Raw genomic sequence first — 55,730 nt, 5'->3', positions numbered from 1 at the left:
CACTCTTAGCAAACATGCAGTTCCAGTTTTGAAGGTACGAATCCTTCAAACGTTCCTCGGTAGCTCAGTTGGTAGAGCAATCGGCTGTTAACCGATCGGTCGGCGGTTCGAGTCCGTCCCGAGGAGCCATATGGATGGATGTCCGAGCGGCCGAAGGAGCACGATTGGAAATCGTGTAGGCGGGGTCGACCCGTCTCGTGGGTTCAAATCCCACTCCATCCGCCATATTGGCCCGTTGGTGAAGCGGTTTAACACAGCAGCCTTTCACGCTGTCATACAGGGGTTCGAATCCCCTACGGGTCACCATACAAAACATTCCTACTCTGTAGGGCCCGACATGTGTCGGGGAAATGTGGAGGCTTAGCTCAGCTGGGAGAGCATCTGCCTTACAAGCAGAGGGTCGGCGGTTCGATCCCGTCAGCCTCCACCATAATATCGTCGCGGGATGGAGCAGCTCGGTAGCTCGTCGGGCTCATAACCCGAAGGTCGCAGGTTCAAATCCTGCTCCCGCAACCAAATTGGAGCTGTGGTGAAGTTGGAGTTCACGCCGGTCTGTCACACCGGAGGTCGCGGGTTCGAGTCCCGTCAGCTCCGCCATTTTCTTTCAAAAAATGGCGATTGAATACATAAGGCTCGGTAGCTCAGTCGGTAGAGCAGAGGACTGAAAATCCTCGTGTCGGCGGTTCGATTCCGTCCCGAGCCACCTTTGTAGGGGCATAGTTTAAAGGTAGAACGAAGGTCTCCAAAACCTTTGGTGTGGGTTCGATTCCTACTGCCCCTGCCACTTTTGAATGAAGTATGATACATGGCGGTCGTGGCGAAGGGGTTAACGCACCGGATTGTGGCTCCGGCACTCGTGGGTTCAAGTCCCATCGATCGCCCCATTCTTTTCAAAGTTGGGGATTACTTATTGGGGTATAGCCAAGCGGTAAGGCAACGGACTTTGACTCCGTCATTCCTAGGTTCAAATCCTAGTACCCCAGCCATTTATATGCGGACGTAGCTCAATTGGTAGAGCGTCGCCTTGCCAAGGCGAAGGTCGAGGGTTCGAGACCCTTCGTCCGCTCCATAAGCTTCATCCAATCGAATGCTTATAACATGGAGGCATAGCCAAGGGGTAAGGCACGGGTCTGCAAAACCCTTATCCCCGGTTCAAATCCGGGTGCCTCCTCCATATGATTTGCCGGTGTGGCGGAATGGCAGACGCGCGCGACTCAAAATCGTGAGGGAAACCGTGGGGGTTCAAGTCCCTTCACCGGCACCATACATATAAGAAAGCTCTGGACATCAATTTTATTGATATTTCAGGGCTTTTTTATTTGTCTTTGTGACATGACAGTTCGGCGATAAGTACGTGAATAACATATTAATATTGATTATCAATCTCATCATAAGTAAGATGAATAGTGGGATGACTAGCAAATGGACATGAACGGGTTAATTAATGATAATGATTATCATTATAGCGCAATTTCGCTGCATCCACAAAAAATGGGGGGTGTTTCCCATAAAAATCGATATCAATATGCTCGCGGAGCATTTTGCACATACTTCTTTCCGGGTGGAGCAGGTTTTTCGCTATTCGCGTGATCCGGGAATGCGTTGTGATGGCTATACGGAGCCTTTTCCAGGCTTTGTGTTTCCCTTAAGAGGGAAGGCTGAGTTTGTTTTCAATGGAACGCCCTATACGCTTGCCCCGGGGAATGTGGTGCACGGTGGTGCGCATATGCATTTGGATCGACATGTACTTGGCGACAGCAGATGGGAGTACTTGCTCGTGCTGTATCGAATTTGTGCACCAGAGCCAGGAGGGTTCTGTCTCCCAAAATCGCATTTTGAGCTTGTACCGGGGCATAGCCCACGTCTGACGGAGCTTCTGGAGCTCCTGTGGAAAGTGTCTCGCGAGCCGGGCGGGATTTCCGCCTTTCAGACAGAAATGCTGTTTCGTTGTGCACTAGAGGAACTGTTCGTCTGTGTCCGCAACCAAAGCAACGATGGAGAGCAAGCGTTATTTGAGCAAATATCGAAATACATACAGGAGCATTATATGGAGGCGCTGACAGTACGGGCCTTAGCGGAACAAAACGAAATGAACGAGAACAGGCTCTTCTATGTTTTCAAGAAGTACACGGGTATGGGACCAGGCAAATACCTGATGGCCTATCGGCTGAATCGGGCAAAGGAGTGCTTGCTGGCAAACGATGCACCCATAGGCGAGGTGGCGAATGGAGTCGGTTACACAGACGCTTTATATTTCAGCCGTATCTTCAAAAAACAGTTTGGCGTCTCCCCTGGAGAATTCCGGGCGACATTCAGGAATAATCCATATGGTTTTCAGGATGGCTCCATTCCTCAATAAAATGTCTTTTGCTACACTGGCCTTAACCAAGCTAGTCAGGCAAAACTTAGGAATATCGGAGGAATCATGATGAGAAAACTCATGGGGCTCATGGTCTCAATTGCACTATTGGCAGCTGTTTTGACAGGCTGTGCGGGTACGTCTACTAGCAGTTCGGCGGCAAGCAATACGCCCGCTGCCACGGAAAAGAGTACGCCCGAGCAAAGTGATCAGGATGCGGGAACATGGCCGAGGAAGTATGTAGATGCGCTTGGTCATGAGATCGTTTTAGAAAAGAAACCGGAACGAGTAGCCCTGCTTTTCTTTCGGAATTTTGAGCATTTGTTCTTGCTGGGCGAATCGCCTGTAGCGGCGACGGATCTCAACGTGCTGGATGAATGGCAATCCTTGGCGCCCTATAAGGATAACGAGATTGCCGATCTCGGTTCGATCGCGAATCCGAATCTAGAGAAATTGCTTGAGGTCAATCCTGATCTTATTATCGTGGTTGCAAATCGGTATGAGAAATACGGGGAACAACTGGAACGCATCGCACCGGTTATCGCTGTGGACAGCAACGAAAACAATTGGCAAGGTGCGTTGCGCGAATATGGCAAAATTTTTGGGAAAGAGAAGAAAGCGGACAGCGAGATTGCGCGTATTGAAAAGCTTATCGCTGATTCAAAGGAGCAGTTGCAGGCCTTTAAGGACAAAACATTCGGTGTAATCATGCTGGGAGATAAGCAATTTTGGGGCTTTACAACTCAGTTTATTTTCAGCAAGGAAAACGGTCTCGGCCTGAATCCACCTGGCAAATATGTAAACATGACGACCAAAGGAGAGCAGGTTTCCTTAGAAGGAGTGGCTGCAATGAATCTTGATTACATGTTTGTTGCGGATTTAAGCGGATCCTCGAAGAAATTGGAGGGCTATCTGAAGAACCTGGAAAGTGATTCTGTGTGGAATTCTCTCGGTGCTATAAAAAACGGCCATATGTACGCGCTGGACAGTTCAATCGCGGCTGGCGGACCGTTGGCAATCGAACTCGGAGTGAAAACCATCATCGAAAAGATTATGGCTAAATAGAGAATTCCGGCAGCCAATAAGGCATTGCTGTCACAGAGGAGAGGGACAAAGGATGAACAACGAGGAATGGTACGACGTTACGATCATCGGGGGTGGCCCGGCAGGTCTTTTTTCCGCCTTTTACAGTGGACTTCGGGAAATGAAGACGAAGCTGATCGAATATCAACCAACACTGGGTGGCAAAATCCATGTCTATCCTGAAAAAATGATCTGGGATGTCGGTGGTCTGACTCCTGTTCTTGGTGAAAAATTAATCGAACAGCTGGTTGAACAAGGTCTGACCTTTCAGCCGACTGTCGTTCTGAATCAAAAAGTGGAGTGGATTGAACGCGACGAAGCAGGTATGTTTGTCCTGCACACCTCTTCAGGAGAACGGCATTACTCGAAAACCGTTATTGTCGCGATCGGTGGAGGAATCTTAAATCCCCAAAGAATCGATTTGGAGGGGGCAGACAAGTTTGAAGTGACCAATCTCAGTTATACGGTCAAATCACTGATGCGTTTTAAAGAGAAGACCGTAATCATTTCTGGTGGAGGAAACTCGGCGGTTGATTGGGCAAACGAGCTTGAACCGCTCGCTCATCAAGTATACCTCACTTATCGAAAAGACACTTTATCGGGGCACGAAGCACAGGTAAAACAGCTCATGAACAGCTCAGTAAAATGCTTTTTTGATACCTCCATTACCAGGCTGATTGCTTCTGCTGATCATGAGCAGATTGAGCGAGTTGAGCTGACCAACCACGTAACAGGAGAAGTGCAGGAGCTCTACATTGACGAAGTGATCATTAATCATGGCTATGAGCGCGACAGATCTTTATTGGAAAATAGCAAAGTGAAGCTCGAATTAAGCGAAGATCACTTTATTGCGGGTCTAGCCACTAGCACGACCTCGGTGCCGGGCATTTACGCAGCGGGTGATGTCCTGAAGTACGAGGGAAAAGTTCACTTGATCGCAGGGGCTTTCCAAGATGCTGCGAATGCGGTAAATCAGGCGAAATTATTTATACAGCCGGAAGCGCAAAAAAGTGGAATGGTTTCATCCCACAACGATATTTTTCAAAGCCGGAACCGCGAGTTAATCAAGCAGATGATGAAATAGGCTTGGAATCGGAAAGAATAAAGGCAAGGCTCGTAAATCACGCAATCGTGACGTATGAGCCTTTTTCGTATGGAAGTCGCATGATAGGCAATTGCCCTTTCTGCAGCAGGCTCTGATGCAGCGGTATGATCGGTCTGCATATTTGCGTGGAAACCAGATGGTTATATTCAAAGCGGTATTGTATACTTTCATATGTCTAGCGCCCACTGGCAAATAACCGGGCCTGTATAACAGCCATTTCGGGAATAGTGAATACGTGGGATGCTTTTGTCAGTAAGGGAAAATGAGGTGGTTTCAAATGAAGTACGGTTTGTATGATAAACCGCCGGTTGGCACAACCGTATTGTCGGCACTCCAATGGATGATTGTCGCGGTTTCCAGCAGTGTGGCGGTTCCGCTGATGATTGGAGACGTCTATGGACTGCAGGCGGATGAGATTGGCAATCTGATGCAGCAAACGATGTTTTTTATCGGATTGGCATCCCTACTGCAAGTATGGATCGGCCACCGCTATCCGATGCTGGAAGGACCAGCAGGGCTATGGTGGGGGATCTTTATCATTTTGGCGCAAATAGGAACCAGTGTGGGACTGCAGCCGCGTGAGATCGGTCAGTCCTTTCAAATTGGGCTAGGTATGGCTGGGCTGCTATTTATGATCTTCGGTTTAATGGGATGGATCGGGAAGCTGCAGAGATGGTTCACTCCTCTCGTTTCGGGAACGTATATGATCTTGCTCGCCGTTTCTCTGTGCAGCAATATCCTGGCAGGGATGCTGGGGATCGGATTTCAGCATTCCAAAGAGGTGATCCCGCACGTTGCGATTGTTTCTGTCGCGATTGTGGCTTTGGTGGTTTTGGTCATGCGCACGAAGCGGTTTTCCAGCTTTGCCGTCCTGTTTGGAATGGTCATTGGCTGGGTGCTGTATGCTGTCATGGGATGGACAGAGCCTGTTCGCCCGGCAGAGCAAGTGATTGCGTGGCCATCACTCTTTTTCTGGGGAGCTCCTCGCTGGGATTGGGGAGTCGTTCTGACGAGTATGCTGACAGGCTTTGTCCTGTTGACCAATCTGGTGACTAGCATGGTTGTCATGGGGAAAGCCACAGATACGGTGCCGACTGAGCAGCAATACAATCGCGGTGGGGTCTTTACAGGCGTCTCTCATGTGCTTTCCGGGTTGGGTGGCGTAGTGGGGATGATTCCGCTCTCCCTGGCAGCTGCCGTCATCCAGACGACGAGAATGGCAGCTCGACTGCCTTTCATGCTGGCGATGATCGGGATTATGGCGATCGGCTTGTTTCCGTATGTGGCTCATTTTTTGGCAGCGCTGCCTACACCGGTCGCGTATGCTGCGATGTTTATTTCCTACACACAGCTGCTCGGCTTTGGGCTGAAGGATTACGTGAACGTCAAAATGGACGATCGAACCATTATGGTTGGCGGAAGCTCGTTGCTGGTCGGGATTGGCGTCATGTTCGTGCCGGCGACAGCTTGGCAGCACTTGCCGGCTCTTGTCAGCTTTTTATTCGGGAATGGCTTACTGCTAGGGGTAATTGTTTGTCTGCTACTGGAGCACGTCGTTTTCCGCCAAAAAGGAGATACGCAAAAGAAAGACGACCACGCAGCTTGACGGGCCGTCTTTCTTTTTAGGAATGCAGGAGGTAGGAGCTAGTAACTTCGCCGCCGTTTATCTCTGTAAACATTCTGCCTACTGAGCCGAGTATCTCGTCCTTCTTTTGTGCAGAGACCTGCTCGTGAAAGAAAATGACCTGCATGAGATTGCGGCTGTTTTCAGTAACGCTGGTGCGCTTGGAATCGACGATCGGGCTGCCGAATGCCCCGTTTTCGTCCGCGAGCAGCAGCTTGCCTTCCATATTGACCTCGCGTCCGTTCAAACCCTCATAAATGTCATCTGCGCGTCCGATTCGAAAAACCACATCTCCTACGAGCTGGTCCTGGTCATAGATGCCAAAAGGAAGAGCATGATGGACGGAGAAGAAATTATTGATATCGACTGCGCTGTTGATCCAGAAGAAGGCATTTCCTTGGAGAAGTCGGCGAAGCAGGGCTTCTGAAGAGGGGCGGTACCGAGACGGGTCCATCCCCGCTTGTTTAAAAGCAGCACGCCATTCCCGGATGCCTTCGATCTCAGTGAGTTTGGACACATCGTGCTCCAGGCGAAGTCCTTCGACAAAGTAGTTGATGCGTCCTTGAAGCATTTTGGGAGAGTCGCTGACGGAAGCACCGCTGTAGTGGAGAATGCCCAGGGAAAGGCGAGGGAGGCGTTCGGACACCGTAGCGTCCAGCTGTACTTTCATCATGTGTCACTCCTTTTCGAACCTATTTTTGGTAGTATAACAAATTTTTTTTGTGGAAGCGACTAACCTTCGTTACAATAGAAAAAGCACTAGATAAAACAAGTCATGCCTTTTCGATATAGAGTGGAAACAGAATAGAAGGAGGAATTCCCTGACGATGACGACACGAGAAGTACAGATTTATACAGACGGAGCTTGTTCAGGCAATCCAGGTCCTGGCGGCTGGGGAGCCGTATTGATGTACGGCCAGCATATCAAGGAGATGTCCGGTGCAGAACCGAATACGACGAACAACCGGATGGAGCTGAAGGCTGCGATCGAGGCGCTTTCCGTTTTGAAAGAGCCTTGCCAGGTGACCTTGTACAGCGATAGCGCCTACCTGGTCAACTGCTTTTTGCAGGGCTGGTACAAAGGCTGGCTGAAAAACGGCTGGAAGAACAGCAAGGGACAGCAGGTGGAGAATCAGGATTTGTGGAAAGAGCTGCTTCGATTGATGGATACGCATAAAGTGCAGTACGTGAAAGTAAAGGGACATGCCGACAACAAGTGGAACAATCGATGCGACGAGCTCGCGACAGGAGCGATCAAGCAGCTGTGAGCAAGCAGCAGCAGTACTGGGAACAGACGAAGCAGTCCATCATCGATTATGCCGCACAGATCGGGATCGACAAGATCGGCTTTGCGAGTGCTGATCCCTTTTTGGAGCTGAAAGAAAGGCTGATTGTCCATCGGGGAAAAGGGTACGAATCAGGCTTTGAGGAACCGGATCTGGATAAACGCACAGAGCCAGGCTTGCTCGTAGAAGGCGCGCGCTCCTTGATTTCTATTGCGCTGGCGTATCCTTCCAAGCTGGAAAATCCACCGAAGTCAGAGCCCGGGGCCTATCGCGGGATCTTGTGCAGAGCCGCATGGGGAACCGATTACCACCATGTTTTGCGCGACAAGCTAGAGAAACTGAGTGCCTTTATTACCGAGCTCGAGCCGGGAGCAAAGATCGAGTCGATGGTAGATACGGGGGCGCTTTCGGATCGAGCGGTTGCAGAGCGAGCAGGACTTGGGTTTGTAGGCAAGAACTGCGCTTTGATTACAGAGGAATTCGGTTCGTGGGTGTATTTGGGGGAGCTGGTTACCAATCTGCCCCTGCCCGCGGATCAGCCAGTAGAGGAAGGCTGCGGTGATTGCAATATTTGTGTGGATGCCTGTCCGACAGGTGCGCTGGTACAGGGTGGACAGCTGGACGCCCAGCGATGCGTCGCGTATTTGACACAAGTAAAGGATTTCATTCCTGATGAATTCCGCGGGAAAATAGGCAACCGGCTGTACGGATGTGATACGTGCCAGACGGTGTGTCCGAAAAATCGCCGCCTCAACCATACCCATCATGCTGAATTTCAGCCAGATCCTGAGATCGCCAAGCCGCTCCTGCTGCCTTTACTGGACATGAGCAATAAGGAGTTCAAGGAAAAGTTTGGTCTCTCTTCGTCATCCTGGAGGGGGAAAAAGCCGATTCAGAGAAACGCGATATTGGCGCTCGCTCATTTCAAGGACAAGACGGCCGTTCCGCATCTGGCTCGATTGCTGGAAAATGACCCGCGTCCCGTCATTCGGGGAACTGCTGGATGGGCACTCGGAAAGATCGGTGGAGATGAGGCGCGATTGGCTTTGTTGAAGGCGATGGAGCGTGAGAGTGACACTGCCGTACTGGCAGAGGTGCAAAAAGGACTGGCGATGCTCCCGGAGCAATCGGCAAGCAGCCACTAGTCAGACGTGTACAGAAAAGAACAAGGAAAACGGGTATGGGAGGAACGTTGGATGGCAAATGGATTGGGGTATACCATCATGGACTCACCGATTGGACCGTTGTTGCTTGCTTCTACCGAAGAAGGGCTGTGCCATATCCAGTTTGAAGTAGAGCAGGATGGGATCGCACAGCTTACGCGTTGGTGCAAAAAGACGTTTTTAGGCGTAACTCCCGTGCGCGATGACGAGCGCAATGCACCAGCTAAAAAGCAGCTGGAGGAGTATTTTGCCGGGGAAAGAAAGGTCTTTGACTTGCCGATCGTTTTATACGGGACGCCGTTTCAGAAATCCGTTTGGAACGCGCTTGCCGATATTCCCTACGGGGAGACGAGATCCTACAAGGACATCGCTTTGGCGATTGGGGCAGCGAAGGCTGTACGAGCGATCGGAGGAGCGAACAATCGCAACCCGATTCCGATCATCATTCCTTGCCATCGTGTGATCGGATCGAATGGTGCACTGGTTGGTTACGGAGGAGGATTGCCGATCAAGGAGCATTTGCTAGCCCTCGAAGGCGTTCCGCTGCACATACAGACTACACTAGATCAAGCTATCCGCTTCTGACGGGGAGCCAAGCTATCCGAACTATAACGGGTAGCCAAGCTATCCGACACTAACGGATAGCTTTTCTTTTTCTTCTGAACGAGTCGACTTTGACATATTCTTCATTGAGCAGACGGCAGGAAAAGTCCAATAGTGGCTGGTGAAGGAGGAGAGGCGAGTGGACTGGCGACAGTTTATCCGAAGCTATTTTGATAGCGTGCAGAAGGCGTGGCTGGATGGCGAATATCAGCGTTTGCTGCCTTACTATTCCAACCAGGGGCAGGGAACAAAGAACGAATGGGAACGCATGAGGCGAGAGCACGTGCAGCTGGTGGGGCGCGGGGGAAAGACACAGTCCATTCAGGGAAGGCTGGTCCCTTTATGTTGGCTGGAAACGGAGCAGTCGATGGACATTTTGCTCTCCTGGAGCGGAAAACGCCATTATGGAATGGGAGAGCATTCCCTGTCAGAAGCCAGCCGCTTTGTCCATCGGATTCGTTTGCAAAAAGAAGCAGCGAGCTGGCGTATCGACTCTCATACGGAGTGGGACGGTGACGCGAAAGTACCGTTCGACGCTTCGCAAGAGGAGGAGGAAGCAGAAGGGGCCTCTTCGATGGTGGAGGATGCCGTTTCCCAACCGTTGCTTGTCGTGCATGGGGCAGGCGGATACAATCCGTGGAATGCAGTGGCGTATGCAGAGCGGTATTGGAACTCGCCGAATCCAGCCTACCCGCATTTTACTGACGATTGCACGAACTTTATTTCGCAATGCCTGTACGCTGGGGGAATTCCCATGCTCTTTTCCAAGGAGAAAGGGAGAGGCTGGTGGATTCGGACGGGAAAAGGCGGCGAGTGGAGCTATAGCTGGTCGGTTGCGCATGCCTTGTACCTGATGCTCAAATCAGGAGCTGCACCGATGCGGGCCGTGACAAAATCATCTCCGGACCAGCTGGAGCCGGGCGATATTATTTGCTATGACTTCGATGGCGATGGACGTTTTCAGCACAATACGATCGTCGTTGCCAAGGATGCCAACAATATGCCGCTCGTCAATGCGCATACAACCGACAGCAGCATGCGATACTGGGCGTATGAGGATTCTACAGCCTATACACCCAATATGCGCTATGCGTTTTTTCATATTAGAGGGGTGTAAGCGGGGGAGTGCCGTTACCGTTTTCGTCGCAAGATCGCAGTCAGAAAGCTCAGGCCCCGAGCAAGCCACACGAGGGCAGCGAGCCACAGAAGATCGGCGAAAGAATGCGGCTCTCCTTTGATGGTCTGCACGTAGATTAATCCGTGAAACAAAACAAGCAGGAATAAAAGAGGACTGGCGAGATGAAGCCGCTTCCAGGCAGCTGTGCCCAGCCATTTTTTAGCAGGGGGAAAGGAGCTCACCCAGAGTGCGAAAAGGATAAGAAGTGCACAAGCTCCTAGGTAGTTGGCTACTCCTGCTAATGACCAGTTCGGGACGGGCCACCCCCAAGAACCGCTTTCCGTAGAGGAGAGAAAGAATAGGCCGAGCCAGCCATCTGCTTTGGGAGCTTGGCTATCAGCGATGATCAACAGCAGGGGTTCTCCTCCCTGAAAAAGGACAAGCACCAAAGCGGCGTGAAGAAGCCCAGTCAGTCCGGCACAGATCCCCACATCGCGGCGGATAGACAGCAACGTAGGGGCCCATCCGGCAGGCAGCCAGGTACATAGTGGACCGATCAACAAGGTCGCACCGATCAGGAAAAAAGCGAAATAACCGAATAGCATGCTCCAGGTTTCCAGCGGGGGAAATATCGCAAATTCGTGCCACTTCCAGCCAGATGCGGCTGCGAGCAGCAGCAGACAGAAACCATAGGTCCATGAACGAAGCCATTTGCTTTCCATTTCGAACATGATGACCACCCCCTTTTCATCGATTTTCTTTTAGATGCAAGAGGGTGACTTTTTGTTACAGCAGCTGCTAGGTGGTCATGGCTATGTTTCTTTATGTATAATAGAGCTTGGTTTGATTTTTAGTTCGGGACATGAGGAGATTTGCCGGTATGCCGTTACACATCGTATTGCATGAACCGCTCATCCCTGCGAACACGGGGAATATTGCCCGTTCCTGCGCAGCGACAGGCGCACATTTGCATCTGATTCACCCGCTTGGTTTTTCTACTGATGATCGTTATTTGAAACGCGCTGGCCTGGATTATTGGCACGCAGTAAACATCCATTATCACGATAGCTTTGAAGCTTTTGCAGAGTCGCAGGGGCCGGATGCAGGGACCTTCTACTTCGTGGAGACATGGGGAGAGACGCTTTATTCGGACGTTTCCTTTCGCGATGGGGACTACATCATTTTGGGAAAAGAAACGACGGGTCTTCCGCCAGAGCTGACAGACCGCTACCGTGAGCAGACCATACGGATTCCGATGAGTGAGGCTACCCGTTCTGTCAATTTGTCCAACTGCGCGGCTATCGTCCTGTTTGAAGGCCTGCGCCAGCTGGGCTTCCCCGGGCTCAAATAACACGACACAGATACCGGAGCAGGGCACGCCGACCATAAACAAGGGAGAGAAAAGGAAAATGACTGTGAATACGATCCTGTTTGACCTCGACGGCACACTTTTGGAAATGCAGACGGACCCATTTGTCAAAAGCTATTTGAAGGAAGTCGGTCGTCATGTCGGCGATCAATTTGATACACAAAAGCTCCTCTCGCTGATCTGGGACGCGACCAAAGCGATGATCGTGAGCCAGGAGCCTGACAAGACGAATGAACAGGTATTTATCGAGTACTTTACGGCGCACAGCGGCTGGAAGCGCGAAGAGGTGTGGCCATTGTTTGACTCCTTTTACCGCGATGTTTTCCCGACCTTGTCCCACCTGACGTATCCATCTCCTTGGGCAAAAAAGATCGTGGAAGCGGCGAAAAATCAAGGCTTCCGAGTCGCGGTCGCAACCAATCCGGTGTTCCCTCGAGAGGCGATCTACCACCGGCTCGCTTGGATCGGGATGACGGCGGATGAATTTGAGCTGGTCACCGTGTATGAGGACATGCACTCCACCAAGCCTAACCCGAGTTATTTTGCGGAAATCTGCGAGAAGCTCGGCGTGGAGCCAACCGACTGTGTCATGGTCGGCAACCACATGCAGGAAGACATGGTCGCATCCAAGCTGGGAATGAAGACGTTCCTGGTGACAAACTGGATAGAGGACCGTGGAGAACCGCAATATCCGGTGGATCAGAGAGGATCGCTGGAGGAGCTGTACCAAGCGATTGAGGCAGGTACAGGTGTATTTGCTCGCTAAAGACGAAGACATGGCAGGCTGTCGAAGAGGACAAGCCTGCTTTTGTTTTGGACGAAATCACGATGGATTTACACCAATCCCATACTTTTCCCAAAGACGTAAGGTAGGCTGGACTTGTACATAACCCGATTGGGCGAAAGGAAGGGGAGCAACCCATGAAGAAACTGATTTCTTCCATTGTACTGTGCAGCTTATTGGTGAGTGGTGTATCCATTGTCAATGCTGAAGGTGATACTACCTCCACTCATGGAACGAAGGCGACAAAGGAGCAAAAAGCCGAGCAGCGTCTGGAAAAGCTGCAGGTAAAGGCGGAGAAGCTGGGTGTGGAGGCAGCTGGCAAAACGGCCACAGCGATCAAGGCTGAGCTGGCAGCCAAGCAGGCGGAAAAGAAAGCGCAAAAGACGGCCAAACGGGAAGCAAAAGCTGCGAAATGGGGAGTCGACCTCACAGGGAAGACGAAAGAGGAAGGAAAAGCGGCGATTCAAGCGGCTAAGGCAGCGAAGAAGGAAGCGGCCCTGTCCAAGCTGTCCACGAAAGCGGAAAAGCTGGGAATCGAAGCAAGCGGCAAAACGGCGAAGCAGCTGAAGGAAGAAATCAAAGCGAGCAAGGCAGAGAAAAAGGCTGAGAAAAAGGCGGCAAAGAAATTGTAATCGCATACTGGAACAAAAAAAGCAGGTTGCCTGATCGAGGCAGTCTGCTTTTTTTTCCTGGGAGCGAGAAGCCGTAAAACGAGCTGATCGCCTCTGTCTATCCTTACAGGTTCCAGGTTTTGTCTTCGTTGTATCCAGCCGTCAGAATGAAGAAAAGAAAAGCTGCAAAAACCACTGCTACGATAAACGCACCCATGTTCGACTGCTCCTTTCGTGAACAAACTACTCCCATTATAGCGTAGCCTGCCCACTTTGCAAACGGATTAGCAGGGCTGTCAATGGCAAATTGGAGGAGGAAAAGGACAAGTTTCCCTACACCTCCTTAATTTTTTGTGGCAAGATTGCTGAAACTTGTGCGGATGTCTCGCATACACATATGTAAAGGCTTTACGAGCCTGCTCCAAACCGAAGAAAACGGGTGCCACGCGAATGCGTGACCGCAGGCAGACATATACATGAGAGTACATTGTCGTTGGGGAAGAGAGAGGGGCTTATGAGGGAGGAGTGTCGAGCATGGACATTTTAAAACGTATATCCGAGCACCGGGCCCGAGAAGAGAACCTGATGTGGAGAGGAACGTTCGCTGAATATTTGGAGCTGGTTCGCAAAAATCCGCAGATCGCCCAAACGGCACATTCACGCGTCTACAACATGATCAAGAGTGCCGGTGTGGAAGAGAATGAGGATGGCAGCCGTTCGTATCAATTTTTCAGCCGTGAAATTTTTGGTTTGGACCGTTCTGTGGAGCGATTGGTAGAAGAATATTTCCACTCTGCTGCCCGCCGTCTGGATGTTCGCAAACGGATTCTGCTGCTGATGGGCCCAGTCAGCGGTGGTAAATCGACGTTGGTGACCATGTTGAAGCGGGGACTGGAGGAGTATTCCCGTACTGAAGCGGGAGCCATCTATGCGCTGGAAGGCTGCCCGATGCAAGAAGAGCCGCTGCATCTCATTCCGCATGAACTACGTGCTGAGGTGGAAGAAGAGCTTGGCATTAAAATCGAGGGAGAGCTTACCCCGTACAACCGGATGCGTCTGGAATCAGAATACGGTGGTCGTATCGAGGATTTCCCGGTTTGCCGGATTCTCTTTTCGGAAGCCAATCGCGTCGGGATCGGTACGTTCAGCCCTTCCGACCCGAAATCTCAGGACATCGCGGATTTGACGGGAAGCATCGACTTTTCGACGATCACGAAATACGGCTCCGAGTCCGACCCGCGCGCCTATCGTTTCGACGGTGAGTTAAACAAAGCCAACCGTGGTCTGATGGAATTTCAGGAAATGCTGAAGTGCGATGAAAAATTCCTCTGGCACCTGCTGTCCCTCACGCAGGAAGGTAACTTCAAGGCAGGACGATTTGCGCTCATTTCTGCTGATGAGCTTATTGTCGCCCATACGAATGAATCCGAGTACAAGGCGTTTATCGCGAACAAGAAAAACGAAGCCTTGCAGTCCCGGATCATCGTAATGCCGATGCCGTACAACCTGCGAGTGAGCGATGAGGAAAAAATTTATTCCAAGCTGATCAAACAGTCCGATCTGGGACATGTGCACATAGCGCCGCATGCACTGCGTTCCGCTGCTATTTTCTCCATTCTTACCCGATTGAAGGATTCGAAAAAACAAGGTGCCGATCTGCTGAAAAAGATGCGTCTCTACGATGGCGAGTCAGTAGAGGGCTTCAAAGGCGCCGATCTCGAAGAATTGCGAAACGAGCATGCGGATGAAGGGATGGCGGGAATCGACCCCCGTTACGTCATTAACCGCATCTCCAGTGCATTGATACGCCGCGACACGGAGTGCATCAATGCCTTGGATATCCTGCGCGCGCTCAAGGAAGGCTTTGACCAGCATCCTTCCATCACCAAAGAGCAGCGGGAGCGGTACATGAACTTCATCTCCAGCGCACGTAAGGAATACGACGAGCTCGCGAAAAAAGAAGTGCAAAAGGCCTTTGTTTACAGCTATGAGGAGTCTGCCAAAACGCTCATGGACAATTACCTGGATAACGTCGAAGCCTATTGCAACATGAACAAAATTCGAGACCCCGTTACTGGCGAGGAAATGGATCCAGATGAGCGCCTGATGCGTTCCATCGAGGAGCAAATCGGTATCTCCGAAAATGCCAAGCGTGCGTTCCGGGAAGAGATCCTCATCCGCATTTCGGCTTATGCGCGCAAAGGAAAGCGATTTGACTACAGCACGCATGATCGTCTGCGGGAAGCGATCGAGAAGAAGCTGTTTGCGGATCTCAAGGACGTCGTGAAAATTACGACCTCCAACAAAACGCCGGATGAGCATCAGCTGAAAAAGATCAACGAAGTGACAAAGCGCCTCATCGAAGAGCATCATTACTGCCCCGTTTGCGCTAACGAGCTCTTGCGCTACGTCGGCAGCCTGCTGAATCGATAACGATACGAGAACACGGCCATGGCATGATCGTGCACGTCATATTCGGCGCAGAGTGCGCCAGTTGCTAGGAGGAGACGGCATGGAAGATGCAACATCGTTCATTGTCTCCCGGGAAGACTGGTCGCTGCACCGCAAAGGGTACCAGGACCAAAATCGACACCAGGAAAAAGTGAAAGAAGCGATCAAGAAGAACTTGCCTGATCTCGTCAGCGAAGAAAACATCATCATGTCGAACGGTCGGGAAGTTATCAAGATCCCTATTCGCTCCCTGGATGAGTACCGGTTGCGTTTCAACTTCCAAAAAGGGAAGCACGGCGGTCAAGGTAAAGGCAACAGCAAGGTAGGAGATGTGGTCGCCAAGGACGGAGACCCAGCGCAAGGGCCAGGAAAAGGGCAGGGCGCAGGTGATCAGCCTGGTGTGGACTATTACGAGGCAGAGATCAGCGTGGAAGAGCTGCAGGAAATGCTGTTCGCCGAGCTGGAGCTGCCCAATCTGCAAAAGAAAGACGAAGACCAGATCGTGATTGAAGAAACCCGGTTTAACGACGTACGCAAAAAGGGCTTGATGGGCAACATCGACAAGAAACGGACGCTGATCGCCGCCATCCGCCGCAACGCGCTGGCAGGCTACAGCGATCTGGAGCTGGGCATTAACGAAGATGACTTGCGCTTCAAGACGTGGGAGGAGATCATCAAGCCTCACTCGAACGCAGTTATCATCGCGATGATGGATACCTCGGGGTCCATGGGGGTCTTCGAAAAGTACATCGCCCGCAGCTTTTTCTTCTGGATGGTCCGCTTCCTGCGCACGAAGTATGAGAAAGTCGAGATCGTCTTCATCGCCCATCATACGGACGCCAAGGAAGTGACAGAGGATACCTTTTTCTCCAAAGGGGAGAGCGGGGGAACGATTTGTTCCTCCGCCTACAAAAAAGCGCTGGAGATTATCGACAGCCGCTATCCGACATCGCAGTACAATATTTATCCGTTCCACTTTTCCGATGGCGACAACCTCACCTCTGACAACGAGCGCTGCGTCAAGCTGGTGAAGGAGCTCATGGATCGCTGCAATATGTTTGGCTACGGGGAAGTCAATCAGTACAACCGCCACTCCACCCTGATGTCCGCTTACCGGCACATCAAGGAGCCGAAGTTCATGCACTGCGTGATTCGGGAAAAGGGAGAGGTATACAAGGCGCTGCGAGCGTTTTTTGGGAAGAAAGAAGTGGGCGTGTAAGGCAGGAAGTGGAAAAGGATAGAGGAAGCGAAAAACAAGAAGCTCTTCACCGATACAGACGGTGGAGAGCTTTTCTTGTTAACAGTGAAGTGTACGAAGGCACCTTTTCTTATCTTATCGCCTCTTTCGGGAGAGGCGACAAGCCCGATCTTCTCGTAATAGCGCAATGTATCTGTGGAGAGTCCGGTAGCCTTAACGTTTACTCTCGATACAACAATACGCCTTGGAGTATGCTCCAAGGCAAGCAGTCTATTCGAAGAAAGGTGAAAAAATCAAAAGGACTACTGAGCGGAAAGTGCATTTTCTTTCAGTAGTCCCCTCTGCTTGGTCGAAGTTAGTCTCTACAGGTATATTGAAACACTGGGCCTGTTTGAATAAAGTAGCCGCTTCTCACTTGCCCTGCCCAGTTGTGCAAGGCTTCCTTCCATTGAACACTATCAAAAAACTCATCCACGGTTACACCTGTAGAAGAGAACCAGATCAGTGGGGTGAAAGGAGCAAGCTGTCCCGCATCCCCCCAAATTCCACCTGCCGGAATCGTATCCTGCTTTACGAGGAGCAAAGGGAGGCCGTATTGGAATCCCATGGAAGGCTCGATTTGCAGGAAGGGCGAATAGGGCTCGCCTTGAGTGGTAGATCTGGTGGGCTTCAACAGGGCTGCAGCCATACCGTAGCTTGAGTTGATCATGGTGCGAATGTTCTCTAGGGTAGTATTTGGGTACTGGTCTGTATTGGGAATGGTTCTAGGAAAAAGGAGCACTTTCTTGATTTCCTTGAACATTCGAATGATAAATTGTTGCTCTGGAGAGAGTGGAGGCTGTGCGGGTCCCAGGGTAAACAGGTTCTGGTGGCTAAAAAACACTGGGATTCGAAAGAACGCACTTGCCGCGTCATTCAGATCGTTCATATCTGCGCGTGCTTGTCTTCTCTCTTCATTCGATATTTCCTTTGGGTCTTTATATGTGTCACTCATGTCTGTCACCTCCATGAGACAATATATTCTGATGTGAAGCTGGAGGATTGGACAAAATCATTACGCTGCTGGAAATAGTCTGTCCCCTACGAGGAGGGGAAAGAAAAGGCTGTGGACGAAGGATAAGTGCGGATCGTGATAACAGCTAGAGGAAAAGAAAGAGCTCTTCGCCGAAAAGGGGGAGAAGAGCTTTTTCATGGCAGCGACTCTATTCAATTCGTTTCAAGAGGCCTTTTTGCTGCGCAATACGGTGATAAACCCGTCCAAAATCTCGTGACTTACGGCAAAACCTTTCCGTTTGTAAAACTCCAGGGCGTTGTCATTACCGTTTGAGACGTAGATAAAATAATCTTCTACATCCTCAAATTGCTGGAGCCAGCTCATCGACAGATCGAAAAGCTTGGAGCCGATGCCGTATTGTCGATAGCCTTCTTTTATATAGAATTGGGAGAGACAGCCTACATTTTTCTGACGGACAGTGGAGAGATCAAAAAAGGTAGCAAAGGAATTGGAGTAAGCTTCCTTGGGAGAGATATTGGAGTAAACGTACCCGACAATTTGCTCTCCATCTTTTACAACGACCGTATAATTGTGCAAAGCCGCCTTCACGGAAGGGACCAAGCGCGTTTCAAAATTCATGCTGTCAAAAAGCTCGGGCTTGATAGTCGCTTTCGACTTTTGGAAAGCCATGAGCTCGTTGCAGGAGTCCCGACATTCTTCTATTTGAGAATCTGGCAAAATTTCATAACGCAACTCCATTTCAATCACTCCTTCAATAAATGTCAGAAAATTTTAAAAGTGTTTGCAGCTACGATATAATCTTATTACATATAGAAACGAAAACAAGTATGCAGGTTTTGCTTACTAAGTCAGGGAAAACTGAGTAAAGGAGAGGGGCGTCGGTATGCTGCAAGAGGAAAGTGAAAAACGGGATATTCAAAATTGTCCTTTGACGTATGCCATGAATGTCATTGGCGGCAAGTGGCGTCTCCCGATCATTTGGGCATTGTGGAAGAACGATACCTTGCGTTACAACGAGCTGAAACGACGGATTGATGGAATCACGAATATGATGCTGTCGCAGGTGCTTAAAGAGATGGAGATCACAGGGCTGATTGTGCGCAAGCAATATTTGGAAATTCCGCCGCGAGTGGAATACTCGCTGACGCAAGAAGGCAAGGACCTCGTACCGTCGCTTGAGGCCCTTGCCAGATGGGGAAAGCATATGCAAAATCGCTAGTGGCGGATCATCAGTCGTTTTCTTTTTCTACTTGGATGACTTGTCCGGTATTTGCATTGATTTCTACTTCATAGACCTCGTTCTGGTCGGTCAAAACGATGACTTCGTATTTCCATACACCGTTGTCGCGGTCCAGGTCGACGTGGATAACTCTTCCTTTGACCTGTTGGAGAGCGATTGTTTTTGCCTGTTCTACAGTGATAGCTGGCTGCTGTACGGGCTGGTCAATGGCATGTGCATATGGAGCCGGGGACGTATAGGCATGGGTGACGAGATTACCTGCGAATGCCCAGGCAAGTCCGCATAGAAGAGGAATCAGTATTTGCTTTTTCCGTGCTTTCTTCATGAAGTCACGCTCCTTTAGTCGGGTGGGTTTCTCGCTCATAATTTTTCCCATTCCCTGCGAAAGATACGAAAAAAGATGGGTGAATGCGATCCAGCAGGAATAGAAAGAATAACCATCAAGACGGATCTTCGGAGGTAGTATGAAAAATAAAATTGCAGATTCCATGCTCAGCAAACCCAAGCCGCAGCCTGTCCAGGTAGAGAGTGAAGAGCAGGTAAGAGAAGCGCTGCTTGGTCAAGTGCTGACAAATACGATGTTGAATGAGGAAACGGTAGAGAAGCAGAAGGATAAGTATTTGCTAGAAGGAAAATAGGTTGCATATGTGGTGTGGCATAGAATCGGACGCCCACGTATGAGGAAGTGAAAATATGGAAATCCTACTACTTACACTGTTAACAACCTTTTTCAGCCCTCGCGTAAAGCGGGGTTTTTTTGTGCAGATTTCGGAACCTGTCGCTAGGTCGTACTAGCGTTTGTATAGTTTTTGTTGAGGTCCACTTGCTATCGTAGTGTTCGACGGCATTGGCAGGGAGAGTGGAATGTGGTGAAAGCAATCTTAATAGACGACGAGAGATTGGCATTGTTACATCTGAAAAACATGCTGGAGCAGGTCAACCTCGATGTAGAGGTCATTGGAACATTTACAGATCCGCTTGCTGCGATGCATGCCGTAATCGAACAAAAACCGGATGTCGTGTTCGCAGATATTTACATGCCGGGGATTGACGGTTTGGAAATGGGGAGACAGCTTAAAGCGACAGCTCCAGAAATAGAGATCGTATTTGTGACCGGGGATGAGAGATTTGTGATGGACGCGTTTGAGCTGCAGGCATTTGATTACATGATGAAGCCACTTGGGCTCGGACGGCTGCAAAAAACAATGGCCCGTCTGAAAAAAAAGGCCGGACCCGGTGAGCCAAATGATTCAACAGCAACAAACTCTGATTGCAAGTCCATACATAGAGCTCTATAACTTAGTTGTTCCCCAGGACAACATGCTGCGCAAAATGAATGAGTTCATTGAGTTCTCTTTTGTATACGGTGAACTGAAAATCAATACTGCTTGGACAACGGCCGAAACTCCATCGACTCAATTCGGATGTTTAAATATTTGCTGTTGAAGGCGATTTTTGAACTGTCTGACATTTGCATTGTCGAGCGATCCAAATAGGACATGTTGTTCAAGTATTTTCTCCACATGGCCCCAGAAGACCCCCGGAAGAGAACCGAGGGAGAACCTGTCGAAAAATAGAAGAGGAAAAACGCGAATCTGTTCAGATTTTGTCTAGTTGACAAAGATATGATCGTTTCGGGTCATAGCGATCTCTTATTGAAGAAGGAGGAAGATGATTCGAAAAATTGGGAGAGTCAGGAGTAGCGCGATGCGTTTGCTAGGGGGATTTGGGTGTATCCTGATCGGATTGTTGCTTCTGTTTTCTCCTCAACTGGAAAAGAAAGCATCGGATCAAAAGCAGGAGCAGTTGATTGAAGCTTTCGAGGTGTTGAGTGATGTGAGCCAGAAGATCGATGATTCAACTGAACAAAACGAGCAGGTCATTGTGCAAAATGAGACGCTGAAGCTACTAGATGGTGCCAGAGGTGTGATTCGCATTCCCAAAATCGATCTGAGCATGATGATTTTTGAAGGCTCAGGGGAAGCGTCTTTGCGTAAAGGCGTAGGAATGATCGAACCGGAAAAGGAATTTGGCAAGAACAATGTAGGGATAGCAGGGCATCGTGCGACCACCTATGGAAAACAATTCAACCGTCTGAACGAGCTTGTGTCAAACGATACCATCGAGATTCAAACGAAAGATGGCAGCTACGAATATGTCATTGTCAATACCTTCATTGTCGACCGGACAAAGGTAGAGGTTCTTGCTGATCACAAGGAACCTTTGCTCACACTTGTCACATGTACGCCTATTGGCAAGAAAAATCCGACAGATCGTTTGATCGTTCAAGCGAAGCTGATATCACACGATTAGCAGGGACGTAAGCGAGCTTTTTGATTTCAGGAGGACGATATGCAAAGGAAATATGGGATAGTTTTCATGGCCCTCGCGATCATGATCCAGAGCTTTTTCGGGATGAGCGTGACGACGCATGCTGAAACCTTCGGACATGCGGCAGTTGTAGATGATACTGGAACAGGAACAGGAGGGGGAAGTGTACTTCCTCCCGAGGTCATCGCGCCAGCTCCACCAGAACCTGTTGTTCTTCCGGATATTGTCGTAACCCCGCTCAAGGTGATGCTCGCAGCTTCTGAAATCAGTGAAAACATCATCACCAGCGTGGTCATGAAGGATGAGGCTGGACAAAACATCGAGCAGTTTCGCCCAGAGCAAGGCTCGCGTGTAAGAATCGAGTTTACGTGGGAATTACCGGATGGCCATCCCTACAGCGGCGGAGACACCTTCAGCTTCGATCTGCCAGACAAATTTGTCCTGGCTAAAACGGAAGAGGGAGATCTGACTGGTGAGGTCGGAACCTACGAAGTGACGGGAGATGGAAAAGTCACCCTGACCTTTAATGATGAAATCAATGATGGGGCTCCCGTAAAGGACGGCAGCTTTTTCGTGTGGAGGGAGTTCTCCGAGAAAAAGTTCTCCGGGGGAACGAAGCAAAAAATCCCGTTTGATCTGGATGGAATCATCCCAATCCAAGTTCACTTCAAGAGTAAGAACACAAAGGATATGGATAAGAACGGTAAAGCAAACAAGCAAATGAACGCGAACGAGATTAACTGGACTGCCGATTTCAACCTGGGAGAAAAGTCAATTCATGATGCCGTGTTCACGGATGAACTGCCAGATGGTCTGGATGTAGACCTGGACTCTGTTGAAATACAAGAGCTGGAGGTTCAGTTGGATGGGTCGGTTGTCGAGAAGGGGGCTGTGACGAAAACGCCAGCGCTTCTTCCAGGTACGAATGACTTCATGATCAGCTTTGGCAACATCGACGGTGCGTATCGTGTGAAATACAAAACCAAGGTGACGGGCACGACGGATCGCACTTTTACAAACAACGCACTCGTCACTGGTACTGAGCTTCCAACACCTTGGAAAGCTACCGGCAACATTCCGGTTACATACAGCAAACCATTAGCGAAAGAAGCTACGGGCTACGATAACCATTTACAAACGATCGACTGGTCTATTTCCTACAATTTCAACGAGCAGCAGATCAGCAAAGCCGATGCGTGGGTGAAGGATACGCTCGACTCGACCCAGGACTTGGTAGACGGCTCGTGGCACGTCTATGAAGTGACGATCGGAGCGGATGGTAAAGGGACACGTACTGGCGATGAGCTGACAGAGGGCATTGACTACACGTTTACCAAGAATGGCAGCAACGGATTCCAGCTTGCGTTTACCTCCGCAGACGGCATTAACGCCGCATACGAAATTACTTACCAATCAAAGGCGAATGACCGCGTCTACAAGGATAGAACGGTAACCAATGCTGTGGAAATGGCGAACCAGGCTATAGTCACTGCAACAAAGGGCATCACCGAAAATATCTTTGCAAAAAGCGCAGACCGAAACAAGGTAGAATACGACAACAAGACGATTGAATGGCAGATTCGATTGAACAGCGATACGTGGAAAATGAAAGGCGTCGTCATCCGAGATGAATTCGCGGATCAAGGGCTGAAGCTGTTATCGGATACGCTGACGATTTCTGGACTTACGAAGGATACGGATTATACACTCACTCCAGATGCGGACGGTCAAGGATACGAGATTACGTTTACCTCCCTGATTACCGGCAGTCATGTGATCACGTATAAGACGTCATTTGACCCACGTATCTCCAATCGTCCATCTGCTTACATGAACGTAGCGAAGATGACATGGAAAGACGAGTCAGACGTAGGACATAATATTACTAAAACGGCTAGCGTCACACCTGATAGCTACACCACGAACAACGGGAACAAAACAGGGATTTACAACGCCAAAACCAAAATTATTACCTGGACGATTGACGTTAACTACAACCTGCACGAGATCAGCAATGCCGTGATTCAAGACTATTACACGGGAGAGCAGACCTTTGTCCAGGACAGCCTGCAGATCCATGAGCTAAAGCTGACTGGCGGTGCCGACGGAGTGAAGATCGTCGGAGATCCTGTAACGCCACAAAGTTTTACGATCGCGACCGATGATAAAGGAAATGATGGCTTCATTCTGAAATTGGGTCCGATCAATCACGCTTATCGCATCACATATCAGACCAGCTTGGATGGCCATCCTGTGATGGATGAATACAAAAACAATGCGTCCTTGCACGATGGTGATGTGACAGGTACGCCACTCTACAAAGGCTCCAAAACGATAACGCCGACATACGGTGGGGAGTACCTGTTCAAAACAGGAAAGCAGGGTACAGGCGAAGAATCTGAGCTGGCTTTCTGGACGGTAACAATCAATCCAAGCCAGTCGTACATCGAAGCGAACGCGAAATTGACGGATACTTTGTCCAGCAACCAGATTCTCGTGAAAGACTCTTTTAAACTGTACGCAACGAATGTGACGGATATCGGGATCTTGTCCAAGGATGGCAACGTAGACCCGAGCGACTACACGCTTGAGGTAAATGGCAACAGGTTTGAGCTGACCTTCCACAAGGAATTGGGTAGAGCGTATATCCTGGAGTACACTTCTTTTATCAACGCAGATCATGGAGAGACGATCAGGAACGAAGCTTCCTTTAAAGGGGTAACTGTCGTTGGACTGGACGAAGATAACCAGGAGGGCATCAAAGTCATCCTATCAGGCGCTGGTGGCAGTGGATCAACGCCAATAGGTGACTTGACAATCTCCAAGGTGGATGCGGATGATCAAGCAGCGCTGGCGGATGCTACCTTTGCCTTGTACGACAAAACAGGTAAGACCCTGATCGCAGAGGTGACGACAGATACCGATGGAAAAGCGGTCTTCCCGAATCTCAAACTCAAAACCTATATGCTAAAGGAAACGAAGGCTCCAGCTGGTTACGTAAACGATGCAGACTATAAAGTGGGAAAAGTCATTACACTCTCAGATAAGCCAGTTGATCCAACCGCAACGAACAAAATCGGTTGTCAAAAAGCTTCTGCAGAAGTCAGTACGTATGAATGCAATATGCAGGTAGCAAACAAACTGCTACGTCAAGGCTTCGCTTATACCAAAGTGGATGCGGACAATCATAGCAAAGTACTTCCAGGTGCTGTATTCCAGCTGCAGATGAAAAAAGCGGGAGTGTACACAGATGTCGCAAAGCTTACTTCCGGTACTGACGGCGTCCTTTCGATGGGGGATCTGGAGTCAGGCGATTATCAACTGATTGAGGAGGTAGCGCCAAAAGGGTATCAGCTCGACCCAACTCCAATCAAGCTGACTATTGCAGACAATCAGACAGAGATTTTGACACGCAACATCGAGAACCAGATCAATGTCGGTTCGGTTGAACTGCTAAAAGTGGATCATTACTCGCAAGAGCCGCTTGCAGGTGTCAGCTTTGACCTGCAGGATGCCAGTGGTACGGTGATTAAGAGCGGGTTGGTGACGGATGCGGACGGCAAGCTGTTCGTAGATAACCTCAAAGCGGGCATCTATCAATTTGTCGAAAAGAGTACTCTTGCAGACTACGAGCTGGCAGCACCGTTTGAGTTTGAATTAATCGATGCTGGTCTCCTCAAGCTTACATTCTCGAACAAGCTGATCGCAGGCTCCGTCAAATTGACGAAGGTAAGAGAAGGCTATCCGAATCACAAGCTCCAGGAAGCGGTTTTCACACTTCAGGATGAAGATGAAAACATCGTCAAGGACAAAGACGGCAAAGAATTAACAGGTCTAACCACAGATGTAAACGGAGAACTGATCGTAAACGGCCTCAATCCAGGCAGCTACCAGTTTGTGGAGACCAAGGCTCCAGCCGGCTACATCAAAGAAAACAAGCCGCTCCCCTTCCAGATCGTGAAGAGTCAAGTGACTCCAGCTCAGGTGGTTGTGGAAAACAAGCCATTTACGGGTGGCGTTGTTACGGCTTCGGTGGAGCTGAAAAAAGTAGATTTCTACACAAGACAGCCGCTTGCAGGGGTGACCTTTGATCTTCTGGATGCTGCTGACAAGGTAATTGACAGTGGGCTCGTCACTGATCAAGATGGAAAAATACTGGTTGAGAACCTTGCGCCAGGCAGCTATCGCTTTGTGGAAACAAAAGCGCTGGACCATTATGAGCTTGCCGCTTCTGTGGCGTTTGAGCTGACAACAGAAAATCCGTTGCAGCTGACGGTAACGAACAGATTGATTCCAGGCTCCGTAAAATTGATCAAAGTGAGTAAAGATGATCCAGACAAGCTTCTGAAAGGGGCAGTGTTCACGCTCCAAGATGAAAATGGACAGGTCGTCAAGGACGAAAAAGGACACAAGTTAGCAGGTCTGACTACGAATGCGGATGGCGAGCTGATCGTCGAAGGACTCAATCCGGGCAACTATCAATTTATCGAAACAAAGGCTCCATCTGGATTCGTCAAGAATGACAAGCCGATTCCATTCCAGATCGTGAAAAGCCAAAAGCATATCGTAGAGTTGATCATAGAAAATAAAGCAGGTTCGGGAGGCGGCTCGGGTGGCGGTTCCGGTGGTCCGGTGGTAGCTCGGGCGGCGGCACCGGCGGCTCGATAGATCCTGGTACACCGGGGATACCTGGTGGTACTGGCACTCCAGGAACACCTGAGCAACCGGCAAATCCAGGTCAACCAGGTACGACTGTTCAACCAGGTACAACTGTTCAGCCAGGCACGAATGCTCAGCCTGGAACGGCAGGTCAGCCTAGCCAGGTCGGGAATGCCCATACGAGCCCTGGCCATTCACAGAATCCTGCGGGTGCAGTCAATTCCAACCATGCACAGGTACTTGGAAACAGTGGAAAGGTGTCACCGACTGGGCAGACCCTGCCGCAGACGGGCGAGGAGGCAAACTCAGGCACGTTCTATGCAGGAATAGCTTTGATCCTGATTGGACTTTCCATCGTACTGTTCCGTCGCAATAAAAAAGCGTAAAGAGAAAAGAGGAAGACTGTCAGCATGTGTCCAGGCAGTTTTCCTCTTTTTGCGTTGGGTTCGTAAGGAGAGGCGATGTGTCACTTTTGAGGATGAAAATAAGCTTCGAGCTTTCTCATAAAGGCGGATGCAGCCTTGCTTACATATTTATCATTTCGATAGTAGATCTCCAGCTCGCGAACCGGGGAATTGCGGATCGGGATGGCACGAATACGCAACGATCGAAAGCTGGTAACCAATTCGCTCGGTTGAATCGTGGCACCTACCCCTTCGTGGACTAGCTGCAAAAGTGAGGTAGCGGAACCTGTCTCCATGATGGTCGAGATCGTGATCCCGTTCTCCTGGCACCACGTATCGATTAAGTTGCGGCCGTAGAAGCCCGTTGGATACATGACGAAAGGAAGATCGACCAATTCTTGCGGATCGACTTGAGCGTGATTTGCGAGCTCATGGTCTTCGTGAACGTACAGGCTGTAGGTTTCCGTGTAAAAAGGAATCCTGTTCAATCGGCTGTCTGTCTTGAAGGCGAGTCCAACCCCGATATCCACGACATTGTCCAAGACCTTTTCTACGATTTTAATGGAGGGAATCATTTGCACTTTGGTTTGCGGAAATTCTTTATGGAAATCAACCAGCAGCGATGTAAAACGATAATCTAGATCAGAGGCGAGAACGGCTACCCGCAGGTGACCAGCGTGCAAATCGGTCAGATCGGCGATGGCGCTTTTGGCATTTTCGAGCTTTTGGAAAATCTCCAAAGCGTAATGCTCGAGTATAGCTCCTGCTTCCGTCTTGAGCGTTTTCTTGCCGATTCGATCAAACAATGGGACACCGATTTCGTCTTCCAGCACGCGTATTTGCTGACTTAAAGTGGGCTGAGAAATGCCGAGCTTGAAGGCAGCCTCGGAAAAATGAAGTTCGTTGCACAGGGTGAGGAAATACTGTAACTGTCTAAGCTCCACGGGAAATCACCTTTTATTATAGTTTGAAACTATTATTTTGATAGAAAAAATAGTATTGAGCTATACTTGAGTCTATCCTACACTGAGAGCATGGAAAAAGAAAGGAGGTCGCACAGATGCGTTTGATGTATCTAATCGTTGTCATTTTTGTCCTATCCTTGAACCTGCGGCCGTCCATCACATCGATTGGTCCTTTGCTTGATGTGATCAAAACAGATTTGGGAATGAGCAGTGGTATAGTGAGCTTGCTTACGACGCTTCCTGTGCTGTGCATGGGAGTCTTTGCTCTTTTATCCATTCAACTAAGCAATCGGGTAGGAATTGAAAAGTCGCTGTTCATCGCGATGGCACTGATCTTGGTAGCTACCTTGGCACGTGGATTTCTTTCCAGCAGCTGGCTGCTGCTTGCGACGTCGCTGATTTCAGGGATTGGAATCGGGATCGCGGGACCCCTTATCTCCGGCTTTATCAAGCTGCACTTTCCAGGCAGTCTCGGTGTGGCGAGTGTGTATTCGGTATCGTTGGTCATAGGAGCGGCGCTTGCTACGACGTTTTCCATCCCGTTGTTTCATTTATTGAATGATTCGTGGCAATGGTCGTTGGGCTTCTGGGGTGTATTGGCCCTACTTGGGACGGTGTTTATGCTTCCACTCCTGACAAAAGGAAAGCAAATCCAGACAGGGGGGATGCCGTCGCTTAAAATAACCAACAAGCGCGTCTACCTGTTCCTGCTGTTTTTTGGCTGCATGTCCGCGATGTTTTACTCGATCACGGCATGGCTGGCACCCGTGGCTCAATCGATGGGGATGAGCGCTGCGCAATCGGGACTCGTTCTGACGCTGTTTACCGTCATTCAAATCCCGGTAAGCTTTTTGCTGCCGATCGTGGTAGGCAGAAAAGGAAACCGAAAACTGTGGCTGCTGCTCTGCGCTGTGTCGGAGCTGATCGGAGTCGCTCTGCTGCTTGGGCATATGTCCGTATGGGCAGCGACCGTCTTTTTGGGAATGGGCGCAGGAGGTCTGTTTCCTTTGGCACTGCTGCTTCCGCTCGGTGAGGCAAGCACGCCAGAAGAGGCCACTTCCTGGTCGGCCCAGACCCAATTTGGCGGTTATCTCATCGGGTCAACCGGACCATTTGTAATCGGTCTGACCCTTGATATTTTTGACAACAGCTATACACCTGCGTTGGTGGCGATGATGGCTGTGCTGGTTATCCTCATTTGTACGGTGTGGAAGATCGAGCAAAAAAGACAGGTGGAGCTAAGCCAGTAATGGAATGGAACGTACCTTCTCCCTGGGAGCTGATCCCGGGGAGATTTTTCTGTGGGGAAAGAAGAGGCTTGACTGTACGCAGCATCCTGTGGAAAGAATAGGGAAATACGAAAGCGGAGCGGAGGGGTTTCATGACAGTCGATGAGGTTATGCAAAAACTCGAGGAAATGGGAACCGAGCAAACCAAGAAGACTTTTTTGCGCCATGGGGCAAAGGAGCCTTTCTTTGGCGTGCGTGTCGGCGATATGAAAAAGCTTGTCAAAGAGGTGAAACGCGACCAAGAACTGGCACGGGCGCTCTATGAGACAGGCAATTCCGATGCGATGTATTTGGCAGGGCTGACTGTCGATCCAAAGCGTATGTCCAAAGAGGATCTGCAAGCGTGGGTGAGCAAAGCGTACTGGTACATGCTGGCGGAATACACGGTCGCGAACGTCACGGCAGAGAGTGCCTATGCATGGGAGCTGGCTCGGGAATGGATCCACTCCGAGGAAGAGATGATCGCCGCTTGCGGCTGGAATACGTACTCCAATTATCTATCCATCACCCCAGATGAAAAGCTCGATTTGGACGAAATCAAAGACCTCCTGCAGCTCATTCAAAACAGCATTCATTCGGAACGAAATCGGGTGCGCTACACCATGAATCAATTCGTGATCGCTGTCGGTGCTTATGTGTCTGCCTTGCATCATGAAGCTGTCGAAGTGGCAGCCCGTATAGGAGCCGTTCGCGTTGACATGGGACAGACGGCTTGCAAGGTACCGTTAGCAACGGAATACATCAAAAAGATAGAAGAGCGCGGGAAGATCGGCCACAAGAAAAAGACATGCATTTGTTAGTCGTACGCAATTGGAATGGATTGTAATGTTTAAATTTGCTAAACTTCCTCGACTCTTTTTCGATGATGTGCTATCATGAGACCTTGTTAACGTATTACCACTTTACCATAGTAAACATACACAAAAGGTTTTAGGGGGATCATCATGAAAAGATTTGCAGCTATTTCTATCCTGCTTACCGCTATGCTGTCGCTCGTTGTTGGATGCTCCAGCACAAATACAGGCGGAAGCGGCAAGCAGCTGATCATCGGAATCGACGACAAGTTTGCACCAATGGGCTTCCGCGATGATAAAAATGAGATCGTCGGTTTTGACATCGACTACGCACGGGCTGCCGGAGAGAAAATGGGGAAAGAGGTTGTCTTTCAAACCATCGACTGGAGCTCCAAGGAATCAGAGCTGAACAGTGGCCGGATCGATTTGATCTGGAATGGATATACCATTACGGATGAACGAAAAGAAAAAGTCTTGTTTACCAAGCCTTACTTGAAAAATGCACAAGTCATTGTGACGGCGGCGAATTCCGACATTACCAAATTGGACGACCTGTCCGGTAAAATCGTCGGTTTGCAAAAACTGTCCTCGGCAGCAGACGCATTGGACGCTAGCCCCATCAAAAACAACATCAAAACCATTACCGAGTTTCCTGACAACGTCCTCGCTTTGAGCGACTTGAAAATCGGACGCGTCGATGCAGTGGTAATCGACCAGATCGTCGCCGACTACTACATGGCAAAAGACAAAGGAACCTTCAAGCAGCTGGATGAATCGCTGGCACCTGAAGAATACGGAATCGGCGTGAAAAAGGGCAATGAAGCGCTGTTGAACGAATTGCAAAAAGCATTGGACACCATGAATCAGGACGGAACAGCGGCGAAAATCTCGGAAAAATGGTTTGGTGAGAATCGCGTACTGAAGTAATCGAGGAAAGCAGCAAGGGCTTCGCCGCACCTGGGCGAAGCCATGTTTTTTTGCAGTAGGAATAGATCTTTTTACTAGGAGCCAACAAGTATGAGCTTAGAATACATTCTCAACATTACCAAGCCGATGCTGGAAGGCGCACAGATGACGATCCTGCTGTTTCTCGTGGCGATTGTACTGGCCATTCCTTTGGGATTCGTCATCACGCTTCTGGCAAAAAGCAGTATCAGGGCCGTGGCGCGGCTGGCCCATGCGTATGTGTACGTCATGCGTGGAACGCCGCTTTTGCTGCAGCTGCTGTTCATCTGTTTCGGACTGCCGCTGCTCCCCATCGTCGGTGAATATTTGGTCTTTGACCGGTTCGTAGCGGCGTGCATCGGGTTTGTTCTCAACTATGCTGCCTACTTTGCCGAGATCTTCCGCGGCGGCCTGCTGGCGATCGATAAAGGTCAGTACGAGGCGGCGCAGGTTTTGGGCTTCAGCAAATGGCAAACCACCACGAAGATTATTCTTCCGCAAATGTTTCGCGTAGCCTTGCCTGCCGTCTCCAATGAGTCGATCACGCTGGTGAAGGATACCGCCCTGCTGTACGCAGTTGCCGTACCGGAGCTCTTGCACTACGCCCAGACAGCAGTGAATCGCGACTTCACGATTGTACCGTTTTTCATTGCGGGTGTGATTTATCTGGTGATGACTCTCTTATTGACGCTGTTCTTTAAGTGGCTGGAAAAGCGTTTTAAATTTGAATAAAAGGATTGGCGTACTATGGCGATCATACAAGTTTCCCAATTGAAAAAGTCGTTCGGGACGTTGGACGTATTGAAAAATGTCAGCTTTGAAGTAAATCGAAACGATGTGGTGGCGGTCATCGGGCCTTCCGGTTCGGGGAAGAGCACCATGCTGAGAAGCTTGATCCACCTCGAGCAGGTGAACGGTGGCACGATCCGCTTGCTTGATCAAGATCTCGTACGGGAAGGCGTCTATGCTTCTCCACAGCAGATCAAGCAGATTACAGCCAAAATGGGGATGGTGTTTCAGCATTTCAACCTGTTCCCTCATTTAACCGTGCGAGAAAATCTGGAGCTGGCGCCACGGACGGTCAAAGGCGGGGCAGACGAAATCGTACGGCGGAAAAGTGCGGAGCTGCTGGAGAAAGTAGGCTTGTCTGACAAAGCCGACAATTACCCAGCGAGGCTGTCAGGGGGGCAAAAGCAGCGCGTAGCGATTGCGAGGGCACTCATGATGGATCCGGAGATTCTGCTTTTTGACGAACCGACTTCTGCACTTGACCCAGAGCTGACGGGAGAGGTTTTGCAGGTGATCAAACAGCTCGCCAAGGAAAGCATGACGATGATGGTCGTGACGCACGAGATGGGATTTGCCAGAGAGGTTGCGGGCAAGGTGATGTTCATGGACAACGGCGAGTTTATCGAATCGGGGACGCCGAATGAGATGTTTGGAAACCCACAGTTTGAACGGACGCGGGCTTTCCTCCAAAAATCATTGAAATAGACTTCAGCTATGCAGGTAGCTGGAGTTTTTTCTTTTGAGGGCGGGGGATAGAGACGAGCGACTCCCGAGGCGGTAAAGAGGGGAGTCGCGAAGGCGGCTACATCAGCGGATATTTCAAATAGCGCATATGAATGAAAGAGTAAAAGTGGTCACTGAACGATTCTGCGTTCAAAAAGGCGTTGTAGGCGTACGGAGTGACACGGCAGTACACCATTTCGCGGCCGTCTTGAAACCGGATGTACAGATGCTGGGAGTCGAAATCGTAGCGGGTGGATTTGATCAGACGAGAATCCAGTTCTTTGTAGGTTGGTTCTTGATCCTGCTCGGAAGGAGCAGAAGAAGAAACAAACTGCCGAAAGAGCGATTGTAATTTCATGATAACTCCTTTTGTGTAATCTTCGATGTTGGATTATTTCTCTGAGTTCTTTATTTTACTTAAAAATCTCGATTCGGAATACAAAAAGAACACACCGATACAAAGATAGGTGAAAAGAACTGCGCTTACTGCGACATTTGGAATAGTAGAGAACATGTTGAGCCTCCTGGTAGAAAAAGAGTTCGGAAACGTGTTTCTAGGTATCGTCGCCATTCGGTTCTTTGGTCCTATCTCTTGGTGCGAATATAGACGGAAATACCGGATGAATCATGTCGATTAATGCTTGAATATGTCGAATTAAGTCTATATTACTAATTATTAATTTGTCAATATTCCCAATTCCTTATTATCGTGAAATTTTTCCTATACGAATGATATTTTATTCCCATTGTTAAGAAAATTAGCTTGATTTATGCGCAGACGCTCGTTTATGATCGGAATAAACCGAATTACTAAACCGATTTATTAACAAATGAGCTTTCTTGGCAACGCTTCCACTGATTTGCTTGACGCAAACGGAGAGGGAATCCGAGGATGCAGTGCGCCGCTGAGCTGTTCATACTGTTTCTACGTAAATGAGGTGGGAATGTGGAAGAGAACCAAAAGGGGTTTATACAAATCAACAAGGCCGATAATGTCTGGATCTGCCTTCAGGATGTAAAAAAGGGCGATAGCGTAGAGGTGAACGGCAGCATTGTCGTTGCACAGGAAGATATTCCGAGCGGCCATAAGATTTCCAATCAAGCGATCGCAGCTGGAGCGGACATCATCAAATACGGCTTTCCCATTGGACATGCGACAGTAAATATCGCAAGTGGCGAATGGGTTCATAGTCACAACGTCAAAACCAATTTGGACGGGGAGCTTTCCTATTCCTACAAACCTGTGCCGACGAATGTATTTCCGCAGGCAGCACAGAGCGAGCGGACATTTGCCGGCTATGTGCGTGAAAACGGGGATGTCGGGGTGCGTAACGAGATCTGGATCGTCAACACAGTAGGCTGTATCAACAAGGTTGCGGAACAGCTGGCAAAAATGGCGGACCAGAGCTTCACGCATGAAAATATCGATGGCGTTTTCCATTTTCCTCATCCGTTTGGCTGTTCGCAGCTAGGAGACGATCTCGTGCATACGCAGAAGATTTTAGCGGACCTGGTGCATCATCCCAATGCGGGTGGCGTCCTGGTGCTCGGCCTAGGCTGTGAAAACAACTACATCGACTTGTTCAAGGAAGCGATCGGAGACTATCATCCCGACCGTGTCAAATTCCTCGCCGTTCAGCAGGTGGAGGACGAGATGGAGCAAGGGATGGAGCTGATCGAGGAGCTTGTCGCGTACGCTTCCCGCTTCGAGCGGCAGGAGGTTCCTGTTTCCAAGCTGAAGGTGGGGCTCAAGTGCGGTGGGTCGGATGGCCTCTCCGGGATTACAGCGAATTCGTTGGTGGGCGCATTCTCCGATCAGCTCATTTCGGCTGGGGGCGCGACTGTTTTGACAGAGGTTCCGGAAATGTTCGGCGCAGAGACGATGCTGATGGAGCGTGCGAAGGATGAGGGGGTATACAGCCAAATCGTAGACCTGATTAACGACTTCAAGCACTACTTCGCGAAAAATGACCAGCCCATCTATGAAAATCCATCTCCGGGAAATAAAAAGGGCGGGATTACGACGTTGGAAGAGAAGTCGCTGGGCTGTGTGCAAAAGGGCGGCTTCGGGCGTGTAGATGACGTGCTGCAATACGGTGATCGCGTGCGGCATAGCGGGCTGTCGCTGCTGCAGGGGCCGGGGAACGACCTGGTTTCGGTTACGGCGTTGTCCGCATCCGGCTGTCAAATTGTCTTGTTCACAACCGGACGAGGCACTCCTTTTGGGGGACCGGTGCCAACGGTGAAAATGTCCACCAACACAGCGCTGTATGAACGCAAGAAAAACTGGATTGACTACAACGCAGGCAAGCTGGTGCAAGGAGCCACCATGGAAGAGGTATCCGCAGACTTATTCCAATATGTCATTGATTTGGCCTCTGGTCGAATCCGCACGAAGAACGAGATGTATGGCTACAAAGAGATCGCGATCTTCAAGGATGGCGTCACACTGTGAGGAGAGATCAGCTATGGAGCAAAAGCAGGTTCCCGGCTTGAGCCGCGACGCTCTTCAAGCTTCAGGAGTAAGCGTGGAGCTGGGTGAATTCCCTGAACGCGTCCTGCAAATCGGAGAAGGCAACTTCATGCGTGGATTTATTGACTGGATGCTCTACAGGATGAACCAGAGGGGCTGCTTCCATGGACGTTCTGTCGCCATTCAGCCGACACCGAGAGGCAAAGTCGTACCCAAGCTCAACCGCCAGGACGGTCTGTTTACTCTGGTTCAGCGCGGGCTGGAAAAAGGGGAGGCAATCGAGCGGGTCGAGCGGATTGACGTGATCAGTCGGGGGATCAATCCATATGAGAATTGGCAGGAAGTATTGCAAGTCGCAGAGTCGCGCGACATCCGGTTCGTCTTTTCCAATACGACAGAAGCTGGTCTGCAATGGAGTGAGGAGAGGTACGATCCGCTGACGGCTCCCCTTTCCTATCCAGGCAAGCTGGTGGCTCTCTTGTACCACCGCTTTCTGCATTTTTCCGGGGCGGCGGATGCAGGCTGGATCGTTTTGCCGTGCGAGCTGGTAGAGAAGAATGGCGAAGTGCTACAGGAGCTTTGCGAACGGGCAGCCAAGCGTTGGGGCCTGCCAGCCGCATTTTTCACCTGGATGAAGGAAGCATGTGTCTTCTGCAATACGCTGGTCGATCGGATCGTGACAGGCTATCCGCACGGCGAGGAAAACGTGTGGGAGGACAGGCTGGGCTATCGCGATGAGCTTTTGACAGTGAGTGAGCCGTACCATCTGTTTGTCATAGAAGGACCAGAGGGCTTGGCGGAGGATCTGCCGTTTCAGCAGGCGGATTTGCGCGTCTATTTCGACCGGATCGATGCGTATCGCGAACGAAAAGTGAAGCTGTTGAACGCACCTCATACGCTGCTTGCCTCTGTTGCCTATTTGGCAGGTGCGAATACGGTGCGAGAAGCCGTGGATGATCCAAAGCTTCGGGCTTACCTGCAGCGTGCCATGCAGGAGGAAATCAAAGAGTCGCTGGCACCAGAGGTTCAGGCAGTTGCCGACGCGTATATCGAAGACGTCCTGCAGCGTTTTTCCAATCCGTATTTGCAGCACCGCCTGCTCGATATCAGCTTGAATGGATTGTCCAAGCTCGTGACTCGCGTGCTTCCCAGTATGCATGCCTATCAAAAGGCAACAGGAGCACTGCCGCAGGCGTTGGTGTTTGGACTTGTGGCCAGCTTTTTCTTTTACCGGGTGGCACGCATGGAAGGAGAGAGTCTTTACGGTGTGCGAGAAGACGGTACGGAATACGAGATTCGCGATCAGGCAGAGCATGTTCACGCGATCGGCGAGCTGTGGAAGCAGGCGCGGGAAAACAGCACGACAGCATCCCTGGCTCTTGCTGTAGAAAGCTACCTCGGCATGGCGGGTATTTGGGGAGAGGACTTGAACGAAGTAGCGGATCTAACGGCACAGGCCACGAGGTATGCGGAGGAAATCGCGAAGCACGGTATCCGACAGGCTTTGCGGAATCTGAGATAAGCGACTAGGAAAGGGGTATAGAGGATGAAGACAATTGTATGCCAGGAGCCGGGGAAAATGGAGCTCATCGAGACGGAAGCTCCAGCAAGCCCAGGAGAGAACGAGGTATTGCTGCACATCAAACGAATCGGTATTTGCGGAACGGACATCCACGCGTTTGGCGGCAATCAACCGTTTTTTGCCTATCCGCGTGTGCTTGGTCATGAGCTGTCAGGAGAGGTCGCAGAAGTAGGAACTGCTGTCACCAATCTGAAGGCCAAAGACAGAGTGTCGGTCATTCCTTACATGCATTGCGGGACCTGCATTTCCTGCCGCAGCGGGAAAACGAACTGCTGCACGCAAATGAAAGTACTGGGGGTACATATCGACGGAGGGATGCGCGAATCGATCGTCGTTCCGGCTACACATGTCCTGCCTGTACCGAATCTCTCCTGGGAAGAAGCAGCGATCGTCGAACCACTCTGCATCGGTGCCCATGCGGTTCGTCGTGCACGAATCCAGCCTGGAGAGACTGTACTTGTGATCGGAGCAGGTCCTATCGGTTTGGGTGTCGCCCGCTTTGCCAAGCTGCAGGGAGCAAAAGTCATCGCTATGGATATGAGCGAGGAGAGACTCGCCTTCTGCCAGGAGTGGGCAGAGTGTGACGAGATCGTGCTGGCTTCTTCTGAGCCAAAGGAACGCATACGTCAGCTCAACGGACAAGATCTGCCGACAGTCGTTTTCGATGCGACCGGCAATAAGCATTCCATGACGGGTGCCTTTGATTTCGTCGCCCATGGCGGGACTCTCGTCTATGTCGGTCTGGTCAAGGAACAGATCGCCTTCTCTGATCCGGATTTCCATGCCAAGGAGCTGACCTTGATGGGGAGCCGCAACGCGACGCTGGAGGATTTTGAATACGTGATTGGGTGCATGAACGAAGGCAAAATCAACTCCTCTGCCTATATCACGGAGAAGATTCCGTTCGAGCAGTTTGCCCAAGATCACAAAGAGCTGATTCAGCCCAACCGCGGCGTGATCAAGTCGATGGTTACACTGGGAGAAGGGTAGTGCCATACGTAAGTGAGTGACCGATTGCGTGGAAAATGCAATTCTTACTTGACCGATGGGAATTAATTGATTTAAACTGAATGTATCATTAGCCGATCAGACAGCTGAAGGCTCCCTGACTTTGCAGACGCAATCGTGAGGGAGCCTTTTTTCTTTTCACAACAAAGGAGGATTCATACGATGGGCACTTCCAGGCAAATCAAACTTGGTGCGTTCATTCATGGGGTGGGAGGGCATATCGCGGGGTGGAGACATCCACTCGCCCAACCGGATGCGAGCATCGACTTTGGATTCTATAGCTCACAGGCACAAAAGGCGGAGACAGGAAAGTTTGATTTTGTCTTTATCGCGGATGGCTTGTTTATTAACGAGAAGTCCATTCCCCATTTCCTGAACCGGTTTGAGCCGCTCACGATCCTGTCTGCCCTCGCTTCGGTAACGTCGCGCATCGGGCTAGTCGGGACCATATCGACCTCGTACAGCGAGCCCTTCACCGTATCCAGACAGCTCGCATCTCTCGATCATATCAGTGGGGGAAGAGCGGGGTGGAATGTCGTGACCTCGCCTTTGGAGGGCTCTGCCTTGAATTACAGCAAAACCGTCGAGGAGCATCCCGATCATGCCAAGCGCTATCGGATCGCAACGGAGTATTTAGAAGTAGCCAAAGGGCTGTGGGATTCGTGGGAAGACGATGCGTTTGTGCGGGATAAGGAATCCGGCGTGTTTTTTGACCCGAAAAAAATGCATGCACTCAACCATAAAGGGGAGTTTTTCTCCGTGCAGGGCCCATTGAACATCGGCAGATCGAAGCAGGGACAGCCAGTTATTTTTCAGGCGGGCGCTTCAGAGGATGGGAAAAGCTTTGCTGCGACCTGGGCGGATGCGATTTTTACGGGGCACTTGAACTTGGCGGATGCCCAGGCATTTTACGAGGATGTAAAAGGCAGGGCAGCTGAAGCAGGGCGGGATCCGGAGAAGGTGCTCATCATGCCGGGGATCGCGCCGATCATTGGACGTACGGAGGAGGAAGCGGAGCAGAAGTATCAGGAGCTGGCGAATCTGGTATCGATCGAGCAGGCCCTGGCGTACTTGGGCAGATACTACGATCATCACGATTTTTCCGTCTACGCTCTCGATGCGCCATTCCCTGAGCTGGGCGATATTGGCCAAAACAGCTTTCGGAGTACAACAGAGCGAATCAAGCGCGATGCAAAGGAAGGCAATCTGACCCTGCGGCAGGTCGCTCTTCAGGAGGCGACGCCCCGTCCCTTGTTCATGGGCACCCCGGAAAAGGTGGCGAATCTCGCTGCGGAGTGGTTTGAAGAGCGCGGGGCAGACGGATTTATCGTCAGCGCAAGCATTCCCAATGCCTTGAATGATTTCGTCGATCAGGTCGTTCCGATCTTGCAGGAGCGTGGACTGTTCCGCACGGAGTACGAAGCGGATACGCTGCGGGGAAACCTGGGGATTCCTGTTCCGGTCAATCGCTATGCCGTGGAGTCTGATGTGTGCAGAGATAATAAAGTTTTAGACTAAATAATATAGTATTAGACTGAATTATAAAGTTGTAGACCGGCAGATGAGTTAAGCTAACGGGCAGGATAGATTAATTCATATCACGAATACCTTATTATGGAAATCACAATTCGTAAATAAGACGTTAAGTGAAACTGCAGAGAACCAGAGGAAGAGTTGTAAGTATTCCGATAACATTATTTTTTAATATTACTATTTTGATAATTTCTCTGTTTATTACTGAAAAATTAAAATCAAGAGTATTCAAAAGTTTGATTTGTTTTGCAGCCATACCAATAAGCGTGTTGGTGGCGATTTATTTGCATCCACAAGAATACTTACCTAGTGTTTTAACGCAACTTCGAGAACTGATATTTTCTCATACTACTAAATGAATAACTCCGTTAATTCATGCACGAGGCCATTCGGTCCCTAGTTCCGTCTGAGGCAGTTCAAAGAAGCAAAGTAGGTGGAAACCTTGCGATAATGTAAAAACACACCAAGTCAAAGCTGCCGCGAAGATGACCGGTAGCTTTGTTACGTTAACGGGCAGGATAATGCAGCCAATTGGATATTGGACGATTATTCCCATAGGTATCTTTCGCATTTTTTGATTTTTTTTACGTAAACCCGTATCTTTTTGTGGGTTTCCTTCGTTAATTGTTTGACATCATGAATGTTGATGTTCCCCCATTTGAACTCATGAAAAGGAGAGGGAAAAGCAATGGAAAAAAACGTCTCAAAAGTAGGCTGCATCTTTATACCGGTCACTGATGTGAAGCGATCAACGGATTGGTACATGAGGATGTTCGACATGGAAACGATCGAGATTCTTGATTATAGAGCCGGCCTAGCTTTCCCCAACAGGGAAACGCTAGTTCTGCTATGGAAAGTGGCGAAGCCTCAAACTGTTGAATTTGATACGGGGTTTAATAAAATGCCTTATTACAATTTTAATTCCTACGATATTCACGATACTTATCAGCAATTGAAGGCAAAAGGAGCGACAGTCAGCGAAATTCACGAAATGCCTGAGTACAGGTTTTTCGAAGCTTTCGATCCGGACAGTAACCCGGTCAGTATCGTGGAAGAGACTCAGGAGTCGCCATATTTTGTTCATAAGCAAAAGTATCGGAAACATACATAAAGCGTTTGACATTTTGAAGGCAAAGGCGGATTAACGATGAAGAAAGAGAATCCCGTCGACGGATACAACGCGTTTTCGGAAATTACGTTACCGCTACAAAGCGACCTGAGACGCTATTGTCTGGCGAAAGCGGGTTCCGCTTGGGATGCAGATGATTTGTTTCAGGAAACTCTGGTGAAAGCGTATCGATGGCATGTTCGGTTTCCTGAAAGAGAGCTTACGAAGCCGTTTTTTTTCGGATTGCGGCCAACTCTTGGGTGGATATTTGCCGCGTCCGCAAATTGCAGCCACCTGCCGGACAACTTAATGAGGAAAGGTTCGGCCGATATGAAGAATGGACCCGCTGGGACGTTCGGGAGGCTCTTGAACTGCTGTCGGACCGGCTGGAGCCAAAGCAGGTCGTGCTCATTTTGTTGATCGATGTATTTGACTTTACTGCCAAAGAAACAAGCAATTTGTTCGGGCAAAGCGAGGGATCGGTGAAGGCGGCGATTCAACGAGCGAGGATAAGGTTGAAGACTGCAGTCGAGCGTCACCCGGAGTATTGGGACGACGCAGTGCTGACCGCATCTAGCGGCTGCCTCAGCATGGAGGTATTCGAAGCTTTCGTCGACGGCTTTCGCCAGTACGACCCTTATGCGATCTTTCGGGCGTACCAGAAAATGGTGAGGGCTCGCGCTACGGTGGAGCGAATCGAACTGCTTGGAAATATGCTTTATCTTATAGTCTTGGACCCGGACGGAAACCGGCTGATGATTGAGAGCCAGCTGCCCGATATGAGAAAGAAGGAGCAACACAAAAAAAGTTCAGTGAATAATGATAAGCGGCGGAGCAAATGAACGATCCTGGGTGGATTATGGCATACAAAACGAAACTAGCAAAATATACGCGCTGGACACCAACAGTGTCATAAACCTGAGGCAGAGGTATGGTTACCCAGAGAATTATTCAACCATTAGGAAAGATGGAAGGAGACGTATCATTACAATCTGAAATTTAAGGAGTGATTTCGCTTGTTAAAAATCTTACAGCAACAATACGAATGGATCAGATCGGCTAGAAAAAACTTGTTTACGTTTTTGGAAGAGATGTCGACTCACATATTACAACAAGCGGTTCCCGGTTTTGGGAATAGGTCGATCATACTGACGCATATACATGCTGCCGATTCTTATAGATTCTGGCTTGGATCATTCGCGTTTAAGCAGATGTCAGAAGAATATAGGGAAACTGCTATGCACGAGATTGAACGAGCTGACGTTAAGAATGTCCGTGAAAGATTTGCTGAAGTGGATGAAATCGTGCAACGGTTTATATATGAATATAACAATCGTTGGTTCGAACCTGTAGAGTACTATGTGGCATGGCAGAGCAAGCCGTGGATTGCCGCTCCCTTGCTTCTATTAACGCATGTCGAGACACATGAATTTCATCACAAAGGACAGATATTATCGATGGCACGACATCTAGGCTATAACCCACCTGATAATGATCGTTTGGGTGGACTCTTTTCCTAAAGTTCTAGTCTAGTACTAACGGGATCGATAACACAAAAACACACCACGACAAAGCTGCCGCGATGATCGGCAGCTTTGTTACGCTAACGGGCAGGATAGTTTAAGCAAGATAAAGTCGAAGAGATTGAGCGGAAGGGATTAAACGACCGAAGATAGTCATTTTATATTTGATTTTGTTGTTTATGGAGAAGCCTATAAAATTGTTGTAGAATGTGACGGTCCCTTTCATAATTCAATAAAAGACAGTCTTCGCGATCTGTGGACGATTCAAAACGGAATTCAATCCGTTCTAAGGTTTGAACAATTTGAAATATATCTAAATGTACAGGAGTGCATTGTTAAGATTAAAAACGAGATTCAAAGGCTTGATGCCGCCCTTCGCCATGAAAAAACAAGAGTCGAAAAGATAGCAAAGGAAAAACACGAGCTTATCTTAAGAAACCGAGAAAGATATTCGGAAAGTCCATATTCCAATATGCGTGTAAAAATATGGATAGACGAGGATACTGAGCGTAAAATACAACGAGAATTAGAAGAAAAACGTGAAGTTTCACGTGATACCGATATATTCCTCATGACGCATCGACCGAAATTACCTGCGATAAACTATCCAAGTCTTGAGACGGCTTACAACGAATTCACACCTCTTAAAACTGAAACAGTATAAACCTCAAAGTTTAGAGGAACAAATCCCATATAGTGAACAATCCGTGTTGAACGAAATGAAAAATTTAGCTCAACCACAAAAAATACTGTTGATGAAATTCATTAAAAACAGCAATAAAGATGGGATCTGTAAATACAGCGGTGATCTATTTGATATCCGAAATCTTATCAAACTTGGACTTGTTATCCCAAATCGTATGAATCAAGGAACCTTTTTCGTGCTCCCTAATAAACCCTATCTATTCAAAACATTAAAAAACTGGAGATAAAAATAGGAGCAAACGAAAAGATCCTCCAACAATAAGAACCGATTCCGAATGTTCCTGAAGGCGGTAGTCATCAAAAATACAAGTTGGTAATAACACATAACAGGATTAAGCTAACGGGTTCGATTGTTCAATGAGGCAGTCTAAGACTTTATTAATCAGGTTTAGATCCATAGACTGCCTCATTCTGACGTATAGTCTAAAACTAATTGTCAAATACCTGATGATTTTGAAGACCGGGACTCCTTGTACTGTAAGGGGTTCCGGTCTAAAACTTTATTATCACTAAACATGATGAGGCGCTTGTCTAGCAGGACACAAAAATAGAAGCTGCTCTTTGCATCGTGCAAAGGGGCAGCTTCTTTCGTTTTTAACGTATAAGAATTTATAAGCATAATGCTTATGAATTCTGGAGCGCATGAAAACTTTCGACTAAAACGCGGTCGCACCTCCTTGAGGAGGACTCGATAGAGGTTTTCTTACAGGTGGTTCGTGACGGGCTGTTCCGAAAAGGCTTCGGCAAGCAGCTCATAAGAAGTGACGCGCTTTTGGAAGTCTTTGACCGGGGTGATGATGACCACTTCCTCTACCTGATAGGCTTGCTGGATTTCCAGCAGCCGCTTGCGCACGGTCTCTTTTGAGCCAGCGATGATGTTTGGCTCCTTGACCTCGATGGTGTACGGCTCGCTCGTGTGCTTCCCGTATTCCTCCGCTTTTTTCAGGCTGTTTACTGTGATCGTCTTGCCGCTTGCGAGATTGATTTTGACGAACTCGTTTTCATTTGCGAGCTTCCTCGCATTCTCGTCTGTGTCTGAGACGATCACGGAAAGCGCGAGAATCGCTTGGGGCGTGGCGATCGCACGAGGGACAAACCGTTCTCGATACGTCGTGATCGCTTCGAGACTGACGGCTTCATCGCTGTTGATGAACTGTGCGAAGACGTAGGGAACACCGCGCTGTGCGGCCAGCTCTGCGCTCGCGACACTGGTTCCCAGCAAGTACAGGTCTGCTGGCTGCGTGGGATTGGGAATCGCCTTTAAGCCATGCAGCGGATGCTCGGGCTCGAGGTGATTGTGGAGGAACTTCTCCAGCTCCACTAGCTTTTCTTCGAGGGAGCGAGTCGAGCCACCCTCCTGCTGCAGGGCACGTGTGGATAGCGGGAGTCCCCCTGGCGCTCTGCCGATTCCGAGGTCTACTCGTCCTGGGGCGAGGGAGGCGAGGACGTGAAAGTTTTCCGCTACTTTATAAGGACTGTAATGCTGCAGCATCACCCCGCCGGAGCCAAGGCGGATGCGCGTGGTATGGGCAAGCAGATGGGAGATGAGGACTTCAGGAGAGGAGCCGACTACATTGTCCAGGTCGTGATGCTCTGATACCCAAAAGCGATGGTAGCCGAGCTTCTCCGCAATTTTGACGAGCTGAATCGTATGCTGAAATGCTTGCGTGGACGTCTCTTTGCTCTGAATGATGGTTTGATCCAAAATGCTCAAGGTAAGTGTCACAGTCATATCTCTCCTTATCGGTAAAATGAACGCAAAAAGGCCCTTAGTCGTAGATGTACTAAGCGGCCTCTGGTGGTCCAGTCAGCTGGTAAATAGGGATAGATGGTCGTGGGAAAAGCCAAAGAATTAATTTCTTATTAGTTTACTTGGATTTTATCCAACGCATGGGGGAAAGTCAATGAAAATTCCTGTCGGATGAACGAGAAAAGACGGTTGACGAATGCGAAAACCAGCGCTAGAATACAAATACCAAGTAAACTCATCTGAATTTAAAGAAATCGTCGACCAGACCACTGGAGACCTCATTTCGCCTTTCTCTTTCTTTCATTAGGAGCGGGCTTTGGGGTCTCTTTGTTTTTTGGCCAGATGCCTAAGGGAGGAAATGAAAATGGCAGTTCAACAAAAAGTAATTCTCTGGGGGCGCAATGGCTGCTCCTTTTGCGACAATGTAAAATCCGTTTTGGCGGCGCACGATTACCCGTACGAATGGATTGATGTAGAGGGCAAGGACGTACTGCGCGATGTGCTGGAGGTCAAATACGGCTCGCGTCTGATTCCCGTAGTCGAAATCGGAGGGGAAGGCAAGTTTGAGGCTTTGCTTCATACGGAGCTGGATCGTCTGGAAGCTTTCCTGAAAGCCGAGTAAATCCTCTGCCTGGGTGAAGCGGAGAGCGAGCAATCCCTGCTCATCCCCGCACATGAAAAAAAGGAGTGGGAAACCAATTGAGCTTGCTGGAGCAGACAGATACATTCCTTCGCCAAAATGAAGTACAAGAGCAAAGGCACGCCCTGCCCAAAGAAAAAAAGATTGAATTTTTGCAGGTTGAAAAGAAGTTCGAAAGCGGCGGAAAGATTATCGAAGCACTGAAGGGCGTTACGCTCACGGTAGAAAAGGGTGACATCTTTGGGGTCATCGGTTTTTCAGGCGCTGGAAAAAGCACGCTGCTGCGTACGGTGAACCTTTTGGAGCGGCCAACCTCGGGAAAAGTCATTGTCGACGGCAAAGATTTGACGACGTTGTCTGTTGCGCAGCTTCGTCGCGTGAAAAAGGACATCGGGATGATCTTTCAGCAGTTTAACCTCTTGGAATCCAAAACTGTCTTTGAAAATGTAGCAATGCCGCTGCTCCTGAGTCAGACTCCCAAAAAAGTCGTGCAGGAGCGAGTAGCCGAGCTGCTGTCCTTTGTAGGACTATCCGATAAGGCGAAAAGCTTTCCAGATGAATTATCCGGGGGACAAAAACAGCGTGTAGGGATCGCGCGGGCCTTGGCGACAAACCCGTCCATTCTGCTGAGTGATGAAGCGACTTCCGCACTGGACCCGCAAACGACGGAATCGATTCTGGAGCTTTTAAAAAGAGTGAACAAGGAATACAACATCACGATCCTTATGATTACGCACGAAATGAATGTGATCAAAGAGATTTGCAACCGGGTAGCGGTCATGGAGCACGGAACGGTTGTGGAGCAAGGGGAAGTTCTGGATATGTTCGCGCATCCACAGACGGAAACCGCACGCAATTTCGTAAAATCGGTCATCCGCGACGACATTCCGCCAAGTGTTTACAAGGCATTGGCAAACAGCCGGGGGCAATCGAAAATCTATCAAATCCATTTTGTCGGGGAAAACTCGGGCCAACAGGTCGTGTCCCAGGTCGCAAAGCAGTTCCAGACCCAGGTCCATGTGCTGTTCGGCAACATCTCGGAGCTGCAAGGCGTGCCCTTTGGCAACATGATCGTGGAAATAGGGGGAAGCGCGGCGGACATTGCTCGTGCCTACCAATACATCCAGCAGCAAAATGTAACCGTGAAGGAGATTTCGTAGCGATGGAAGTCAGCTCAGAACAAATATGGCAAGCCGTCTATCAGACGCTGTACATGGTAGGGGTCTCCCTGGTCTTTGCCACACTAATCGGACTGCCGTTAGGGATCCTTTTGGTCGTCACGCGCAAAGGCCACATTTTGGAGAACCAAGCGATATTCTCGATTTTAAACCCGATCATCAACGTGCTGCGCTCCGTCCCGTTCATCATTTTGCTGGTGGCGATCATCCCGTTTACGCGATTACTCGTCGGAACCTCCATCGGAACGACTGCGGCGATCGTACCGCTGGTCATTTACACGGGACCGTACATCGCCCGCCTGATCGAAAACTCGCTTTTGGAAGTAAACGCAGGGATCATCGAAGCCGCAGAAGCGATGGGAGCGACACCCTTGCAGATCATTTTCCGCTTCCTCATCCCGGAGACGCTCGGCTCACTCGTGCTGTCCATCACGACAGCTACGATTGGACTGATCGGGGCTACGGCAATGGCGGGGGCCGTGGGAGGCGGGGGGATCGGCGATTTGGCCATCACCTACGGGTACCAACGCTTTAGCACGATTACGATTGTCGCGACCGTCATCATTCTGGTCGTTCTGGTACAGGGCATTCAGTCGCTGGGCAACCGGCTGGCACGTAAAATTCGCAGAAAATAGAACCGTCATCGTAACGGACAGGAGAGACATCCATGAAGAAAATAGCCATTTTGTTTTTACTCGTCATTCTAGCAGCAGTAGGAGCAGTCGGTTGCGGAAAAGCAGATGAAGCATCCACCTCGAAAACACTGAAAATCGGGATTCGCGGGTCGGAAAGCCGTACGTGGGATTTCGTGAAAGAACAGGCGCAAAAAGAGGGGCTTTCCATCGAGCTGGTTCAGTTGAACGCCAACGTGAACCCGAACACCGTCCTGCTCGAAGGCGATATCGACGCAAACGCATTCCAGCACGTCGCTTTCCTCGATCAGTTCAACCAGAAAAACAATTCCGAGATCGTTCCTGTCGGCTCCACGATCATCGCGCCGCTGGGGATCTATTCGGATAAATACAAGAAAATCGAGGAAATCCCGGACAACGCCAAAATCGCAGTGCCCAACGACGATTCCAACTGGGGACGTTCCCTCGTTCTCTTGCAGGAAGCGGGCTTGATTAAAGTCGTAGACAATTTTGATGGTTTTGGCGGTGCGGACAAAATTAAGGAAAACCCGAAACATCTCGAGATCGTCCCTGTCGATGGAGCGACTACACCGCGTGTCATGAAAGACGTTGCTGCTTCCATCATCAATAACGGGGTAGCAGTGGAAGCAGGATTTTTGCTGAAGGACTCTATCTTCCATGAGAGCAATACGGCGAAACCGTACATCAATATCATCGCGACAACCAAGCAAAACGAAAACAGCGAAGACCTCAAAAAGCTGGTGCAAATCTATCAGTCCAAAGCAGTCTCTGACTTTATCACCGAGACGTACAAAGGAAACTACATTCCGACGCAGGTCACGGTAGACGAACTGAAAAACTTCAAGAGCGCGTATGCCAGCAAATAAGAGACGGATCGGGAAAGTTCAGGGCAGGAAACAGGAGGAGAAAAGATGACCCAAAAACGGCAAATCCATTTTTCAGCCTATCTGGTGGGAACCGGGATACATGTGGCGTCATGGCGGCTGCCGGAAGCACAACGCAATGCCAGCATTGATCTTGCGTTTTACCAAAAGATGGCGCAGATCGCCGAGCGAGGGAAGTTTGACATTGCTTTTATCGCGGACAGTCTGGCGGTCAATGAAAATTCCCATCCAAATATTTTGAATCGCTTTGAACCAACGACACTTTTGGCAGCTCTGGCAGGAGCTACCTCCAAGATCGGTCTGGTCGCGACAGCTTCGACGACCTATCACGAGCCCTACAATCTGGCGCGTCTGTTCGCGTCCGTAGATCACATCAGCAATGGCCGCGCAGGCTGGAACATGGTCACGACAGGAGATGCGACAGGGGAAACCGGACGCAACTTCAGCCGTGCGAATCACGTAGAGCATGACGAGCGCTACAAGCAAGCGGAAGAATTTATCGACGTGGTGCAGGGGCTGTGGGATTCCTGGGAAGACGACGCTTTTGTGCAAGACAAGGAATCGGGCGTGTACTTCGATCCGCAGAAAATGCATCGGTTGAATTACCAAGGGACGTATTACTCGGTCCAAGGCCCGCTCAACATCGGCAGGTCGCGGCAAGGGCAGCCCGTGATCGTACAGGCGGGAGCATCGGAGCCCGGACAGCGTCTCGCAGCGAGAACCGCTGAAGTCGTCTTCTCGCACGTAAAGGACTTTCAAAAGGCACAGGAATTTTACAAGAGCCTGAAAGGAAAGCTGGCGGATTATGGTCGAACGCCCGACCAGCTCCATATTTTGCAGGGCATTTCCCCGATCGTGGCAGATACGAAGGAAGAAGCCGAAGCGATCCATCGGCAGCTGAGCGAGCTGCTGCTGCCTGAGCAAGGTCTGCGCTTTTTGTCAGGCTATCTGGGCAAGGTGGATTTCAGCAAATACACGCTGGACACTCCGGCAGCGGAAGTAGAGTTCCCGCAAGACAACGGGATTCAGAGCCATTTTGAGCGGATGACGGAGCTGATCAAAACAGTGAACCCGACCTTGGGCGAGCTGTACGCGCTGCTGGAGGGCGGAGTCAATCAAGAGCTGATCGGCACACCGGAGCAAATCGCGGACGTGCTGGAGAAATGGTTTACCCAAGGAGCGGCAGATGGCTTCATGTTCGTCGCACCGATCCTGCCGAAAGGTTTGGAGGATTTTGTAGACAAAGTCGTTCCGATCTTGCAGGAGCGGGGCTTGTACCGTCTGGATTACGAAGGAGATACGCTGCGCGATCATCTCGGTCTTCACAAGCCGGTCAATCGATTCGTCGCACGCAATTCGCTCGTAGAATCGCAATGAAATTCGAGCAGCTGAAAAGGAGGACGGTGGATGGGAATTCCAGATTTTGCGGGGCTTGCTGCACAGCTCACCCCCCAGCTGATACAAATACGCCGTCACCTGCACCAATACCCGGAGGTCGCCTATGAAGAGGTGGAGACGACGCGCTCCATCCGTGAGTGGCTTGCGGAAGCGGGGATCCGTATCCTAGAAGCCCCTCTGCAAACCGGGGTGGTAGCGGAAGTGAGCGGCAGTGTGGATGGACCGATCGTTGCTTTGCGGGCTGACATCGACGCCCTGCCGATTCAGGAGGAGACGGGATTGCCGTACGCCTCCCGAACCCCCGGAAAGATGCATGCATGCGGTCATGACTTTCATACGGCGGCAGTTCTCGGTGCTGCCTATCTGCTGAAAACGCAGGAGAAGCAGCTAAAAGGAACGGTGCGCTTTATCTTCCAGCCTGCTGAGGAAAAAGGGACAGGAGCCAGGAAGATCATCGAGAGCGGTGCACTGCAAGGGGTGCAAGCGATCTTCGGACTGCATAACAAACCGGATTTGAAAACCGGAACCGTGGGAATACTGCCGGGTCCTCTGATGGCAGCAGTAGACGGCTTTGATATCGAGATCGAAGGGATAGGAACACACGCGGCGATCCCCGAGGCGGGCGTCGATCCAATCGTGGCTGCTGCCCAGATCGTGTCCTCCCTGCAGACCATCGTCAGCCGCAATATCAGCCCGTTGCACAATGCAGTAGTTAGCGTAACCAGCATCCACGGGGGATCGACCTGGAATGTGATCCCGGACAAAGTGGTCTTGGGTGGGACCGTGCGAACCTTCCAGGAGGAGGTGCGGGCGAAAATTCCCGAGCACTTCCGACGGATTATCGAAGGCGTGACGGCTGCCTATGGAACCAAAATCAGTCTGAGCTGGTTTGAGGGACCTCCAGCTGTTCGCAACGACGAGGAGCTGTCGAGGCTGTCCGTTGAGGCGGCGAAAAAGGCAGGGCTTGCGGTCGTCGTCCCCGTGCCGTCTCCTGCGGGAGAAGATTTTGCCTACTATCAGTCCGCGATTCCCGGATCGTTTGTGTTTATCGGGACATCTGGTACACATGAATGGCATCACCCCGGGTTTACGCTGGATGATCGAGCCCTGCAACAGAGCGTGCACTATCTGGCGGAAGCCGCGCTGGCCGCACTGGAGGGGAGGTAAGCCATATGATCGGCATTCACAACCTCACGAAAACCTATAAGACGGCAAAAGGCTCGATCACCGTTTTGCAAAATATTGATCTCACCATCGAAAAGGGTGACATCTTTGGCATCATCGGCTTCAGTGGCGCGGGGAAATCGACCCTGATCCGCTGCCTCAACCGGCTGGAGGAACCGGACTTCGGCACCATCGAGATCGGCGGCAGGCTCGTGACGAATCTGAACGAAAAAGAGCTGCGGCAGGCGCGGCAAAAGATCGGGATGATTTTTCAGCAGTTTAACCTGCTCGATGCGAAGACCGTTTACCAGAACGTCGCGTTTCCGCTGGAGGTAGCGGGCCATCCCAAACGTTATATCCAGCAGAGGGTCCGAGAGATTCTCGATCTGGTTCAACTAGGGGATAAGGAAAACGTCTATCCGTTTCAGCTGAGCGGCGGGCAAAAGCAGCGCGTCGGAATCGCCCGTGCGCTGGTCAACGAGCCGGATTTGCTGCTCAGTGACGAGGCGACATCGGCGCTCGACCCGCAGACGACGTACTCCATTTTGGAGCTGCTGAAAGAAATCAATCGCCAGCTGAACCTGACGATTGTGCTGATCACGCATGAGCTGGACGTGCTGCAGCACATTTGCAACAACATGGCCGTTCTTGAAAAAGGCAGAATCGTCGAAACCGGTTCGGTAGAAAAATTTTTCCTGCGCCCGGAAAGCGATACAGCCAAACGATTTGTCAGCATCATCGATCATTACCGCGACAAACGCAATGTGATGGAGGGAGTGGGGGCAGGCATATGAAAGACGATTTGCTAGAGCTGCTCTGGGAAGGACTGCTCGAAACCCTCTACATGGTCTTCTGGTCGTCTCTGTTTGCCCTCGCAATCGGGATTGTGCTCGGTGTCACGCTCGTCGTTACGGAAAAGGGAGGCATTTTGGAGGCGCCGAAGCTGAACAAGGCCATCGGCACCGTGATCAACGGGGTGAGGTCGCTGCCGCTGATCATTCTGATCGTCCTGCTGCTGCCTCTCTCCCGACTGATTGTGGGCACATCACTGGGACCGACAGCAGCGATCGTTTCCCTTTCCATCGGGGCCGCTCCTTTTCTGGGACGGATCATCGAAAACTCGCTTAAAGAAGTCAGTGCCGGGAAGATCGAGGCGGCGAAATCCGTGGGGGCGACTCCTTTTACGATCATTTTTCGGGTACTCATCCCGGAAGCTCTTCCTGCGCTCGTTCGCGGGATTACCATCGGGATCATCGGCATCACCGAATTTACGGCGGTTGCTGGAGCGATTGGCGCTGGCGGGCTGGGCAGTCTGGCTATCCGCTTTGGCTATCAGCGCTTTCGCGAGGACGTCCTGATCGCCACCGTCATCGTCATTATTCTCCTGGTTCAGATCATTCAATGGTCAGGTGACTCTATCGCGAAATCGATCAACAAAAAACGTTACAAATTCGAGTAAGTCCAAAGAGAAAACATAGATCCGATAAGGGAGTGGCGTGAGCATGCGTAAGAAAGGTTTGGGTGTCGTTTTCAGTTTGCTAGTGGGGGTTAGTGTGATGCTGGCTGGCTGCGGATCTGGCGCAAGCAATCAGGCATCTGGTGGGGGAGCCGCTCAGGCAAGCCCCAGCGCCGGACAAACAGCGGAGGCTCCAAAAGAGGTTACGCTGAAGGTAGGAGCGGCTCCTGTGCCGCATGCGGAGATTTTGGAGTTTATCAAGCCGAAGCTGAAGGAAGAAGGAGTCAATCTGGAGGTCGTGATTCTCGATGATGAAGGGCAGCTGAACCCGGCACTAAAGGATAACCAGATCGACGCCAACTTCTTCCAGCACGTCCCCTATCTGGACTCGGTTCGTGGGGAAAAAGGCTTTGATTTTGCCGTTACGACCAAGGTACATGTAGAGCCAATCGGTTTTTACTCCGATAAGCTGAAATCTGCGGACGAAATCAAGGAAGGCGCGAAGATCGGCATCCCGAACAATCCTTCCAACGAGTTTCGAGCGCTGACCCTCTTGCAGGAGCAAGGGCTGATCAAGCTCAAGGATGGGCTGACAACGTATGAGGCTACTCCAAAAGATATCGCGGAAAATCCGAAGAAGCTGGAGTTCATCGAGGCAGAGGCAGCTACCTTGCCGCGTGCGCTCCCCGATCTGGACGGAGCGGTGATCAATACGAACGTCGTACTCGAAGCGAAAATCGATCCCAACAGCGCTCTGTTCCGGGAAGGGGCTAACTCTCCGTACGCAAACGTGATCGTCGTACGCAAAGGAGACGAGAATCGTGAGGAAATCAAGAAGCTGGACGCTGCCCTGACGACCCCTGAGGTGAAAAAATTCATCGAAGACAAATACGGTGTTGCAGTAGTGCCTGCCTTTTAACGTAGGGATACCAGGAGGGCGATCGACATGAGAGGAATTCACTCCATCACGATTCAGGACGCAGAAGGGAGGGACCGTGAATCGCTCGAGAAACATCTGATCGAGGCCTATCAGCAGTATGAACAGAAGCTGTCGGCGAAAAGATGGGAGCTTTACAAGGGAGAGATGAAGAAGTCTGCAGCAGGAGAGCGCACGTTTGCTTTTCTCGTGGCACGAAGGGAGAACGAGATCGTAGGCAGCGTGCAGCTGTTCGCGTCTTCAGAGGCAGCCTATGGCAAGCCCGAGCTTGCGATTCATTCCCCGATTATCCGGTTTCTTGCCGTATCGCCGCAAGCGAGAGGACAGGGAATTGCCGTTCAGCTCATCCGTGAAAGTATCCGGCGATGCTTGGCCATCGGTGCCTCCACGCTGCATTTGCACACGACCGATATGATGGAAGCGGCCGTGAAGCTCTATGAAAGGCTCGGTTTTGAACGAGCAGTGGAGAAAGACTTTTTTAACGGGGAAGCGACTGTAAAAAGCTATCGCTTGCGGCTGGATCAGGCAGACAGGATCTAGCCTTAAGTATCTGCTTCCAGGATGCGGCTGCCTTCACGCAGGATATCATCTAGAAAGTGAATAATGCCAGAAAGCTCTGCTTCACTGTAGCCTTGGAACAAATTCAAAAAGTGATTGCGTTTATTCTGGTTATCTCGGCGATGCAGGTCCCAAAGCTTCTGCCCAGTCGGCGTCAGCTGAAAGAATACCTCTTTTTGGTTGGAGGGCAGCTGGGTTTTCACGACCAAGCCTTTTCGCTCCAAGCGGGCGGTAATTTTGGAAATGGCACCCCGCGTCATGTTCATCTGCTTGGAAATGCCGATCACATTCAGGTTGGGGTCACTGCCTATGTAATCGAGAACGTGAATTTCAGCGAGAGAGATTGGTTCGCTGATCAAGGCGAGCTCGATAATCTCCTTTTGGATGTACTGCTGCTTTTTCTTGGCGATCTCGTCCTGCTGGTAGATAAATAGCTTGAGCTTGTCCAAGATTTCTTCCGGCATGGTCATCTGCAATCTCCTCCTGTTCACTCTTATGTTACTACAGGATGCCGGATGAGAATAAAGTTTTATCCTGCATGATAGCCAAATGGTATAATAAGGGAACAAACATTTGGTGAAGGTGATGGTAGGAATGGATATGCACTCGAACTTAGCAGATAGTCTGATTTCGAAGTTTGTTCTCCTCAAAAGCCGGAGTGTTGCAGTCGTGAGTCAATTATCCGAGGAAGACATCCTCTGGTCACCCAACGAAGAGAGCAACAGCATCGCGAATCTCGCCTTGCACATTCGGGAGACCGTCCGACATCGCGTTGAAGCCATCTTTTTTGGCCCACAAGAAATTCGCGACAGGGACAAGGAATTTCACTCGTCGCTGGTGGTAAGCAAGGATGAAGCTATTGCTGCATTCGAGCAATCCTTTGACATTCTCATTCAAGTCGTGAAAGGAATGTCAGAGGAAGACTTTCTCAAGCAGCCTTACATGGATAATCCGCCAGCACAAAGTGCAATGAACAAAGAAGCCACTGTCCTGGACATCTGTCTGCAAATGCTTGCTCATTTGTCTGAACATGCGGGGCAAATCTTCTATATTGCCAAGGCTCGATTAAACGATCAGTATGTCACGACAACGTTCCCTAAGAAAAAAGAATGAGAAGATAAAAACAGGACAATGGATTCCAACCCAAAAAGCCGTCGAGGTTCTTGCTCGGCGGCTTTTGCATTTTTTGACACTCTAGCGAACAGGCATGACGAGTACATGCTGTGGGCCAATTGCACCCATTCTCGTACGTCCTTCATCCAGAAAGCCTGTTTTCAAGTAGACCTGACGAGCAGCGAGATTTCGCATGTTCACAGCGAGCACGATCTCTTCTACCTGAGAGAAGCTCTGTTGGACAAAATCCTTTAGCTGCAAGAGGGCTTGCTTGGCATACCCTTTTCCCTGGTCGGCATTGTTAACCGAAAAGGAGCGCAGGAGGAGGGCTGTCTCATTGTCTGTGTATTCGATACGGGTCTCGCTATTGTGCAAAATGAAAAAACCTACTGGCCGGGAATCTGCCAGAATGACGATCGGATACTGCTGCTCGTCCTGGATGGCAGGCTCGAGCACGTCAGTGGGCATGCCAGTGAACTGCATTTGCTCCTGAGGCAAGTCAAAAGAGTACAGGATATCTTTATGGTCAGGGTGATAAAAAGCAAGCTGAACGGTTTGAGCGAGGTTCGTTTGAGCTGCCATGCATGCGCCTCCTGGAGAATAATCTGTTCTTTTATTATACGAACATTTGTTCTTTTTGTCAATATTCGTAAACAGACAGGAAGCATATATTACCGGTTTCAAAGTACCTTGTATTACGATGTATGCTGTGGTACTCTCTATTCATGTCACGGAAGGAGTTGTTACTGTGAACAAGGAGCTTTTAAAAGGGAGCATCGATCTGTTGCTGCTCTCGCTGATTGCCCAGAAGGATCAATACGGCTACGAGCTGGCCCGGTTGATTCGCGTAAAGAGCAACGAAGTCTACGAGATCGGCGAAGGGACCTTGTACCCTGCGCTGAAGAGGCTGGAAACGCTGAAGGCAGTCGAGTCCTACTGGGGAGAAGCAAACGAGGGAGGACGACGCAAGTACTACCGCATTACCAAGCAGGGACGTGGAATCTTGCAGGAAAAAATGAAAGACTGGCAGACACTGAGCCACTTGGTCGCGCTCTGTCATGAGGGAAGTGAATAAGCGATGAAATTGGAAGAGTATGCAGAACAAGTGGTCAGCAAGCTGTTTTGCAGCCGTCAGGAAAAGCAGGATACGAAGGAGGAGCTGCTGGATCATCTGAACAGCATGAAGCTGGAGCTGTTGGCGCAAGGCTACGGGGAAGAGGATGCGGAGACAATGGCCATCCAACGCTTTGGATCGGTGGAGCAAATCAGCCGTCAGCTTTCGGAGTCTATGCCGCTCGTGGACAAGTACATACGCAGATGGCTGCTGGGACTCTTTAGCCTGTACATCCAGGCAGCCAGCTATTTGGTGCTTTTATCGCCTGACAGATGGCACAGACGCAGATTCACGCTCGACTGGAAGCAGCGCATGCTGGAGTACGGCGTTCCCCAATACACCCACATCTTTCAAAATACGAAGCCGCTTCATACGTTAAAGGATTACTTTTTTCACACGGAGAGCATCGGTTTGTCCAACATGCTGTACAACTTGCTTGGGAATGTAGGGCTGTTTCTGCCGTTGGGGATACTCGTGCCGATCTTGTTCTCCTCCTTTCAAAGCATCCATCGGGTGTTTTTTACCGTATAAGAATTTATAAGCGTACTGCTTATGAATTCTGGAGCGCATGAAAACTTTCCACTAAAACGCGGTCGCTCCTCCTTGAGGTGGCCTCGATAGAGGTTTTCTTACGGCAATGGCAGCCAGTCTCTCGATCGAGTTTTTGCAGTTTTGGTTTGCCTTGGGCAGCTTTGATGTCGATGATTTGCTGCTAAACATAATAGGTGCCTTACTCGGATATCTTCTGTTCCGCTCAGCCGAGTGGTTCGTAGACAGGCAAAAGAAAAAGCGGTTCCCCGAGGCAGGTCTGTCACTAGAGGACTAAAAAGAGGTCGCGCAGGAGGAGATAAGCTCATCTGTGGCGGACGTCTTGCGCCTAGTACCTCGTAATGCGATTTAAGTAGTAATACGATATATGGAGGATAACATGAAAAAACTAGCAGCCATTTTCCTAGCGCTGGCGATGATTACGGGATGCGAGCAGGGAGTGTCGGTAAAAGCTCCCGATCCCATTGCAAACCCGCAAAAAAACCAGCTAATGTTTG

The 55,730-nt window shown here is 50.1% G+C and carries 58 protein-coding genes, 13 tRNA genes and 1 pseudogene; 61 read left to right on the top strand and 11 right to left on the bottom strand.

Annotated features, from left to right (window positions below):
• Window positions 1–53 precede the first annotated feature (53 nt).
• The 17 genes from EDM59_RS10000 to EDM59_RS09920 all read left to right on the top strand — a co-directional run bounded on the left by EDM59_RS10000 (window position 54) and on the right by EDM59_RS09920 (window position 6,153).
• Window positions 54–129: transfer RNA gene (locus EDM59_RS10000), tRNA-Asn, on the top strand.
• A gap of 3 nt (window positions 130–132) precedes the next feature.
• Window positions 133–225, top strand: a tRNA-Ser gene (locus EDM59_RS09995).
• Between the two features lie 4 nt (window positions 226–229).
• Window positions 230–306, top strand: a tRNA-Glu gene (locus EDM59_RS09990).
• Window positions 307–354: 48 nt separating this feature from the next.
• A tRNA-Val gene (locus tag EDM59_RS09985) sits at window positions 355–430 on the top strand.
• Window positions 431–439: 9 nt separating this feature from the next.
• Window positions 440–516: transfer RNA gene (locus EDM59_RS09980), tRNA-Met, on the top strand.
• Between the two features lie 4 nt (window positions 517–520).
• Window positions 521–597: transfer RNA gene (locus tag EDM59_RS09975), tRNA-Asp, on the top strand.
• Between the two features lie 33 nt (window positions 598–630).
• A tRNA-Phe gene (locus EDM59_RS09970) sits at window positions 631–703 on the top strand.
• A gap of 7 nt (window positions 704–710) precedes the next feature.
• Window positions 711–784: transfer RNA gene (locus EDM59_RS09965), tRNA-Trp, on the top strand.
• 24 nt (window positions 785–808) lie between these two features.
• A tRNA-His gene (locus EDM59_RS09960) sits at window positions 809–884 on the top strand.
• 27 nt (window positions 885–911) lie between these two features.
• Window positions 912–986: transfer RNA gene (locus EDM59_RS09955), tRNA-Gln, on the top strand.
• A gap of 7 nt (window positions 987–993) precedes the next feature.
• Window positions 994–1,069: transfer RNA gene (locus EDM59_RS09950), tRNA-Gly, on the top strand.
• Between the two features lie 31 nt (window positions 1,070–1,100).
• Window positions 1,101–1,174: transfer RNA gene (locus tag EDM59_RS09945), tRNA-Cys, on the top strand.
• 8 nt (window positions 1,175–1,182) lie between these two features.
• Window positions 1,183–1,264, top strand: a tRNA-Leu gene (locus EDM59_RS09940).
• A 243-nt stretch (window positions 1,265–1,507) separates the two neighbouring features.
• Entirely contained in the window at window positions 1,508–2,359 is an 852-nt protein-coding gene (locus EDM59_RS09935) for a helix-turn-helix domain-containing protein (protein ID WP_183192874.1), read from the top strand.
• A gap of 66 nt (window positions 2,360–2,425) precedes the next feature.
• Window positions 2,426–3,424 carry an ABC transporter substrate-binding protein gene (locus EDM59_RS09930; protein WP_246010980.1) on the top strand — a complete coding sequence of 333 codons (999 nt, stop codon included), beginning with the start codon at window positions 2,426–2,428 and terminating at the stop codon, window positions 3,422–3,424.
• A 52-nt stretch (window positions 3,425–3,476) separates the two neighbouring features.
• Window positions 3,477–4,526: an NAD(P)/FAD-dependent oxidoreductase gene (locus EDM59_RS09925; protein WP_122923482.1), complete on the top strand. Its 1,050-nt coding sequence runs from the start codon at window positions 3,477–3,479 to the stop codon at window positions 4,524–4,526.
• Window positions 4,527–4,824: 298 nt separating this feature from the next.
• On the top strand, window positions 4,825–6,153 hold the full coding sequence (locus EDM59_RS09920) for a purine/pyrimidine permease (RefSeq protein WP_122923481.1): 1,329 nt from the start codon (window positions 4,825–4,827) through the stop codon (window positions 6,151–6,153).
• A gap of 16 nt (window positions 6,154–6,169) precedes the next feature.
• Here the strand turns inward: EDM59_RS09920 and EDM59_RS09915 are convergent, their stop codons facing one another.
• Window positions 6,170–6,841 (bottom strand): B3/B4 domain-containing protein, encoded by a 672-nt coding sequence (locus EDM59_RS09915; protein WP_122923480.1) that lies wholly within the window; start codon window positions 6,839–6,841, stop codon window positions 6,170–6,172.
• 157 nt (window positions 6,842–6,998) lie between these two features.
• Here EDM59_RS09915 and rnhA point away from each other — a divergent pair, with 157 nt between their 5' ends.
• The 4 genes from rnhA to EDM59_RS09895 all read left to right on the top strand — a co-directional run bounded on the left by rnhA (window position 6,999) and on the right by EDM59_RS09895 (window position 10,340).
• A complete protein-coding gene (rnhA, locus tag EDM59_RS09910; protein WP_092266500.1) occupies window positions 6,999–7,439 on the top strand; it encodes a ribonuclease HI in 441 nt (146 codons plus the stop codon).
• On the top strand, window positions 7,400–8,602 hold the full coding sequence (gene queG, locus EDM59_RS09905; RefSeq protein ID WP_122923479.1) for a tRNA epoxyqueuosine(34) reductase QueG: 1,203 nt from the start codon (window positions 7,400–7,402) through the stop codon (window positions 8,600–8,602). The genes rnhA and queG overlap by 40 nt, the downstream gene beginning before the upstream one ends.
• A 51-nt stretch (window positions 8,603–8,653) precedes the next feature.
• Window positions 8,654–9,205: a methylated-DNA--[protein]-cysteine S-methyltransferase gene (locus EDM59_RS09900; RefSeq protein ID WP_122923478.1), complete on the top strand. Its 552-nt coding sequence runs from the start codon at window positions 8,654–8,656 to the stop codon at window positions 9,203–9,205.
• A gap of 157 nt (window positions 9,206–9,362) precedes the next feature.
• The gene (locus tag EDM59_RS09895) at window positions 9,363–10,340 is read left to right on the top strand and encodes an amidase domain-containing protein (RefSeq protein ID WP_122923477.1); all 978 of its coding nucleotides are present in this window, start codon (window positions 9,363–9,365) and stop codon (window positions 10,338–10,340) included.
• Window positions 10,341–10,354: 14 nt separating this feature from the next.
• Here the strand turns inward: EDM59_RS09895 and EDM59_RS09890 are convergent, their stop codons facing one another.
• A complete protein-coding gene (locus tag EDM59_RS09890; protein WP_122923476.1) occupies window positions 10,355–11,071 on the bottom strand; it encodes a ferric reductase-like transmembrane domain-containing protein in 717 nt (238 codons plus the stop codon).
• Window positions 11,072–11,220: 149 nt separating this feature from the next.
• Here EDM59_RS09890 and trmL point away from each other — a divergent pair, with 149 nt between their 5' ends.
• The 5 genes from trmL (at window position 11,221) to yhbH (ending at window position 16,774) form a co-directional block, all read left to right on the top strand.
• Window positions 11,221–11,691, top strand: coding sequence for a tRNA (uridine(34)/cytosine(34)/5-carboxymethylaminomethyluridine(34)-2'-O)-methyltransferase TrmL (trmL, locus tag EDM59_RS09885; protein ID WP_122923475.1), 471 nt, complete (start codon window positions 11,221–11,223; stop codon window positions 11,689–11,691).
• Window positions 11,692–11,749: 58 nt separating this feature from the next.
• Window positions 11,750–12,475, top strand: coding sequence for an HAD family hydrolase (locus EDM59_RS09880; RefSeq protein WP_122923474.1), 726 nt, complete (start codon window positions 11,750–11,752; stop codon window positions 12,473–12,475).
• A 155-nt stretch (window positions 12,476–12,630) separates the two neighbouring features.
• Window positions 12,631–13,125: a hypothetical protein gene (locus EDM59_RS09875; RefSeq protein ID WP_122923473.1), complete on the top strand. Its 495-nt coding sequence runs from the start codon at window positions 12,631–12,633 to the stop codon at window positions 13,123–13,125.
• A gap of 513 nt (window positions 13,126–13,638) precedes the next feature.
• A complete protein-coding gene (locus tag EDM59_RS09870) occupies window positions 13,639–15,537 on the top strand; it encodes a PrkA family serine protein kinase (RefSeq protein WP_122923472.1) in 1,899 nt (632 codons plus the stop codon).
• Between the two features lie 79 nt (window positions 15,538–15,616).
• Window positions 15,617–16,774 carry a sporulation protein YhbH gene (gene yhbH / locus EDM59_RS09865; RefSeq protein WP_122923471.1) on the top strand — a complete coding sequence of 386 codons (1,158 nt, stop codon included), beginning with the start codon at window positions 15,617–15,619 and terminating at the stop codon, window positions 16,772–16,774.
• On the opposite strand, the gene EDM59_RS09860 is transcribed toward yhbH, so the two are convergent.
• The 3 genes from EDM59_RS09860 to EDM59_RS09850 all read right to left on the bottom strand — a co-directional run bounded on the left by EDM59_RS09860 (window position 16,666) and on the right by EDM59_RS09850 (window position 18,506).
• Window positions 16,666–17,013: a MerR family DNA-binding transcriptional regulator gene (locus tag EDM59_RS09860; RefSeq protein ID WP_281274558.1), complete on the bottom strand. Its 348-nt coding sequence runs from the start codon at window positions 17,011–17,013 to the stop codon at window positions 16,666–16,668. The genes yhbH and EDM59_RS09860 overlap by 109 nt on opposite strands.
• A gap of 95 nt (window positions 17,014–17,108) precedes the next feature.
• The gene (locus tag EDM59_RS09855; protein ID WP_246010979.1) at window positions 17,109–17,747 is read right to left on the bottom strand and encodes a hypothetical protein; all 639 of its coding nucleotides are present in this window, start codon (window positions 17,745–17,747) and stop codon (window positions 17,109–17,111) included.
• 222 nt (window positions 17,748–17,969) lie between these two features.
• Window positions 17,970–18,506, bottom strand: a complete 537-nt coding sequence (locus EDM59_RS09850) for a GNAT family N-acetyltransferase (protein WP_122923470.1) — start codon at window positions 18,504–18,506, stop codon at window positions 17,970–17,972.
• Window positions 18,507–18,651: 145 nt separating this feature from the next.
• On the opposite strand from EDM59_RS09850, the gene EDM59_RS09845 reads away from it, so the two are divergent.
• A complete protein-coding gene (locus EDM59_RS09845; RefSeq protein WP_122923469.1) occupies window positions 18,652–18,987 on the top strand; it encodes a winged helix-turn-helix transcriptional regulator in 336 nt (111 codons plus the stop codon).
• Window positions 18,988–18,997: 10 nt separating this feature from the next.
• Here the strand turns inward: EDM59_RS09845 and EDM59_RS09840 are convergent, their stop codons facing one another.
• Window positions 18,998–19,333: a PepSY domain-containing protein gene (locus tag EDM59_RS09840; protein WP_122923468.1), complete on the bottom strand. Its 336-nt coding sequence runs from the start codon at window positions 19,331–19,333 to the stop codon at window positions 18,998–19,000.
• Between the two features lie 139 nt (window positions 19,334–19,472).
• Here EDM59_RS09840 and EDM59_RS31020 point away from each other — a divergent pair, with 139 nt between their 5' ends.
• The 6 genes and pseudogenes from EDM59_RS31020 to EDM59_RS09815 all read left to right on the top strand — a co-directional run bounded on the left by EDM59_RS31020 (window position 19,473) and on the right by EDM59_RS09815 (window position 26,384).
• The gene (locus EDM59_RS31020) at window positions 19,473–19,646 is read left to right on the top strand and encodes a hypothetical protein (RefSeq protein ID WP_183192871.1); all 174 of its coding nucleotides are present in this window, start codon (window positions 19,473–19,475) and stop codon (window positions 19,644–19,646) included.
• Window positions 19,647–19,877: 231 nt separating this feature from the next.
• Window positions 19,878–20,306 (top strand): LytR/AlgR family response regulator transcription factor, encoded by a 429-nt coding sequence (locus tag EDM59_RS09835; protein ID WP_148040828.1) that lies wholly within the window; start codon window positions 19,878–19,880, stop codon window positions 20,304–20,306.
• Window positions 20,254–20,501, top strand: a pseudogene (locus EDM59_RS31375) (transposase); the annotation flags it as partial. The gene EDM59_RS09835 and the pseudogene EDM59_RS31375, both read left to right, overlap by 53 nt.
• 214 nt (window positions 20,502–20,715) lie before the next feature.
• Window positions 20,716–21,321 (top strand): class D sortase, encoded by a 606-nt coding sequence (locus EDM59_RS09825; protein WP_122923466.1) that lies wholly within the window; start codon window positions 20,716–20,718, stop codon window positions 21,319–21,321.
• 39 nt (window positions 21,322–21,360) lie between these two features.
• On the top strand, window positions 21,361–26,007 hold the full coding sequence (locus EDM59_RS09820) for a SpaA isopeptide-forming pilin-related protein (RefSeq protein WP_122923465.1): 4,647 nt from the start codon (window positions 21,361–21,363) through the stop codon (window positions 26,005–26,007).
• Window positions 26,008–26,255: 248 nt separating this feature from the next.
• The gene (locus tag EDM59_RS09815; protein WP_122923464.1) at window positions 26,256–26,384 is read left to right on the top strand and encodes an LPXTG cell wall anchor domain-containing protein; all 129 of its coding nucleotides are present in this window, start codon (window positions 26,256–26,258) and stop codon (window positions 26,382–26,384) included.
• An 80-nt stretch (window positions 26,385–26,464) separates the two neighbouring features.
• On the opposite strand, the gene EDM59_RS09810 is transcribed toward EDM59_RS09815, so the two are convergent.
• Entirely contained in the window at window positions 26,465–27,346 is an 882-nt protein-coding gene (locus tag EDM59_RS09810) for a LysR family transcriptional regulator (protein ID WP_122923463.1), read from the bottom strand.
• Between the two features lie 116 nt (window positions 27,347–27,462).
• Between EDM59_RS09810 and EDM59_RS09805 the strand changes: the two genes are divergently transcribed.
• From EDM59_RS09805 to EDM59_RS09785, 5 genes are all read left to right on the top strand, one after another.
• Window positions 27,463–28,617, top strand: coding sequence for an MFS transporter (locus EDM59_RS09805; RefSeq protein WP_122923462.1), 1,155 nt, complete (start codon window positions 27,463–27,465; stop codon window positions 28,615–28,617).
• Window positions 28,618–28,748: 131 nt separating this feature from the next.
• The gene (locus EDM59_RS09800) at window positions 28,749–29,456 is read left to right on the top strand and encodes a DNA alkylation repair protein (protein WP_122923461.1); all 708 of its coding nucleotides are present in this window, start codon (window positions 28,749–28,751) and stop codon (window positions 29,454–29,456) included.
• Window positions 29,457–29,600: 144 nt separating this feature from the next.
• Window positions 29,601–30,377 (top strand): amino acid ABC transporter substrate-binding protein, encoded by a 777-nt coding sequence (locus tag EDM59_RS09795; protein ID WP_092266486.1) that lies wholly within the window; start codon window positions 29,601–29,603, stop codon window positions 30,375–30,377.
• Between the two features lie 90 nt (window positions 30,378–30,467).
• Window positions 30,468–31,127, top strand: a complete 660-nt coding sequence (locus EDM59_RS09790) for an amino acid ABC transporter permease (protein ID WP_122923460.1) — start codon at window positions 30,468–30,470, stop codon at window positions 31,125–31,127.
• A gap of 15 nt (window positions 31,128–31,142) precedes the next feature.
• A complete protein-coding gene (locus tag EDM59_RS09785; protein WP_122923459.1) occupies window positions 31,143–31,889 on the top strand; it encodes an amino acid ABC transporter ATP-binding protein in 747 nt (248 codons plus the stop codon).
• A 97-nt stretch (window positions 31,890–31,986) separates the two neighbouring features.
• On the opposite strand, the gene EDM59_RS09780 is transcribed toward EDM59_RS09785, so the two are convergent.
• Entirely contained in the window at window positions 31,987–32,265 is a 279-nt protein-coding gene (locus EDM59_RS09780; RefSeq protein WP_122923458.1) for a KTSC domain-containing protein, read from the bottom strand.
• A gap of 588 nt (window positions 32,266–32,853) precedes the next feature.
• Between EDM59_RS09780 and EDM59_RS09775 the strand changes: the two genes are divergently transcribed.
• The 9 genes from EDM59_RS09775 to EDM59_RS31755 all read left to right on the top strand — a co-directional run bounded on the left by EDM59_RS09775 (window position 32,854) and on the right by EDM59_RS31755 (window position 41,798).
• Window positions 32,854–34,362, top strand: a complete 1,509-nt coding sequence (locus tag EDM59_RS09775) for a UxaA family hydrolase (RefSeq protein WP_122923457.1) — start codon at window positions 32,854–32,856, stop codon at window positions 34,360–34,362.
• Window positions 34,363–34,375: 13 nt separating this feature from the next.
• Window positions 34,376–35,902, top strand: a complete 1,527-nt coding sequence (locus EDM59_RS09770; RefSeq protein ID WP_122923456.1) for a tagaturonate reductase — start codon at window positions 34,376–34,378, stop codon at window positions 35,900–35,902.
• 24 nt (window positions 35,903–35,926) lie between these two features.
• On the top strand, window positions 35,927–36,952 hold the full coding sequence (locus tag EDM59_RS09765; RefSeq protein ID WP_122923455.1) for a zinc-binding alcohol dehydrogenase family protein: 1,026 nt from the start codon (window positions 35,927–35,929) through the stop codon (window positions 36,950–36,952).
• 180 nt (window positions 36,953–37,132) lie between these two features.
• On the top strand, window positions 37,133–38,488 hold the full coding sequence (locus EDM59_RS09760; protein ID WP_122923454.1) for an LLM class flavin-dependent oxidoreductase: 1,356 nt from the start codon (window positions 37,133–37,135) through the stop codon (window positions 38,486–38,488).
• A gap of 703 nt (window positions 38,489–39,191) precedes the next feature.
• Window positions 39,192–39,614 (top strand): VOC family protein, encoded by a 423-nt coding sequence (locus EDM59_RS09755; protein WP_122923453.1) that lies wholly within the window; start codon window positions 39,192–39,194, stop codon window positions 39,612–39,614.
• 36 nt (window positions 39,615–39,650) lie between these two features.
• Window positions 39,651–40,031: an RNA polymerase sigma factor gene (locus tag EDM59_RS31760; protein WP_122923452.1), complete on the top strand. Its 381-nt coding sequence runs from the start codon at window positions 39,651–39,653 to the stop codon at window positions 40,029–40,031.
• A complete protein-coding gene (locus EDM59_RS09745; protein ID WP_425455949.1) occupies window positions 39,983–40,453 on the top strand; it encodes a sigma factor-like helix-turn-helix DNA-binding protein in 471 nt (156 codons plus the stop codon). The genes EDM59_RS31760 and EDM59_RS09745 overlap by 49 nt, the downstream gene beginning before the upstream one ends.
• A 174-nt stretch (window positions 40,454–40,627) precedes the next feature.
• On the top strand, window positions 40,628–41,131 hold the full coding sequence (locus EDM59_RS09740; protein ID WP_122923450.1) for a DinB family protein: 504 nt from the start codon (window positions 40,628–40,630) through the stop codon (window positions 41,129–41,131).
• A gap of 163 nt (window positions 41,132–41,294) precedes the next feature.
• Window positions 41,295–41,798 carry a DUF559 domain-containing protein gene (locus EDM59_RS31755; protein ID WP_122923485.1) on the top strand — a complete coding sequence of 168 codons (504 nt, stop codon included), beginning with the start codon at window positions 41,295–41,297 and terminating at the stop codon, window positions 41,796–41,798.
• 744 nt (window positions 41,799–42,542) lie between these two features.
• Here the strand turns inward: EDM59_RS31755 and EDM59_RS09725 are convergent.
• Window positions 42,543–43,565 carry an LLM class flavin-dependent oxidoreductase gene (locus EDM59_RS09725; protein ID WP_122923448.1) on the bottom strand — a complete coding sequence of 341 codons (1,023 nt, stop codon included), beginning with the start codon at window positions 43,563–43,565 and terminating at the stop codon, window positions 42,543–42,545.
• A gap of 388 nt (window positions 43,566–43,953) precedes the next feature.
• Between EDM59_RS09725 and EDM59_RS09720 the strand changes: the two genes are divergently transcribed.
• The 10 genes from EDM59_RS09720 to EDM59_RS09675 all read left to right on the top strand — a co-directional run bounded on the left by EDM59_RS09720 (window position 43,954) and on the right by EDM59_RS09675 (window position 52,439).
• Entirely contained in the window at window positions 43,954–44,211 is a 258-nt protein-coding gene (locus EDM59_RS09720; RefSeq protein WP_122923447.1) for a glutaredoxin family protein, read from the top strand.
• Window positions 44,212–44,372: 161 nt separating this feature from the next.
• The gene (locus EDM59_RS09715; RefSeq protein ID WP_148040829.1) at window positions 44,373–45,389 is read left to right on the top strand and encodes a methionine ABC transporter ATP-binding protein; all 1,017 of its coding nucleotides are present in this window, start codon (window positions 44,373–44,375) and stop codon (window positions 45,387–45,389) included.
• 2 nt (window positions 45,390–45,391) lie between these two features.
• Window positions 45,392–46,042 (top strand): methionine ABC transporter permease, encoded by a 651-nt coding sequence (locus tag EDM59_RS09710; RefSeq protein WP_092266476.1) that lies wholly within the window; start codon window positions 45,392–45,394, stop codon window positions 46,040–46,042.
• Window positions 46,043–46,074: 32 nt separating this feature from the next.
• Window positions 46,075–46,926: a MetQ/NlpA family ABC transporter substrate-binding protein gene (locus EDM59_RS09705; protein ID WP_122923446.1), complete on the top strand. Its 852-nt coding sequence runs from the start codon at window positions 46,075–46,077 to the stop codon at window positions 46,924–46,926.
• 45 nt (window positions 46,927–46,971) lie between these two features.
• Complete coding sequence (locus EDM59_RS09700; protein ID WP_122923445.1) at window positions 46,972–48,321, top strand: LLM class flavin-dependent oxidoreductase; 1,350 nt, start codon at window positions 46,972–46,974, stop codon at window positions 48,319–48,321.
• Window positions 48,322–48,351: 30 nt separating this feature from the next.
• On the top strand, window positions 48,352–49,509 hold the full coding sequence (locus EDM59_RS09695; RefSeq protein ID WP_122923444.1) for an amidohydrolase: 1,158 nt from the start codon (window positions 48,352–48,354) through the stop codon (window positions 49,507–49,509).
• A gap of 5 nt (window positions 49,510–49,514) precedes the next feature.
• Entirely contained in the window at window positions 49,515–50,300 is a 786-nt protein-coding gene (locus EDM59_RS09690) for a methionine ABC transporter ATP-binding protein (protein WP_122923443.1), read from the top strand.
• A complete protein-coding gene (locus EDM59_RS09685) occupies window positions 50,297–50,965 on the top strand; it encodes a methionine ABC transporter permease (RefSeq protein WP_092266471.1) in 669 nt (222 codons plus the stop codon). The genes EDM59_RS09690 and EDM59_RS09685 overlap by 4 nt, the downstream gene beginning before the upstream one ends.
• A gap of 43 nt (window positions 50,966–51,008) precedes the next feature.
• Window positions 51,009–51,881: a MetQ/NlpA family ABC transporter substrate-binding protein gene (locus EDM59_RS09680; protein ID WP_122923442.1), complete on the top strand. Its 873-nt coding sequence runs from the start codon at window positions 51,009–51,011 to the stop codon at window positions 51,879–51,881.
• Between the two features lie 27 nt (window positions 51,882–51,908).
• On the top strand, window positions 51,909–52,439 hold the full coding sequence (locus EDM59_RS09675) for a GNAT family N-acetyltransferase (RefSeq protein ID WP_122923441.1): 531 nt from the start codon (window positions 51,909–51,911) through the stop codon (window positions 52,437–52,439).
• 2 nt (window positions 52,440–52,441) lie between these two features.
• On the opposite strand, the gene EDM59_RS09670 is transcribed toward EDM59_RS09675, so the two are convergent.
• Window positions 52,442–52,927, bottom strand: a complete 486-nt coding sequence (locus EDM59_RS09670; RefSeq protein WP_122923440.1) for a MarR family transcriptional regulator — start codon at window positions 52,925–52,927, stop codon at window positions 52,442–52,444.
• 115 nt (window positions 52,928–53,042) lie between these two features.
• On the opposite strand from EDM59_RS09670, the gene EDM59_RS09665 reads away from it, so the two are divergent.
• Complete coding sequence (locus EDM59_RS09665; protein ID WP_342769197.1) at window positions 53,043–53,570, top strand: DUF1572 family protein; 528 nt, start codon at window positions 53,043–53,045, stop codon at window positions 53,568–53,570.
• A gap of 81 nt (window positions 53,571–53,651) precedes the next feature.
• On the opposite strand, the gene EDM59_RS09660 is transcribed toward EDM59_RS09665, so the two are convergent.
• Complete coding sequence (locus EDM59_RS09660) at window positions 53,652–54,152, bottom strand: GNAT family N-acetyltransferase (RefSeq protein ID WP_122923438.1); 501 nt, start codon at window positions 54,150–54,152, stop codon at window positions 53,652–53,654.
• Between the two features lie 166 nt (window positions 54,153–54,318).
• Here EDM59_RS09660 and EDM59_RS09655 point away from each other — a divergent pair, with 166 nt between their 5' ends.
• The 3 genes from EDM59_RS09655 (at window position 54,319) to EDM59_RS09645 (ending at window position 55,510) form a co-directional block, all read left to right on the top strand.
• Window positions 54,319–54,645, top strand: a complete 327-nt coding sequence (locus EDM59_RS09655) for a PadR family transcriptional regulator (RefSeq protein WP_122923437.1) — start codon at window positions 54,319–54,321, stop codon at window positions 54,643–54,645.
• A gap of 3 nt (window positions 54,646–54,648) precedes the next feature.
• Window positions 54,649–55,215 (top strand): VanZ family protein, encoded by a 567-nt coding sequence (locus tag EDM59_RS09650; RefSeq protein WP_122923436.1) that lies wholly within the window; start codon window positions 54,649–54,651, stop codon window positions 55,213–55,215.
• A gap of 106 nt (window positions 55,216–55,321) precedes the next feature.
• Window positions 55,322–55,510 (top strand): VanZ family protein, encoded by a 189-nt coding sequence (locus EDM59_RS09645; RefSeq protein ID WP_122923435.1) that lies wholly within the window; start codon window positions 55,322–55,324, stop codon window positions 55,508–55,510.
• Window positions 55,511–55,730 lie beyond the last annotated feature (220 nt).

Source organism: Brevibacillus nitrificans, assembly GCF_003710965.1.
In the GTDB taxonomy this organism is placed as follows: domain Bacteria; phylum Bacillota; class Bacilli; order Brevibacillales; family Brevibacillaceae; genus Brevibacillus; species Brevibacillus centrosporus.
The sequence above is the reverse complement of the archived record's forward strand: the minus strand, read 5'-3'. Positions and strand labels throughout refer to the sequence as shown.

Coding starts and splice junctions, on each gene's coding strand:
- EDM59_RS09665 (WP_342769197.1), top strand. CDS start 53,043: ATGGTAGGAATGGATATGCACTCGAACTTAGCAGATAGTCTGATTTCG.
- yhbH (WP_122923471.1), top strand. CDS start 15,617: ATGGAAGATGCAACATCGTTCATTGTCTCCCGGGAAGACTGGTCGCTG.
- EDM59_RS09880 (WP_122923474.1), top strand. CDS start 11,750: ATGACTGTGAATACGATCCTGTTTGACCTCGACGGCACACTTTTGGAA.
- EDM59_RS09840 (WP_122923468.1), bottom strand. CDS start 19,333: ATGAAGAAAGCACGGAAAAAGCAAATACTGATTCCTCTTCTATGCGGA.
- EDM59_RS09780 (WP_122923458.1), bottom strand. CDS start 32,265: ATGAAATTACAATCGCTCTTTCGGCAGTTTGTTTCTTCTTCTGCTCCT.
- EDM59_RS09755 (WP_122923453.1), top strand. CDS start 39,192: ATGGAAAAAAACGTCTCAAAAGTAGGCTGCATCTTTATACCGGTCACT.
- EDM59_RS09660 (WP_122923438.1), bottom strand. CDS start 54,152: ATGGCAGCTCAAACGAACCTCGCTCAAACCGTTCAGCTTGCTTTTTAT.
- trmL (WP_122923475.1), top strand. CDS start 11,221: ATGCCGTTACACATCGTATTGCATGAACCGCTCATCCCTGCGAACACG.
- EDM59_RS09680 (WP_122923442.1), top strand. CDS start 51,009: ATGCGTAAGAAAGGTTTGGGTGTCGTTTTCAGTTTGCTAGTGGGGGTT.
- EDM59_RS09825 (WP_122923466.1), top strand. CDS start 20,716: ATGCGTTTGCTAGGGGGATTTGGGTGTATCCTGATCGGATTGTTGCTT.
- EDM59_RS09795 (WP_092266486.1), top strand. CDS start 29,601: ATGAAAAGATTTGCAGCTATTTCTATCCTGCTTACCGCTATGCTGTCG.
- EDM59_RS09650 (WP_122923436.1), top strand. CDS start 54,649: ATGAAATTGGAAGAGTATGCAGAACAAGTGGTCAGCAAGCTGTTTTGC.
- EDM59_RS09765 (WP_122923455.1), top strand. CDS start 35,927: ATGAAGACAATTGTATGCCAGGAGCCGGGGAAAATGGAGCTCATCGAG.
- EDM59_RS09670 (WP_122923440.1), bottom strand. CDS start 52,927: ATGACCATGCCGGAAGAAATCTTGGACAAGCTCAAGCTATTTATCTAC.
- queG (WP_122923479.1), top strand. CDS start 7,400: ATGCGACGAGCTCGCGACAGGAGCGATCAAGCAGCTGTGAGCAAGCAG.
- EDM59_RS09785 (WP_122923459.1), top strand. CDS start 31,143: ATGGCGATCATACAAGTTTCCCAATTGAAAAAGTCGTTCGGGACGTTG.
- EDM59_RS09920 (WP_122923481.1), top strand. CDS start 4,825: ATGAAGTACGGTTTGTATGATAAACCGCCGGTTGGCACAACCGTATTG.
- EDM59_RS09805 (WP_122923462.1), top strand. CDS start 27,463: ATGCGTTTGATGTATCTAATCGTTGTCATTTTTGTCCTATCCTTGAAC.
- rnhA (WP_092266500.1), top strand. CDS start 6,999: ATGACGACACGAGAAGTACAGATTTATACAGACGGAGCTTGTTCAGGC.
- EDM59_RS09890 (WP_122923476.1), bottom strand. CDS start 11,071: ATGTTCGAAATGGAAAGCAAATGGCTTCGTTCATGGACCTATGGTTTC.
- EDM59_RS09760 (WP_122923454.1), top strand. CDS start 37,133: ATGGGCACTTCCAGGCAAATCAAACTTGGTGCGTTCATTCATGGGGTG.
- EDM59_RS09720 (WP_122923447.1), top strand. CDS start 43,954: ATGGCAGTTCAACAAAAAGTAATTCTCTGGGGGCGCAATGGCTGCTCC.
- EDM59_RS09850 (WP_122923470.1), bottom strand. CDS start 18,506: ATGGAGTTGCGTTATGAAATTTTGCCAGATTCTCAAATAGAAGAATGT.
- EDM59_RS09800 (WP_122923461.1), top strand. CDS start 28,749: ATGACAGTCGATGAGGTTATGCAAAAACTCGAGGAAATGGGAACCGAG.
- EDM59_RS09915 (WP_122923480.1), bottom strand. CDS start 6,841: ATGAAAGTACAGCTGGACGCTACGGTGTCCGAACGCCTCCCTCGCCTT.
- EDM59_RS09770 (WP_122923456.1), top strand. CDS start 34,376: ATGGAGCAAAAGCAGGTTCCCGGCTTGAGCCGCGACGCTCTTCAAGCT.
- EDM59_RS09695 (WP_122923444.1), top strand. CDS start 48,352: ATGGGAATTCCAGATTTTGCGGGGCTTGCTGCACAGCTCACCCCCCAG.
- EDM59_RS09925 (WP_122923482.1), top strand. CDS start 3,477: ATGAACAACGAGGAATGGTACGACGTTACGATCATCGGGGGTGGCCCG.
- EDM59_RS31760 (WP_122923452.1), top strand. CDS start 39,651: ATGAAGAAAGAGAATCCCGTCGACGGATACAACGCGTTTTCGGAAATT.
- EDM59_RS09930 (WP_246010980.1), top strand. CDS start 2,426: ATGATGAGAAAACTCATGGGGCTCATGGTCTCAATTGCACTATTGGCA.
- EDM59_RS09675 (WP_122923441.1), top strand. CDS start 51,909: ATGAGAGGAATTCACTCCATCACGATTCAGGACGCAGAAGGGAGGGAC.
- EDM59_RS09705 (WP_122923446.1), top strand. CDS start 46,075: ATGAAGAAAATAGCCATTTTGTTTTTACTCGTCATTCTAGCAGCAGTA.
- EDM59_RS09685 (WP_092266471.1), top strand. CDS start 50,297: ATGAAAGACGATTTGCTAGAGCTGCTCTGGGAAGGACTGCTCGAAACC.
- EDM59_RS09820 (WP_122923465.1), top strand. CDS start 21,361: ATGCAAAGGAAATATGGGATAGTTTTCATGGCCCTCGCGATCATGATC.
- EDM59_RS09690 (WP_122923443.1), top strand. CDS start 49,515: ATGATCGGCATTCACAACCTCACGAAAACCTATAAGACGGCAAAAGGC.
- EDM59_RS09790 (WP_122923460.1), top strand. CDS start 30,468: ATGAGCTTAGAATACATTCTCAACATTACCAAGCCGATGCTGGAAGGC.
- EDM59_RS09855 (WP_246010979.1), bottom strand. CDS start 17,747: ATGAGTGACACATATAAAGACCCAAAGGAAATATCGAATGAAGAGAGA.
- EDM59_RS09645 (WP_122923435.1), top strand. CDS start 55,322: ATGGCAGCCAGTCTCTCGATCGAGTTTTTGCAGTTTTGGTTTGCCTTG.
- EDM59_RS09870 (WP_122923472.1), top strand. CDS start 13,639: ATGGACATTTTAAAACGTATATCCGAGCACCGGGCCCGAGAAGAGAAC.
- EDM59_RS09900 (WP_122923478.1), top strand. CDS start 8,654: ATGGCAAATGGATTGGGGTATACCATCATGGACTCACCGATTGGACCG.
- EDM59_RS09710 (WP_092266476.1), top strand. CDS start 45,392: ATGGAAGTCAGCTCAGAACAAATATGGCAAGCCGTCTATCAGACGCTG.
- EDM59_RS31020 (WP_183192871.1), top strand. CDS start 19,473: ATGAAAAATAAAATTGCAGATTCCATGCTCAGCAAACCCAAGCCGCAG.
- EDM59_RS09700 (WP_122923445.1), top strand. CDS start 46,972: ATGACCCAAAAACGGCAAATCCATTTTTCAGCCTATCTGGTGGGAACC.
- EDM59_RS09875 (WP_122923473.1), top strand. CDS start 12,631: ATGAAGAAACTGATTTCTTCCATTGTACTGTGCAGCTTATTGGTGAGT.
- EDM59_RS09845 (WP_122923469.1), top strand. CDS start 18,652: ATGCTGCAAGAGGAAAGTGAAAAACGGGATATTCAAAATTGTCCTTTG.